The 56229-nt window shown below is 66.9% G+C and carries 56 protein-coding genes (2 of these 56 cut by a window edge); 41 read left to right on the top strand and 15 right to left on the bottom strand.

What is annotated here, in order from left to right; translation table 11 throughout:
- Both EEB18_RS14550 and EEB18_RS14545 read right to left on the bottom strand, forming a co-directional pair.
- Positions 1-2715, bottom strand: the 5' portion of a protein-coding gene (locus EEB18_RS14550) for a M16 family metallopeptidase (RefSeq protein ID WP_187140586.1). Its footprint begins 195 nt before the window's first position; the window shows 2715 of its 2910 coding nt (coding positions 1-2715); its start codon is at positions 2713-2715; its stop codon lies off the left edge, out of view.
- Between the two features lie 42 nt (positions 2716-2757).
- The gene (locus EEB18_RS14545) at positions 2758-3903 is read right to left on the bottom strand and encodes a GGDEF domain-containing protein (protein WP_262407936.1); all 1146 of its coding nucleotides are present in this window, start codon (positions 3901-3903) and stop codon (positions 2758-2760) included.
- A gap of 164 nt (positions 3904-4067) precedes the next feature.
- Between EEB18_RS14545 and EEB18_RS14540 the strand changes: the two genes are divergently transcribed.
- Positions 4068-6062, top strand: coding sequence for a lipoxygenase family protein (locus EEB18_RS14540; RefSeq protein WP_187140585.1), 1995 nt, complete (start codon positions 4068-4070; stop codon positions 6060-6062).
- 150 nt (positions 6063-6212) lie between these two features.
- Here EEB18_RS14540 and purC read toward each other — a convergent pair whose 3' ends face one another.
- Positions 6213-6992 (bottom strand): phosphoribosylaminoimidazolesuccinocarboxamide synthase, encoded by a 780-nt coding sequence (gene purC, locus EEB18_RS14535; protein ID WP_056345994.1) that lies wholly within the window; start codon positions 6990-6992, stop codon positions 6213-6215.
- Between the two features lie 240 nt (positions 6993-7232).
- Here purC and EEB18_RS14530 point away from each other — a divergent pair, with 240 nt between their 5' ends.
- Positions 7233-8156: a crotonase/enoyl-CoA hydratase family protein gene (locus tag EEB18_RS14530; RefSeq protein WP_187140584.1), complete on the top strand. Its 924-nt coding sequence runs from the start codon at positions 7233-7235 to the stop codon at positions 8154-8156.
- Positions 8157-8311: 155 nt separating this feature from the next.
- On the opposite strand, the gene EEB18_RS14525 is transcribed toward EEB18_RS14530, so the two are convergent.
- Positions 8312-9943: an alkaline phosphatase D family protein gene (locus EEB18_RS14525; protein WP_187140583.1), complete on the bottom strand. Its 1632-nt coding sequence runs from the start codon at positions 9941-9943 to the stop codon at positions 8312-8314.
- Between the two features lie 58 nt (positions 9944-10001).
- Entirely contained in the window at positions 10002-11123 is a 1122-nt protein-coding gene (locus tag EEB18_RS14520) for a DUF3667 domain-containing protein (protein ID WP_187140582.1), read from the bottom strand.
- Positions 11124-11200: 77 nt separating this feature from the next.
- Between EEB18_RS14520 and EEB18_RS14515 the strand changes: the two genes are divergently transcribed.
- The 11 genes from EEB18_RS14515 to EEB18_RS14465 all read left to right on the top strand — a co-directional run bounded on the left by EEB18_RS14515 (position 11201) and on the right by EEB18_RS14465 (position 20936).
- Positions 11201-12484 (top strand): glutamate-5-semialdehyde dehydrogenase, encoded by a 1284-nt coding sequence (locus tag EEB18_RS14515; RefSeq protein ID WP_187140581.1) that lies wholly within the window; start codon positions 11201-11203, stop codon positions 12482-12484.
- Positions 12481-13116, top strand: coding sequence for a hypothetical protein (locus tag EEB18_RS14510; protein WP_187140580.1), 636 nt, complete (start codon positions 12481-12483; stop codon positions 13114-13116). Before EEB18_RS14515 ends, EEB18_RS14510 begins: the two co-directional genes overlap by 4 nt.
- Positions 13113-13757 (top strand): nicotinate-nucleotide adenylyltransferase, encoded by a 645-nt coding sequence (locus tag EEB18_RS14505; protein WP_187140650.1) that lies wholly within the window; start codon positions 13113-13115, stop codon positions 13755-13757. Before EEB18_RS14510 ends, EEB18_RS14505 begins: the two co-directional genes overlap by 4 nt.
- Before the next feature lie 6 nt (positions 13758-13763).
- Complete coding sequence (gene rsfS, locus EEB18_RS14500) at positions 13764-14159, top strand: ribosome silencing factor (RefSeq protein WP_179102119.1); 396 nt, start codon at positions 13764-13766, stop codon at positions 14157-14159.
- A 33-nt stretch (positions 14160-14192) separates the two neighbouring features.
- Positions 14193-14621: a 23S rRNA (pseudouridine(1915)-N(3))-methyltransferase RlmH gene (locus tag EEB18_RS14495; protein WP_187140579.1), complete on the top strand. Its 429-nt coding sequence runs from the start codon at positions 14193-14195 to the stop codon at positions 14619-14621.
- Positions 14622-14644: 23 nt separating this feature from the next.
- Entirely contained in the window at positions 14645-15832 is a 1188-nt protein-coding gene (locus tag EEB18_RS14490) for a murein hydrolase activator EnvC family protein (RefSeq protein ID WP_262407935.1), read from the top strand.
- A gap of 132 nt (positions 15833-15964) precedes the next feature.
- Positions 15965-17359, top strand: a complete 1395-nt coding sequence (locus EEB18_RS14485) for a S41 family peptidase (protein WP_187140577.1) — start codon at positions 15965-15967, stop codon at positions 17357-17359.
- Between the two features lie 32 nt (positions 17360-17391).
- Positions 17392-17874, top strand: coding sequence for a disulfide bond formation protein B (locus EEB18_RS14480; RefSeq protein ID WP_187140576.1), 483 nt, complete (start codon positions 17392-17394; stop codon positions 17872-17874).
- Positions 17871-18413 (top strand): demethoxyubiquinone hydroxylase family protein, encoded by a 543-nt coding sequence (locus tag EEB18_RS14475; RefSeq protein ID WP_187140575.1) that lies wholly within the window; start codon positions 17871-17873, stop codon positions 18411-18413. The genes EEB18_RS14480 and EEB18_RS14475 overlap by 4 nt, the downstream gene beginning before the upstream one ends.
- Before the next feature lie 77 nt (positions 18414-18490).
- Positions 18491-19099, top strand: coding sequence for a hypothetical protein (locus EEB18_RS14470; RefSeq protein WP_056347201.1), 609 nt, complete (start codon positions 18491-18493; stop codon positions 19097-19099).
- A gap of 79 nt (positions 19100-19178) precedes the next feature.
- Positions 19179-20936, top strand: a complete 1758-nt coding sequence (locus tag EEB18_RS14465; protein WP_187140574.1) for a hypothetical protein — start codon at positions 19179-19181, stop codon at positions 20934-20936.
- 13 nt (positions 20937-20949) lie between these two features.
- Here EEB18_RS14465 and EEB18_RS14460 read toward each other — a convergent pair whose 3' ends face one another.
- Entirely contained in the window at positions 20950-22893 is a 1944-nt protein-coding gene (locus EEB18_RS14460) for a prolyl oligopeptidase family serine peptidase (RefSeq protein WP_187140573.1), read from the bottom strand.
- A 378-nt stretch (positions 22894-23271) separates the two neighbouring features.
- Here EEB18_RS14460 and EEB18_RS14455 point away from each other — a divergent pair, with 378 nt between their 5' ends.
- The 7 genes from EEB18_RS14455 (at position 23272) to rplQ (ending at position 28541) form a co-directional block, all read left to right on the top strand.
- Positions 23272-23592: a hypothetical protein gene (locus EEB18_RS14455; protein ID WP_235535609.1), complete on the top strand. Its 321-nt coding sequence runs from the start codon at positions 23272-23274 to the stop codon at positions 23590-23592.
- Between the two features lie 58 nt (positions 23593-23650).
- Positions 23651-24994, top strand: a complete 1344-nt coding sequence (locus EEB18_RS14450) for a TldD/PmbA family protein (protein ID WP_187140572.1) — start codon at positions 23651-23653, stop codon at positions 24992-24994.
- A gap of 6 nt (positions 24995-25000) precedes the next feature.
- Complete coding sequence (locus EEB18_RS14445) at positions 25001-25792, top strand: inositol monophosphatase family protein (protein ID WP_187140571.1); 792 nt, start codon at positions 25001-25003, stop codon at positions 25790-25792.
- A gap of 199 nt (positions 25793-25991) precedes the next feature.
- Positions 25992-26360 carry a 30S ribosomal protein S13 gene (gene rpsM, locus EEB18_RS14440; RefSeq protein WP_056345954.1) on the top strand — a complete coding sequence of 123 codons (369 nt, stop codon included), beginning with the start codon at positions 25992-25994 and terminating at the stop codon, positions 26358-26360.
- A 96-nt stretch (positions 26361-26456) separates the two neighbouring features.
- Positions 26457-26846 (top strand): 30S ribosomal protein S11, encoded by a 390-nt coding sequence (gene rpsK, locus EEB18_RS14435; RefSeq protein WP_003040416.1) that lies wholly within the window; start codon positions 26457-26459, stop codon positions 26844-26846.
- Positions 26847-26952: 106 nt separating this feature from the next.
- The gene (locus tag EEB18_RS14430; protein WP_056345952.1) at positions 26953-28011 is read left to right on the top strand and encodes a DNA-directed RNA polymerase subunit alpha; all 1059 of its coding nucleotides are present in this window, start codon (positions 26953-26955) and stop codon (positions 28009-28011) included.
- A gap of 107 nt (positions 28012-28118) precedes the next feature.
- Entirely contained in the window at positions 28119-28541 is a 423-nt protein-coding gene (rplQ, locus tag EEB18_RS14425) for a 50S ribosomal protein L17 (protein ID WP_187140570.1), read from the top strand.
- A gap of 160 nt (positions 28542-28701) precedes the next feature.
- On the opposite strand, the gene EEB18_RS14420 is transcribed toward rplQ, so the two are convergent.
- Together EEB18_RS14420 and EEB18_RS14415 are read right to left on the bottom strand one after the other, a co-directional pair.
- Complete coding sequence (locus tag EEB18_RS14420) at positions 28702-30279, bottom strand: ABC-F family ATP-binding cassette domain-containing protein (protein WP_187140569.1); 1578 nt, start codon at positions 30277-30279, stop codon at positions 28702-28704.
- 148 nt (positions 30280-30427) lie between these two features.
- Positions 30428-31144 (bottom strand): hypothetical protein, encoded by a 717-nt coding sequence (locus tag EEB18_RS14415; RefSeq protein ID WP_187140568.1) that lies wholly within the window; start codon positions 31142-31144, stop codon positions 30428-30430.
- 100 nt (positions 31145-31244) lie between these two features.
- On the opposite strand from EEB18_RS14415, the gene EEB18_RS14410 reads away from it, so the two are divergent.
- The 11 genes from EEB18_RS14410 (at position 31245) to EEB18_RS14360 (ending at position 42259) form a co-directional block, all read left to right on the top strand.
- Positions 31245-31820, top strand: a complete 576-nt coding sequence (locus tag EEB18_RS14410; protein WP_187140567.1) for a GbsR/MarR family transcriptional regulator — start codon at positions 31245-31247, stop codon at positions 31818-31820.
- Positions 31821-31830: 10 nt separating this feature from the next.
- On the top strand, positions 31831-32523 hold the full coding sequence (locus EEB18_RS14405; protein WP_187140566.1) for a DUF4166 domain-containing protein: 693 nt from the start codon (positions 31831-31833) through the stop codon (positions 32521-32523).
- Complete coding sequence (locus tag EEB18_RS14400; RefSeq protein WP_187140565.1) at positions 32520-34031, top strand: TIGR01777 family oxidoreductase; 1512 nt, start codon at positions 32520-32522, stop codon at positions 34029-34031. Before EEB18_RS14405 ends, EEB18_RS14400 begins: the two co-directional genes overlap by 4 nt.
- An 82-nt stretch (positions 34032-34113) precedes the next feature.
- Complete coding sequence (locus EEB18_RS14395) at positions 34114-36276, top strand: prolyl oligopeptidase family serine peptidase (protein WP_187140564.1); 2163 nt, start codon at positions 34114-34116, stop codon at positions 36274-36276.
- Positions 36252-37367 carry a hypothetical protein gene (locus tag EEB18_RS14390; RefSeq protein WP_187140563.1) on the top strand — a complete coding sequence of 372 codons (1116 nt, stop codon included), beginning with the start codon at positions 36252-36254 and terminating at the stop codon, positions 37365-37367. The genes EEB18_RS14395 and EEB18_RS14390 overlap by 25 nt, the downstream gene beginning before the upstream one ends.
- A 1-nt stretch (position 37368) precedes the next feature.
- A complete protein-coding gene (locus EEB18_RS14385) occupies positions 37369-37857 on the top strand; it encodes a GAF domain-containing protein (protein WP_056345932.1) in 489 nt (162 codons plus the stop codon).
- Between the two features lie 130 nt (positions 37858-37987).
- Positions 37988-38857 (top strand): glycine zipper 2TM domain-containing protein, encoded by an 870-nt coding sequence (locus tag EEB18_RS14380; RefSeq protein WP_187140562.1) that lies wholly within the window; start codon positions 37988-37990, stop codon positions 38855-38857.
- 179 nt (positions 38858-39036) lie between these two features.
- On the top strand, positions 39037-39567 hold the full coding sequence (locus tag EEB18_RS14375; protein WP_187140561.1) for a hypothetical protein: 531 nt from the start codon (positions 39037-39039) through the stop codon (positions 39565-39567).
- 193 nt (positions 39568-39760) lie between these two features.
- Entirely contained in the window at positions 39761-40312 is a 552-nt protein-coding gene (locus EEB18_RS14370; RefSeq protein ID WP_262407934.1) for a hypothetical protein, read from the top strand.
- Between the two features lie 67 nt (positions 40313-40379).
- Positions 40380-41702, top strand: a complete 1323-nt coding sequence (locus EEB18_RS14365) for a M20/M25/M40 family metallo-hydrolase (protein WP_187140560.1) — start codon at positions 40380-40382, stop codon at positions 41700-41702.
- Between the two features lie 110 nt (positions 41703-41812).
- Positions 41813-42259, top strand: coding sequence for a PilZ domain-containing protein (locus tag EEB18_RS14360; protein WP_056345921.1), 447 nt, complete (start codon positions 41813-41815; stop codon positions 42257-42259).
- Positions 42260-42554: 295 nt separating this feature from the next.
- Here the strand turns inward: EEB18_RS14360 and ctrA are convergent, their stop codons facing one another.
- Positions 42555-43262 carry a response regulator transcription factor CtrA gene (gene ctrA, locus EEB18_RS14355; protein ID WP_056345920.1) on the bottom strand — a complete coding sequence of 236 codons (708 nt, stop codon included), beginning with the start codon at positions 43260-43262 and terminating at the stop codon, positions 42555-42557.
- Positions 43263-43437: 175 nt separating this feature from the next.
- Positions 43438-44397, bottom strand: a complete 960-nt coding sequence (locus EEB18_RS14350) for a LysR family transcriptional regulator (protein ID WP_187140559.1) — start codon at positions 44395-44397, stop codon at positions 43438-43440.
- A gap of 253 nt (positions 44398-44650) precedes the next feature.
- Here EEB18_RS14350 and EEB18_RS14345 point away from each other — a divergent pair, with 253 nt between their 5' ends.
- The 6 genes from EEB18_RS14345 (at position 44651) to EEB18_RS14320 (ending at position 48453) form a co-directional block, all read left to right on the top strand.
- Positions 44651-45346, top strand: a complete 696-nt coding sequence (locus tag EEB18_RS14345) for a pirin family protein (protein WP_187140558.1) — start codon at positions 44651-44653, stop codon at positions 45344-45346.
- 125 nt (positions 45347-45471) lie between these two features.
- The gene (locus EEB18_RS14340; RefSeq protein ID WP_056345915.1) at positions 45472-46068 is read left to right on the top strand and encodes an FMN-dependent NADH-azoreductase; all 597 of its coding nucleotides are present in this window, start codon (positions 45472-45474) and stop codon (positions 46066-46068) included.
- Positions 46069-46072: 4 nt separating this feature from the next.
- A complete protein-coding gene (locus tag EEB18_RS14335) occupies positions 46073-46873 on the top strand; it encodes a DODA-type extradiol aromatic ring-opening family dioxygenase (protein ID WP_187141221.1) in 801 nt (266 codons plus the stop codon).
- Positions 46874-46898: 25 nt separating this feature from the next.
- A complete protein-coding gene (locus tag EEB18_RS14330; protein ID WP_187141220.1) occupies positions 46899-47594 on the top strand; it encodes an RluA family pseudouridine synthase in 696 nt (231 codons plus the stop codon).
- On the top strand, positions 47587-47988 hold the full coding sequence (arfB, locus tag EEB18_RS14325) for an alternative ribosome rescue aminoacyl-tRNA hydrolase ArfB (RefSeq protein ID WP_187141219.1): 402 nt from the start codon (positions 47587-47589) through the stop codon (positions 47986-47988). The genes EEB18_RS14330 and arfB overlap by 8 nt, the downstream gene beginning before the upstream one ends.
- A 126-nt stretch (positions 47989-48114) precedes the next feature.
- A complete protein-coding gene (locus EEB18_RS14320; protein WP_056345908.1) occupies positions 48115-48453 on the top strand; it encodes a PilZ domain-containing protein in 339 nt (112 codons plus the stop codon).
- Here EEB18_RS14320 and EEB18_RS14315 read toward each other — a convergent pair.
- On the bottom strand, positions 48450-48875 hold the full coding sequence (locus EEB18_RS14315; RefSeq protein WP_187141218.1) for an EVE domain-containing protein: 426 nt from the start codon (positions 48873-48875) through the stop codon (positions 48450-48452). The genes EEB18_RS14320 and EEB18_RS14315 overlap by 4 nt on opposite strands.
- A 129-nt stretch (positions 48876-49004) precedes the next feature.
- Here EEB18_RS14315 and EEB18_RS14310 point away from each other — a divergent pair, with 129 nt between their 5' ends.
- Both EEB18_RS14310 and EEB18_RS14305 read left to right on the top strand, forming a co-directional pair.
- A complete protein-coding gene (locus EEB18_RS14310) occupies positions 49005-49934 on the top strand; it encodes an isopenicillin N synthase family dioxygenase (protein ID WP_187141217.1) in 930 nt (309 codons plus the stop codon).
- A gap of 17 nt (positions 49935-49951) precedes the next feature.
- Positions 49952-50545: a hypothetical protein gene (locus EEB18_RS14305; protein ID WP_187141216.1), complete on the top strand. Its 594-nt coding sequence runs from the start codon at positions 49952-49954 to the stop codon at positions 50543-50545.
- A gap of 32 nt (positions 50546-50577) precedes the next feature.
- On the opposite strand, the gene EEB18_RS14300 is transcribed toward EEB18_RS14305, so the two are convergent.
- Genes EEB18_RS14300 through EEB18_RS14285 form a run of 4 tightly spaced genes read right to left on the bottom strand, consistent with a single transcriptional unit; the run spans position 50578 to position 53124 of the window.
- Positions 50578-51249, bottom strand: coding sequence for a M50 family metallopeptidase (locus EEB18_RS14300; protein ID WP_187141215.1), 672 nt, complete (start codon positions 51247-51249; stop codon positions 50578-50580).
- Positions 51250-51654 carry a ribose-phosphate pyrophosphokinase gene (locus EEB18_RS14295; protein WP_187141214.1) on the bottom strand — a complete coding sequence of 135 codons (405 nt, stop codon included), beginning with the start codon at positions 51652-51654 and terminating at the stop codon, positions 51250-51252.
- A gap of 6 nt (positions 51655-51660) precedes the next feature.
- The gene (locus EEB18_RS14290) at positions 51661-52482 is read right to left on the bottom strand and encodes a DUF1295 domain-containing protein (RefSeq protein WP_187141213.1); all 822 of its coding nucleotides are present in this window, start codon (positions 52480-52482) and stop codon (positions 51661-51663) included.
- A gap of 30 nt (positions 52483-52512) precedes the next feature.
- Positions 52513-53124 (bottom strand): lysophospholipid acyltransferase family protein, encoded by a 612-nt coding sequence (locus EEB18_RS14285; protein WP_187141212.1) that lies wholly within the window; start codon positions 53122-53124, stop codon positions 52513-52515.
- 513 nt (positions 53125-53637) lie between these two features.
- On the opposite strand from EEB18_RS14285, the gene EEB18_RS14280 reads away from it, so the two are divergent.
- Both EEB18_RS14280 and EEB18_RS14275 read left to right on the top strand, forming a co-directional pair.
- Positions 53638-55047, top strand: a complete 1410-nt coding sequence (locus tag EEB18_RS14280; RefSeq protein WP_187141211.1) for a M20/M25/M40 family metallo-hydrolase — start codon at positions 53638-53640, stop codon at positions 55045-55047.
- Positions 55048-55199: 152 nt separating this feature from the next.
- On the top strand, positions 55200-56229 hold the 5' portion of the coding sequence (locus EEB18_RS14275; protein ID WP_187669005.1) for a hypothetical protein. 53 nt of this gene lie beyond the right edge of the window; the window shows 1030 of its 1083 coding nt (coding positions 1-1030); it begins with the start codon at positions 55200-55202; its stop codon lies off the right edge, out of view.

Here is a 56229-nt window from a genome sequence, read left to right as displayed (position 1 = left end):
CGCCTTGGTCATCGCCTCGAGCATCGGTTTGCGCGCGCGATCGAGCAGGTCGGCGTCGACCGGGGTGTCGCGCAATTCCTTAGCGATGGCGAAGATCGCGGCGCGGGTGGTCGCGAGGTCCTTGTAGTCGACATTGCTCGCCGCGAAGAGATGGCCATAGCCGGGGAAGTCGTCCGACAGGCTGGCACCCGCGCCGGGGCTGTAGCTTTCGCCCAGCTTCTCGCGCAGTTCCTCGGTCAGTTTGAGCTGCATCACTCGCGACAGCAGTTGCAGCTGCATCGCCTCGGCGAGGTCGCTGTCGTCGCGCGCGGACCAATAGACGCGCAGCTCGGCCTGTTCAGCAGGGCCCTTGTGGATCAGCGTGCGTTCGCTGCGGTCCTTGGCGAACTCGCGGATGCGCGCGGCGGGGCGCGGGTCGAAGGCGGCGCGGCGTTCGGGCAGCGCGCCGAAGGTCGCCGCGATCGCCTCGATCGCCGCCGCTTCGTCGATGTCGCCGACGACCCCGATCTCGATCGCGCCATGCTCCATGCTGTCGGCGATCGCGGGCTTGAGGCTGGCCCAGTCGAGCGCCAGCATCGTGTCGAGCGGCGGGGTGACCGCACGCGGATCGTTGTTGGCGAGGATGCCGCCGGCGTCGCGGCCGAGCACCGCGCCGGGGGTCGCGTCGTTCGCGGCATATTGCTGCGGCAGGAAGCGGCGGATCAGCGCGAGACCGTCGGGGCGATAGCCCGGGTGGGTGAGGAAGGCGGCCATCAGCTGCGCCTGCAGTTTGAAATCCTCGGGCGAGGTGCGCGCGCTGCCGCCGAAGCTGTCGGTGGCGCTGCCGACGCTCGAACTCACCGTCTTACCGGCGAGGATGGTGCTGAGTTCGTCGCGGCTGTGCGCCTCGAGTCCGCCGATGCTGATCGAGCCCGCGAGCGCGACGCGCGTCGGGTCCTCCTTCGTCGCGAGCAGGCTGCCGCCGTCGATGCGCAGCGACAGGAACACCGTGTCCTTCTGGAAATCGGTTGTCTTGATGTTGAGCATGACATTGTTGGCGAAACGGATGCGGCGGATGCCGAGGTCCTCGATCCGCTGGTCGCTGACGATCTTTCCGGGGGTGCCGAAGTCGGTGTAGGCGAAGGCGGCGCTCGTCGCGGCGGCGGGCGCGGCGACCGCCACCTGCTGCGACGACTTGAGCGCGGCGAGGATCGCATCGGTGCCGCCCTCGACCGGGGTCTTCGACGTCACGCGGACGAGCGGCGCGCCGAGGCCCGCGAGCCGTTGCTGGAAGGCGGCGCTCACCGCGGCGGCATCGAGCGACGGGGCAGCAGCGTCGAACAGCGCCTGTGAAACCTCGGGCCGCGAAACGACGAAATCGCCCTTCGCCGCCTCGACCAGCACGTCGGCGAGATTCTCGCTGCGCCGGGTGTCGACCCCGGCGACGGCATTTTTCAGCGCGGTGCGACGGTTGGCGAGCTGTTCGTCGACCTCGGCCTGGGTGAAGCCATGCTGGGCGGCGCGGCGCCATTCCTGTTCGACCAGCGCCTGCGCCTCGCGCCAGGAACCCTGTTTCGCGGTAGCGCCGATAGTGACCTGGTCGAACACGTCCCAGCCGTTCGAATCGCCGAAATAACCATTGAGGATCGGCGAATCCTCGGCGAGCGCGAGCTTCGCGAGACGGCGCGAGACGATCGCTTCGCCGATCCCCTCGGCCAGGTCTTTGGCGCGCTTGGCTTTGGTGTCGGGCAGTTTCACCCACGGCTTGAACGCGGTGATCGTCACCCCGTCGGCGATCGCGGGGTCGACGAAATCGTCGGCGGCCGAGGCTCGGCTATAATCAATCGTGCCGATATCGGGATCGGCGCCGGCGGGGCCGCGGCCCTTCCAGTCGGCAAAGCGCGCCTTGATCTTCGCCTCGATCGCCGCGGGATCGAAATCGCCGACCATCACCAACGTCGCGCGCTCGGGACGGTAATAGCGGTCATAGAGGTCGCGGATGCGCGCGGCGGGGGCGCCCCGGATCACCTCCTCGGTACCGACCGGAATGCGGTTCGGCGCGCTCATGCCCTTCATCTGGAAGGCGAGCTGGTCGATCAGGCTGCGCAGCTGATAGGTGTCGCGCGCGCGGCGTTCGGACAGGATGATGCCGCGTTCGCGGTCGACCGCCGCGGGGTCGATCTTGAGCTCGCTCGCGGTCTCGCGCATCAGCATGAGGCCGGTGTCGATCAGGTCGTCGGAGGCGTTGGGCAGGTCGAGTTGGTAGACGGTCTGGTCGAAGCCGGTCGAGGCATTGGTGTCGGCGCCGAACGCCAGCCCCTTGCGTTCGAGCAGCTTGATCATCTCGCCCTCGGGCACGTTGGTCGAGCCGTTGAACGCCATATGTTCGAGGAAATGGGCGAGGCCGCGCTGATCGTCGGCTTCGGCAAAGCTGCCGACGTCGAAGCGCAGGCGCAGCGAGACGCTGTCCTTGGGCGTGCTGTTCTTCAGCAGCGCATATTTCATCCCGTTGGGCAGCACCCCGAAGACGATGTTGGGGTCGACGGGCACGTCGCTGGCCGCGAAGTTCCACGCCCGCGCGGCATCGCCCTGCGGGTTGGTGGTGGCCGCGGCGGGCGCCGGCGCGGCGACGGGTTCGCGCGCCAGCAACGGCGCAGGGCCGGCGAAAGCGAGAGCGGTAGCGAGGACGATGGGCGACAGCGCGGCTGAAGCGCGCAACAGGGGTCGGAAGGTCATGCTGCCTGTCTGGGCGTGCCGCCCGGACGGGTCAAGCGCCGCCTAGCCGGCGCGCGCGACGCTTTCGACAGACGACATGGCCTCGCGATCGGCGGCCTTGGCCGCATAGACGGCGCGGTCGGCGACATCGAACAGCCTTTTCGCGCTGGTGCCCTGTTCGGGCCAGGTTGCGACCCCGATGCTGGCGCCGACGCGGATCGTGGCGCCGTCGATGCGATAGGGCGCTGCCAGCGCCGACAGCATATGGCCCGACAGCGAGGTGTCGAGCAGCGGCGATCCCGCGGGTACGAGGATCGCGAATTCGTCGCCGCCCTGCCGCGCGACCATCGCATGGTCGCCGCACGCGTGACGCAGGCGCGCCGCGACTTCGCAAAGCAGCGCGTCGCCGACACCATGACCGTAGCGGTCGTTGACCGGCTTGAAACCGTCGAGGTCGAGCAAGGCGATCGCGAAACGCGTATCGGACCCCGCCGCGGCAATTTCCTGGTCGAGCCGCGCGTCGAGTTCGCGGCGGTTCCACAGGCCGGTGAGCGGATCGGTGTGCGCGAGGTCGCGCATCTGTTGCTGCAGTTGCAACAGGTCGATCAGCTGGCGGTGCTGCTGAAAGATCATGCGCAGCAAAAAGGCGGTCGCGACGAACAGGCTGGTTCCTGCCGCGATTTCGGGCGGGTTGCCGGAGGTCAGCATGAGCAGCATGATCGGAACGAGCCCGATGCCGAGGTTGACGATCGTCGTGAAGCGGATCGACGACAGGCAATAGGCGGTCGCGAGCGAGCCCATCGCCATGATCATCGCATAATAGCTGTGCGCCTCGGGCGGCGCGGCGAACCAGTTGGTCACCGTCCAGATGCTGCACATTGCCCCCATGGTGCCCGACAGCCAGGTCGCTTCCTTGATCACCCGCCGCGCACGGCGCGGGCTCATGCGGCGGCCGCGCGCCTTGAGCAGGTATAAAAATCCCAGCAGGCATACGACCGCGAGCGTGATCGGAAAACCGAGGCGAACGATCCAGTGGACGCTTTCGACCCCGGCGTAGATCGCCGTCGGCGTCGTCGCCGCGAGGGTCAGGAACAACATCGGGGTCAGGGTCTCGACGCGATTGGCGCGCAGCAACGCGACATCGTCCCGGATCGATTCCGGAACCGGCGGGAAAACCCGCGCCCTCAGCCAGTGATAGACCCCCGTCATGGCCATGGGGATAGAGCGCAGGAGTAAAACATCGGTTAAGGATAGAATCCCCATTTTTCATCCGGCTACGCGTCTAGCACGACGGTCGGACTTGCAAAATATTAACCATGTTTTGCGACAGCCGCTCCCATCCGAATTTCGATCCTTTGGGGGAGTCCGTCATCATGTCCTATCCTGTCGCGTCACTGACCACACCCACGCCCGCGCTGGCATCGCCAATGCCGTCCGCCGATCCGACGCTGCCACAGAACGACACCCCGGCGCAGCGCGCCGCCCGCGCGGCGCAACTGACCGCGACGCAGGCGGTCTATGTATGGACCACCGACGTTCCCACCCTGCCCGGCGTGCCGCTGGCGACCGACGTGCCCAAGAACGACGTGCCGACCATCGCCTGGTTCGGCAAGCTGATCACCATCGGCCTGGCGATCGTGCGCAACGCGCTCGCGGTGAAGCTGGGTGCGGTCGAAGCCGGCGAACTGACCGGGCCGCACCCCGACTATGCCGCCGCGCTCGCCGAATGCGACGCGATCGAGGCCTCGACGCTCAAGATCACCGCCGCGCATGGCGCGCATGAAGGCGGTAATATCTTCGAACGCATCGTCGACGATGTTGAAAGCGCGGTCGCGACGATCGAACGCGACGCGCATCTGACCCTCCTCGAAGGCTATAAGGCGCGCATCGAGGACTTGATGAAGGTCAGCGACGACGAGGTCGCGGGCATCGGCAGCCGCGCGCCGCGCAGCCTCGACGCCTATCGCGCGCTGTTCCAGACGCTGCCGGTACCGGGCGTCGCCTATGACTTCCAGAACGACGCCAGCTTCGCGCGGCTGCGCGTGCAGGGGCCGAACAATATGCTGATCGCCGCCGTCGGCGATGCGCTGCCGGCGAATTTCCCGCTGACCGCCAAGCAATATGCCGCGGTGGTGAACGGCGACACGCTCGACCGCGCGCTCGCCGACGGCCGCCTGTTCCTGCTCGACTACAAGGACCTGGCGGTGCTCGACCCCGGCACCTATCGCGGCGAGGCCAAATATGCCTGGCAACCGCTCGCGCTGTTCGCGGTGCCGCCGGGCGGCGCCTCGCTAATCCCGGTCGCGATCCAGTGCGGTCAGGATTCCGCCGACTTCCCGATCTTCACCCCCTCGCCCGCGCCCGAGAAACTGTGGGGCTGGGAAATGGCCAAGCTGGTCGTGCAGGTCGCCGACGGCAATTATCACGAATTGTTCGCGCATCTGGCGCGCACGCATTTGGTGATCGAGGCCTTTGCCGTCGCGACGCACCGCCATCTCGCCGAGGTCCATCCGATCTGGGCGCTCCTCGTCCCGCATTATGAGGGGACGTTGTTCATCAACGAAGCCGCGGCGACCTCGCTGATCGCGGCGGGCGGGCCGATCGACCATATTTTCGCGGGCACGATCACCTCGAGCCAGGCCGCGGCGGTCGATGCGCGGCTCGCCTTCGACTTTTATGGCAAGATGCTGCCCGCCGACCTAGCGGCGCGCGGCGTCGGGGTGAGTTCGGCGCTCGCCGACTATCCGTACCGCGACGACGCGCTGCTGGTGTGGAATACGATCCACGAATGGGCGCGCCAATATGTCGACCTTTATTATACCAACGACGCGGCGGTGATCGCCGACACCGAACTCACCGCCTGGGCGGCGTGCCTTGCCACCGAAGCCAAGATCAGGGGCTTCGGCCCGGTGACGACGCGGGGCCAACTCGCGCAAATCTGTACGATGGTGATGTTCACCGCGAGCGCGCAGCATGCGGCGGTCAATTTCCCGCAAAAGGACATCATGACCTTTGCCCCCGCGATCACCGGTGCGGGCTGGGAGCCGGCGCCGACCGGCCAGCGCGGGCAGGACAAGCCCGGCTGGCTGGCGATGATGCCGCCGAAGGGGCTGGCGCTCGAGCAACTGAACGTGCTCGAACTGCTGGGTTCGCTGCACTATCGCCCGCTCGGCGACTATCGCAGCAACGCCTTTCCCTATCCCTTGTGGTTCCAGGATCCGCGCGTCACTGCGAAGACCGGCCCGCTCGCCTGGTTCCAGGCCGCGCTCACCGATGTCGAGACCGAGATCGCGGCGCGCAACGCGCAGCGGCTGGCGCCCTATCCCTATCTGCAGCCGAGCCTGATCCCGACGAGCATCAATATTTGAGGCGGCGACGCCAGACAAAACACACGCGTCATTGCGAGCGAAGCGAAGCAATCCAGGGCGGTTTACGCCACTCTGGATTGCCGCGTCGCCTTCGGCTCCTCGCAATGACGAGGCCCGTAAAATGCCCCGATGCGCCTTTCGGCGGCAGCCTCAGCTGCCCTTTTTCTTGCGGTGGCTTTCGAGGTCGAGCACCGCATTGTCGACGCCTTCGGGCAGCAGGCCCAAGCGGCGCGCGACTTCCTGATAGGCTTCGACTTCGCCGCCGAGGTCGCGGCGGAAGCGGTCCTTGTCGAGTTTTTCGTTGGTGGTCATGTCCCACAGGCGGCAGCCGTCGGGGCTGATCTCGTCGGCGAGGATGATGCGGCTGAAATCGCCGTCATAGAGCCGCCCGAATTCGAGCTTGAAGTCGACCAGGCGGATGCCGACCGCGGCGAACATGCCCGACATGAAGTCGTTGATGCGGATCGCCATGTCCTGGATATCGTGCAATTCTTCCTGGCTGCACCAGTTGAAACAAGCGATATGCTCCTCGGCGACCAGCGGATCGCCGAGCGCGTCGTCCTTGTAGCAATATTCGATCAGCGTGCGGGGAAGCTGCGTTCCCTCCTCGATGCCGAGCCGCTTCGACAGCGTGCCGGCGGCGACGTTGCGCACGATCACCTCGATCGGGACGATCTCGACCTGGCGGATCAGCTGCTCGCGCATGTTGAGGCGGCGGATGAAATGATGCGGGACGCCGATGTTGCCGAGCAGGGTGAAGACATGCTCACTGATCCGGTTGTTGAGCACGCCCTTGCCGCTGATCGTGCCCTTTTTCTGGGCGTTGAACGCGGTCGCGTCATCCTTGAAATACTGGATCAGCGTGCCCGGTTCGGGGCCCTCATAGAGGATCTTGGCTTTGCCTTCGTAGATCTGGCGGCGACGGGCCATGGGCACATGCTTTCCTTGACGTCAAAATAGCTGGCCCCGGCGAATACGACTCATACGAGGCGCGGCGCCGGGGCGGTTCCGGCGCCTATAGCGGCAAAGGTCGGGCGCGTCATCCCCGGGCGTAAGACACCCCTTCTCCCGACGGGAGAGGGAGGATTTACACCTTTACGCTTACGTAAACTAGAGCTTGCCTTCCTTCGCATCCCTTGCGACCATGGCCGCAACGACAAGGAGAGAGACATGAGTTTCGAAGAGATTCGCCTCGACAAGCATGAGGGCATCGCGCTGCTGACGCTGTACCGGCCCGACCGGATGAACGCCTTCACGACCCGGATGATGACCGAAATCGTCGCCGCGCTCGACGAATGCGACGCCGACGACGGGGTGCGCGCGGTGATCTTCACCGGCCATGGCGAGCGCGCCTATTGCGCGGGGGCGGACCTCGGCGCGGGCGGATCGACCTTCGACTACGACAAGCGCACCGACAAGGCGGCGCTGCTGCCCGAGGGCATATCGGCAAGCCCGGTCGCCGAGGACGGCACGATCGACTGGTCGCACCCGCTGATCCGCGACGGCGGCGGCCGCGTGTCGATGCGCATCTTCGAGGCGAAGAAGCCGGTGCTCGGCGCGATCAACGGCGCCGCGGTCGGCATCGGCGCGACGATGACCTTGTCGATGGACGCCCGCCTCGCCAGCGACACCGCGCGCTACGGCTTCGTCTTCGCGCGCCGCGGCATCGTGCCCGAGGCGGCGTCGAGCTGGTTCCTGCCGCGCCTCGTCGGCATCCAGACCGCGCTCGACTGGTGCTATTCGGGGCGGCTGGTCCCCGCCGCCGAGGCGCATGAAAAGGGCCTCGTCCAGTCGGTCCACGCCCCCGGCGAACTCGTCGACGCCGCGATCGCCAAGGCACGCGAACTGACCGGCGACAGCGCGCCGGTGTCGGTCGCGCTGACGCGCCACATGATGTGGCGCATGCTCGGCGCACCGCACCCGATGAGCGCGCACCGCTGGGACAGCCGGGTGATCTTCGCCCGCGGGCGCAGCCCCGACGCCGCGGAAGGGGTGACGAGCTTCCTCGAAAAACGCGAACCCCATTTCACCGCGAGCGTCGCGAACGACTATCCGTCGTTCGGCGAGTTCGAGGATGCGCCGCCTTACGGCTAAGGTCCTTATAATCCTCCCTGTGGCGAAGCCATGGGGAGGTGGCAGCGCGGAGCGCTGACGGAGGGGCCATTGCGCGACGTTTCGGCCCCTCCACCATCCGCTTCGCGGACGGTCCCCCTCCCCATCGCTTCGCGACAGGGAGGATCAACTACGCGTCAAACCACGTCGTACATCCTTTTCCCGCGCCGCACCGTCATGCTGTGCGTGCCCTTCAGCGCGAGCGATTTTTCGCGGATCGACTCGAGGCTGTGCCAGTGGGCGGTGACCTTTTCGGGGGTCATCGCCACCGAGACATAGCCGCGATCGCGGGTGTTCGCCCATTTGAGCTGCGGCGACGATCCGCGCAGCGCCGCGACGCGCGTCTCTTCCGAAATCCCCTGCGTATAATTTTCGAAGCCCGGCGAGGTGACGCTGTGACCGCCGACCTCGATCCCCACAGGCCGGCCGTCGTGCGCCAGGTCGAACGCCCAGGCGTTATGGCTATCGCCCGCGAGCATCACCAGATCGGCGTCGGCCGTCTGCGCCGCGCCGAGCAGCCGGTCGCGCGCCGCGGGATAACCGTCCCATGCATCCATGTTGAGCGGCAGCCCGGCCTTGGCGGCGAGCTGTGACGCGGCGACGCGGCGGCGCACGACCTCGGGCGGGTTGGCGCCGAACCAGTTTGCCGATTCGGGCGGGGTGAACAGCGTCCCGGTGACGATCTGCTGCGCGCAGACCTGCCAGCGGGTGCCCGTCTTTTTCGACGCGGCGAGGCCGCCGAACAGCCATTTCTCCTGGTCGCCGCCAAGCATCTGGCGCGCGGGGTCGCGATAGGCGGTCTCGGCAAAGGCCTTGAGCTTCGCCGCGGCGTCGCCGCCGCCCGCGACGATCTCGTCGATCTCGAACGGCCGGTCGCGCGCGGTCACCCGCGTTTCGGGGAGGAAGATCGTCGCGAGGTCGCCGACCTGATAGTCGCGCCAGCGCGTGTCGGCGACCGGCATCCATTCGCCATGCGCGCGCTCGGCCGCTGCTACACGGTCGGTCCAGCTGCCTTCGCCGTCGTTGTGATTTTCCGCCCCGCCCTTCCAGGCGTCGTTGGCGAATTCATGATCGTCCCATTGCGCGATCATCGGGAACAGCTGGTGCAGCCGCTGCAGATCGGGGTCGGCACGATAGGCGGCATAGCGCAGCCGATAGTCGGCGAGCGCGACGATCTCCTGCGACGGCTGGATCTCGCGGCCGGGCAGCGCCTGTTTCGCCGACGGGTAATCGCCGGCGGCATATTCATAGAGATAATCGCCGACATGGGCGACCAGGTCGATGTCCTGGCGCGATGCGGCATGGCCATAGGCGTTGAACCAGCCGAAGGGCATGTTCGAACAGGAAAAGAGCGCGAGATTGAAGGCGGACGTCGGCCCCTGCGGCAGGGTACGGGTGCGGCCGGTGATCGATTTGGTGCCGTCGGGCGCGACGAAGCGATAGAAATACCAGCGGCCCGGCTCCAGCCCGCGAACCATCAGCTTGGCGGTGTGATCGCTGGCGCCGTCGGCATCGACGCTGCCGCCGCCGACGATGCGCGCGAAATCGGGGGTGTCGGCGACCTCGACGGTCAGCCGGACATCGGAGGGCGCGGCATAGCGTGTCCACAGCAGCACCGAATTGGGTCCCGGCTCGCCGCTCGCGACGCCGTGGGTGAAGCCCTGCGCCATCATCGCCCGCGCCGCGCCGGGCAGCGACAGCGCCGCAAGTCCGGCGGTGCCGAGCTTGATCAGCAGGCGGCGGTCGATCTCTCCCCAAAGCGGATGCATAGCAGTCTCCCTATTTTCCGGCGGCTTCTTGCTCCGTCTTTGTGACGATATGGCGCGCCTATCCCATCACCCCCATCGCCAGCAGCAGCAGCATGAAGGTGGTCACCGCGAACAGGCTGAAGAACAGCAGCATCGTCCCGCGCACGAGCGCCCCGAAGCGCGACGAGCGATAGGCGCCGCGCAGCTGGCGTACCATGTGGAAGGGCACATAGAAGATCGCGAGGACGGTCGCGACGTCGCCCAGCACCGTCAGGTTGAGCAGCCGCACGACGACGAACAGCAGCAGCATGAACGAAATCGAGTAAGTGACGAAGACGAAATGGTCGTATGTGTGGAAGCGGCGGCTAAACGGATAGAGCAGCCACATGAAGGGCAGCGACAGCGGGATCAGCGCCCAGGCGAATTTATAGGCATTCGCCTGCAGCTTGTACATGACGAGCGACGGGTTCGCGCGCGCCTTTTCGAAACCATGGTCGATGAAGGGCACCCCGGTATCGACCTTGGTCCGCGACAGGAAATCGACGCTGGTCATCATCTGCTCGCCCGGATCTTCGAGCACCGGCGGACCCTTTGCCCGCTCCTCCGCAGTCATCGGCTTCGCGATGCCGAGATATTCGGCGCTCTTGCGCAGCGAGACGAGCTCCTGTTCGAGCTGCCGCTTTCGCTCCGGCGTCAGGCCCTTTTTCGCAAGCTCGGCATTAACCTCGGCCGTTTCCGCGAGGAAGCGCGCCTGGATCGCGCTCGCCTCGGTCTGGTTCGCCGCCGCCTTGGCCAGCCCCTCGCCGAACCCGCCGCCGCTGCCGACCATCGCGAGCACCGCATAGGTCAGGAACACCGCGAACAGGAACAGCGCCAGCGGTGAGATGAAGCTCGCCCGCTCGCCATGGATATAGCGGCGCGTCAGGTCACCGGGGCGCCAGGCGAGCATCGGCAGCGTGTTCCAGATCTTGCCCTCGAAATGGAAGATCGCATGGACGAGGTCGTGCCCGATCGCGCCGAAGCTACGGTGAACATCGGCGCGCTGGCCGCAATGATGACAATGCGAGCCGACGAGGCTGGTCCCGCAGTTGAGGCAGCGCGTACCCGCATGTCCATCCGGGCCGCCGTGGCGCGGTTCGACCGCGCGTGCCGCCAGCCCGGCGGTCACCGCCGCCCCGATCCCTTCGATGTCCCCTGTCATGACGCCTAGGTAGCAGCGCGCGCGGCGCGTGCAACGGGGACTTTCACCGGCCGCGCAAAGCATGATAGGGCGCGCGCATGACCGCCAAAGCCCACACCCTGTCCCCCGTTCCCGACCCCGATGCGCTGATCGCCGACATGGGCGCGCGCGCGCGCGCCGCGGCGAAGCGGCTGGCGGTGGTGCCGACCGCGGAAAAGGCGGCAGCGCTTCGGGCCGCGGCCGGCCAGTTGCGCCTGCGCGCCGACGCGATCCTCGACGCGAACCGGCGCGACATGGCGGCGGCCAAGGCGGCGGGCCTGTCGGCGGCGATGCTCGACCGCCTGCGGCTCGACGACACCCGGCTCGGCGGCATCGCCGACGCGGTCGAGGCGGTCGCCGCGCTCCCCGATCCGGTCGGCATGGAAATCGACCGCGCCGTCCGCCCCAATGGCATGGCGCTCAGCCGCGTGCGCGTCCCGCTCGGCGTCGTCGGCATCATCTATGAAAGCCGGCCGAACGTCACCGCCGACGCGGCGGCACTGGGGCTGATGTCGGGCAATGCCGTGATCCTGCGCGGCGGCAGCGAGGCGGTGAACAGCAATCGTGCGATCCACGCCGCGCTCGCCGCGGGGCTCGCCGAAAGCGGCCTGCCCGTCGATGCGGTGCAACTGGTGCCGGTGCAGGACCGCGCCGCCGTCGGCGCGCTGCTGCGCGCGCAGGGGCTGGTTGACATCATCATCCCGCGCGGCGGCAAGAGCCTGGTCGCGCGGGTGCAGGACGAGGCGCGCGTGCCCGTGCTCGCGCATCTCGACGGGATCAACCATCTCTATCTCGACGGCGCCGCCGATCCCGCCAAGGCGGTGGCGCTTGCCGTCAACGCCAAGATGCGCCGCACCGGCGTCTGCGGCGCGACCGAGACGATCCTGATCGACCGCGCCTTTCCCGCGCCGCTCGCCATCGTCGATGCGCTGGTCGCGGCAGGCTGCGAAGTGCGCGGCGACAAGGAGGTCGCGGCGCTGAGCCCGCATGTCGGGCCCGCCAGCGCGAACGACTGGGACTGCGAATATCTCGACGCGATCGTCTCGGTCGCCATGGTCGACGGCCTCGCGGGTGCGCTCGCACATATCGACGCGCATTCGAGCAAGCACACCGACGCGGTCGTCACCGAGGATGCGGGCATCGCCGAGCGTTTCCTGTCCGAGGTCGACAGCGCGATCGTCATGCACAACGCCTCGACGCAATTCGCCGACGGCGGCGAATTCGGGCTGGGGGCGGAGATCGGCATCGCGACGGGGCGGCTCCACGCGCGCGGTCCGGTCGCGCTCGAAGGGCTCACCACCTACAAATGGCTGGTGCGCGGGACGGGACAGGTCCGGCCTTGAATACCAGTGAACACCGCCGCCAAGCGAGATGGGTTCGCTTGGCGGCGCTTGTTCTGCTGATCGCCGTAACGCCCTTTTCTTGGCTCGTAGTCCGCGATACGATTCTTGTGCTGCGCGCGAGCGAGGGAATGGGTGCGGAGTTGGCTCACGATAACTTGGTTGATCGTTTCGTACAAACCATCAGAGATTCGAAAATTTCGATAAATTCGCGAAAGCCGATGCAATTGACCATGGTCTTCGACCCCAGTTGCTTCAAACTCGAAGGCGGCAAGTTTCGCTTAAGTGATACGCCAGCTGCACAATCTAGCTTTCGCGACAAGCGACAGCCTTCGCTGGAGGAAATTCTTTCCTCTCATCGTTTTCTGGCCGAGAGCAGAGCGGAAGAGATAGCTGAAAGTAAGGCGCTCGCGGATAGTTTCTCGACACCCGAACTGATACTGTTCAATGCCTGCATCGCGGCCACGCCCTTTTCGGCAGCCTGCGAAACCCGGGTTGCCGCTCGACGCGACCGCGCATACGACAAGGCCTTCGCCGAAGTTTCGCGTTCCTTTGGAATAAAAGCTCAACGGGTCGGCAAACCGGAGCAATATTGCTATATCATGCCCGACATCGTTGCCCCGCCCGTTCCATGATCCCCACCGGCCTCCTCGGCGGCAGCTTCAACCCTGCGCACGGCGGGCACCGGGCGATCAGCCTCGATGCCATCGCCGCGCTCGATCTCGACGAACTCTGGTGGCTCGTCTCGCCCGGCAACCCGCTCAAGCCCGCCAAGGGCATGGCGCCACTTTCCGCGCGCCTTGCCTCCGCCCGGCGCGCCGCGCGGCGGTCGCCGATTCGCGCCACCGCGATCGAGGCCGAATTGGGCACCCGCTACACCGTTGACACGCTGAAAAAACTCGTCCGACGCTACCCCAATCGGCAGTTCATCTGGATCATGGGCGCTGACAATCTGGCCCAATTGCCCCGATGGCGCGACTGGCGGGGGATTGCGCGGCTGATGCCGATTGCGGTTATCGCGCGTCCGGGCTATAATGGCCGCACCCATGCTGCAAAGGCGATGGGTTGGCTTCGGCGCTTCGTCCGGCCCGCGGACCAGAAAAGTCACTGGACGGACTGGAGACCGCCTGCCCTCGTGTTCCTGCGATTTTCGCCCGATGTGCGATCCGCAACTGCAATACGGCAGGCCAACCCCCGCTGGTTCGAACGCTATGCTGGCCGCGCGATGCGCGACCCGCTGACGCATTCGCGGCTGGCCACGGACGAAAAGGAATGAATAAGCTTGATAGCCGCCAGTAAGGATGCCGCGCCCGGCGCCGCACCGAATGACAGCGTGGAAGCCCTCCACGCGCTGATCCTCCACCAGCTGGACGAGGATCAGGCCCAGGAAACCATTTCCATCCCGCTTGCCGGCAAGAGCAGCATCGCCGACCATATGGTCATCGCGAGCGGCCGGTCGACGCGCCATGTTTCGGCGATCGCCGACAAGCTGGCGCAGCGGATCAAGCAGGAAGCGGGCCGCCTGGTCCGCGTCGAGGGCCTGCCCAACGCCGATTGGGTGCTGATCGATGCCGGCGACGTCATCGTCCACCTGTTCCGCCCCGAAGTGCGCAGCTTCTATAACCTCGAGCGCATGTGGTCGTTCGGCGACGCGCCGCCGGTCACCGCCGTAAATTGACGTCCCTGCCCGCCGGAGGCTAGGCGGGGCGTCATGCTGCTGCACATCATCGCACGGGGACGTATCGGGCGGTCCCCCGAGGCCGAGCTTGTCGGCCGCTATATGAAGCGCGTGACCTGGCCGCAGAAAATCACCGAATTGCCCGACACCGGCGGCAAGGTGCCGCCCGCGGCCCCGGGCAGCCGCACGATCCTGCTCGACGAGACGGGCGAGCAGATCACCTCCCTCGACCTCGCCAAACTGCTCGAACGCTGGCGCGACGACGGGGTGCGCGAGGCGCGTTTCTGCCTCGGCGCCGCCGACGGCTTCACCCCCGAAGAGCGGAAGGATGCCGACAAGGCGATCGCCTTTGGCCGCGCGACCTGGCCGCATCTGATGGCGCGCGCGATGCTCGCCGAGCAATTGTGGCGCGCGACGAGCATCATCGCCGGTCACCCCTATCACCGCGAAGGCCAGCAATGAGGCTCGCCTTCGCTTTGCCGGCAATGGCCCTCGCGCTTGCCGGCGGGGCACTGGCGCTGGCGCAGAGCGACGCCTTCGATCCCGAGGCGATCGCCGCCGGGGAACGCCGGCAATTGATCAGCGCCAAGGAACAGTCGGCGGCGGCGCTGGCGCGCAGCGCGGCGCTCGAAGTGCAGGCGGCGGCGGCGACCGACGCCGCCGACCGGCTGAAGAAACGCAGCGCCGCGCTCGCCGCGCGCATCCAGTCGGCCGAGGCCGATATCAGTGCCGGCGAGGCGCGCGTCGCGCTGGTCGGGCGGCGGCTGGCGGAACAGCAGGCGCGGCTCGCCGAGCAGCAACAACCTTTGCTCGAACTCACCGCCTCGCTCCAGCAACTGTCGCGCCAGCCGCCGGTGACCGTGCTCGCGCAGCCGGGGTCGCTGACCGACATGGTCCATGCCCGCGCGGTGCTCGACGCGGTGATGCCGGTGATCGAGCGGCGCACCGCCGGGGTCCGCCGCGAGCTTGCCCAGCTCCGCGAAACCCGCGCGCAGCAATCGGTCGCGCTCGCGGCGCTCGCTGCGAGCAAGCAGCAGCTCGCGACGCGGCGCGACGAGCTGACGCGGCTGGAGAATGAAGGCCGGCTGCGCTCGCGCGACCTGATGAGCAGCGCGCGGCTCGAAGCCGACCGCGCGCTCGGGCTCGGCGAGAAAGCGCGCGACATCGTCGACCTGATGGACACGCTCGAGGTCGACAGCGGGGTGCGCGCCGAGCTGGCCCAGCTGGCGGGTCCGGTCCAGCGCCCGAACGATCCGGCGAGCGGCAACCCCGCAACCGCCGCGCCCTCCACGCAGGAAGCCGAGCTGGCGCAAGGCGCCTATCGCCTGCCCGTCGTCGGGCGGATCGTCGCGGGACTCGGCGAGGTCGACGACAGCGGGGTCCGATCGCGCGGCATCACCATCGTCGCGCGCCCGGGCGGCCAGGTCGTCGCCCCGGCGCCGGGACGGGTCAGTTTCGCCGGCGACTATCGCGGCTATGGCAAGATCGTCATCATCGACCATGGCGGTGGCTGGACCTCGCTGCTCACCGGGATGATCGGGCTGTCGGCGAGCGTCGGCGACACGCTCGATGCCGGGGCGCCGATCGGCCGCGCCGGGGCGCACGACGCGCATATCACCGTCGAGCTGCGCCGCGCCGGGCGCCCGGTCGACATCGCCCGGATGCTCGGCTGATCGCCCCCTGTTAACCCGCCGTTCGGATGCCGGTCCATAATGGGATGCTGCGCTTGACGCCCCGTCCAATGCGTAGGAATATGGCGGGCCGGGGATTATAGGGCGGACCGTCCGCCAAGGTGAAAGACGATCATGACCGAACCGACCAAGACCATCGCCTCCCCCAAGCGCCGTTTCGCGCTGTGGCAGGGCGCCGCCGCGCTGAGTACGCTCGCGCTGGTGCCGCTGGCGACCGGGGCGATGGCGACCGTCGACACCGCGACGACCAACGAGATTTCGCGCTTCATGGACGTCTTCCTCGAAGTGCGGTCGAACTATGTCGAACCGGTCGACGATTCGAAACTGATCGAAGGCGCGATCAACGGCATGCTCGCCAGCCTCGACCCGCATTCGGGCTATCTCGACGCGCGCGGCTTTTCGAACCTGCGCACCCAGACCGACGGCGAATATGGCGGGCTGGGCCTGTCGGTGACGATGGAAGACGGCGTCGTGAAGGTGATCGCGCCGACCGCCGACACCCCGGCGGCCAAGGCCGGGATCAAGGCCGGCGACTATATCACCCATATCAACAAGGAACTGATCTTCGGGCTGACGCTCGACGAAGCGGTCGACCAGATGCGCGGCAAGCCGGGCACCAAGATCGACATCACCGTCGTGCGCGAAGGCCAGGACAAGCCGATCGAATTGTCGCTGACCCGCGAAATCATCGACCTAAAGCCGGTGAAATGGGAAGTGAAGGGCGACGTCGGCGTGCTGACCGTGAGCAGCTTCTCCGCCGACGCGACCACCGACCTCAAGGCCGCGATGATGGCGGTCGAAAAATCGCTCGGTAAAAAGCCGCGCGGCTGGGTCCTCGACCTCCGTTCGAACCCCGGCGGGCTGCTCGACGAAGCCGTCGGGATCAGCGACCTGTTCCTCGAACGCGGCGAGATCGTCTCGCAGCGCGGCCGCCGCAAGGGCGACATCGAACGCTATTTCGCCGAACCCGGTGACCTCGCGGGCGGCGCGCCGGTGATCGTGCTGATCGACGCCGGATCGGCATCGGCCTCCGAAATCGTCGCAGGCGCGCTGCAGGACCAGCACCGCGCGGTTATCATGGGCGAGCGCAGCTTCGGCAAGGGTTCGGTGCAGACGGTGCTGCCGCTGACCGACACGACTGCGCTGCGCCTGACCACGGCGCGCTATTATACGCCGTCGGGCCGCAGCGTGCAGGAAGGCGGGATCGACCCCGACATCCGCGTGCCGCAGCTGTCGGACCCCGATTACAAGGACCGTCCGCGCTTCCGCGAAAGCGACCTGCGGCGCCACCTGATCAACGAGAAGAAGGTCGACAATAGCCTGCTCGAAAAGGACGAGAAGGACGATCCGCGCTTCACCGCGACCGCCGAAGAGTTGAAGGCCAAGGGCATCGAGGATTTCCAGATGAACTATGCGCTGCAGACGATCGGCCGGATCAACCCCGCGGCGCGCATGGCGCAGGGCAGCGCCCCCGCCAAGGCGCCCGCCAAGCCGGTCCGCCGCAACTGATAGTCTTCTCTCGGTCACTATAGGTAGGTTCGATGCTGAACTCGCGTATCGCCGCGCCGCTGGTGGCGCTCGCCGCGCCGCTGCTCCTCTATGGCGGGGCGCTGGTGTCGCAATATGGCTTTGGCCTGCACCCGTGCGAGATGTGCTACTGGCAGCGCTGGCCGCACCAGGCCGCGATCGTGCTGGCGCTGCTCGCGCTGCTGCTGCGCAGGAACGAGGCCGCGATGCGGGCGCTGACCCTGCTCGCCGCCGTCGCAATCGCGATCAGCGGCGCGATCGGCATCTTCCACGCCGGGGTCGAATATGGATGGTGGCAGGGGCTGACGACGTGCAGTTCGACCGGCAGCGGGCCGGTGACGCTCGACAGCATCATGGCGGCGCCGATCGTCCGCTGCGACGTGCCGCAATGGACGCTGGGACCGATCTCGCTCGCCGGGTTCAACGCGATCTTCTCGCTCGCCGCCGCCGCCTTCGTCTTGACCCTGCTGCGCCGGCGGCCCACATCGGTCGCATGAGCGACACGAAAAAGGACGGCGCCGGCGACGACGGGCGCAACGCGTCGATGATCCGCGTCGACCAGGCGGGCGAATATGGCGCGACGCGCATCTATGCCGGCCAGCTCGCGGTGATGGGCGACCGCCACCCGATGGCGCGCGAAATAGCGCATATGGCCGAACAGGAAGAGCGCCACCGCAAATTCTTCGACGCGATGGTTGCGCGGCGCGGCGTCCGCCCGACCGCGCTGCAGCCGGTGTGGAAGGTCGCGGGTTTCGCGCTCGGCGCGGTGACCGCCGCGATGGGCCCGCGTGCCGCGATGGCGTGCACCGCCGCGGTCGAGACCGAGATCGACCGCCATTATCGCGACCAGCTCGACGAACTCGGCGACAGCGATCCCGAACTCAGCGCCGCGGTCGCCGATTTCCGCGCCGAGGAGCTGGAGCATAAGGAAGCGGCGCTCGCCGCGGGCGCCGAAAGCGCGCCCGGCTATCCGCTGCTCAGCTTCGCGATCCGCGCCGGGTGCCGCGCAGCCATCGCGCTGTCGAAGCGTATCTGATACAGAAACCGCCTGCCCGTTCATGACGGATGCAGGCACGCGGTGCCATTCCGCACGAAATGACGAAGGATGATCCGATGACCCGCCTCCCCCTCGCCGCGCTGCTCCTTGCCGGCAGCCTGTTCGCGCTTCCGGCCGCCGCGCAGGACGCCGACACGTCGAGCGCCGAAAAGATCAACCAGGTCATCGTTTACGGCAACGACAAGTGCGAGCCGTCGAGCAGCGACGAGATCGTCGTGTGTAACCGCCTGCCCGAAGGCGACCGCTATCGCGTGCCGCAGCTGTTCCGCGGCGGCGACCCGCTCGATCCGCGCAACCAGGCCTGGCTCAACCGCGTGACCGCGATGGAGCGCGTCGGCCGCTTCGGCACCGACAGCTGCTCGCCGGTCGGCCTCGGCGGCTTCACCGGCTGTACCCAGGCGCTCGTCGCGGGCGCCAAGGCCGAACGGCAGGCGGCCGACAAGACCGACTGGCAGGCGATGATCGCCGACGAACGCGCCAAGCGCATCGCCGGCATCGACGCGGCATCGGACGAAGTCGAAGCCGCGGTGGTCGCCGAGGAACGCGCGATGGCCGAACGCCAGAAGGCGGCCGCCGATCTGGAAGCCCAGGCGAACGGCACCGCGCCGCAGCGCGAGCAGGCCGAGCCCGACGCGACCGAATTGCCGGTGCCGCCGCGGAACTGACCGCGACGCCCCGACTGGCTGGTTGATCGCGAGCCGACACTGGGTTAGCGATTCTCCGACAGGGGAACAGGGGCGATATATGAAGATCGGAATGATGGCGCTGCTGCCGGCGGCGATGGGTCTGGCCGCGCCGGCGATTGCCGCACAGGCGGCGGACGAAACGACGGCTGCGGCGCGGGGTGAGGCCCCGCCCGCACCACCCGTCACGCCGGCGGCAAGCGTCGCGGCCGCGAGCGAGCAGGATTTTTCGGCTTGCGACGGCTATAACGCCCCGCGCGGAAAATCGGACGGAATCGCGCGCGAGACCTTCATGTTCGGCGCGGCATCGCGATCCGCCGACATTCGCCGCAAGGACATTTACACCTTTGGAGAGCGAGGCCTCGCCGCCTGCGAGCGCGCGCTACACGACGCGCGCCTGATCGATGCCTTCTGGCTGCGCCGCGCCAACCTGTTGCAGGCGCAAGCGGTCCATGCCGTCTGGGCAGGCCAAGCCGAGCGCGCCATCGCGCTGACCGGCGCCAGCGATGCGCTCGGCGCCGCGCACAAGGACGGCTATTTCCTGCAGAGCATCGGTGTCGGCAACCGCGGCGTCCGGGCCTATGCGCTGATCGCGCTCGGCCGGCGCGACGAGGCACTGGCCGCCATCGCGGAGATGCGCGCGGGCCGCCCCTGGTCGCAGTCGATCCGCCAGCTCGCGACGCGGCTGCACATGCACCTCGACAAAAGTTTCGCCGCGCAGGCCGCGGAGATGAAGGATGCCGTTCCGCTGTCGCCCGAAAGCGGCCGCGCGCTTTTCTGGATGCTGTTCCTCGACGGCGACCTGGAGGCGGCGCGCGCGATCGCGCCGACGATCAGTTTCGACCTGCCCAAACAGCGGGGTGGCTGGACGCTGCGGGGCGGCGAGCAGAACGAACTCGAAGAGATCGAACAGCGCGCGACGGTGCAGGGCGCGCGCGCCTATGCGGAGGCCGCCGCCGGCAATACCGCCTGGGCCAAGGCTGCGCTCGCGGAAGCGAAGGTCGACCTCGACGAAGCGATGGCGCCGCCACCGCCGCGCGCCGACGGCAAGCCGCCGAAGAAGCAGGATGTCGAAGATCACGCCCGCCGGCTGCCCTATGCGCGCCGGGCCAAAAGCGAAATCGGGCTCTGGGAGGCCGCGATCGACCTGCGGCCCAAGATCGCCACGCGTCCCAGCGACGAAACCCACGCCGAATTCATTGCCAAGGGGTTGGATAAACTGCCGATCGTTGCCGATATATTGGCGAATCTTCCCGCCGAAAATGCGGCCGAAAAGGCCGAGCTCGACGCGGTTCGGGCAAGGCTGCGGAGCAATTTCGACGCCGAGCGCGTCAAGGCTCTCGACTTTCCGGCGGCCGAGCTGATGGCGCTGCTGCCCCGGCCCGAAACATCCAAGATCGTTCCGACGCTCAAGCCCGCCGGCGACGGCTATTTCCTCAGCGACTCGGGATTGTCGCGCAATCAGGAGGGCAAAAGCGACATCTGGACCATCCGCTATACCCACAATCTGGCGCCGATCGCCGCCGTGGAAGAACTGGCGATGCTCGGCGCGGCGCAGACCGCGCGCCGCGAGGGGTATGACAGCATGATCCTGCTCAGCCGCCTGTCGATCTCGCGCACGACCAACGTGTCGGGCATGTATGTCGGCAGCTATCAGCAGAATTCGGGCTACGAGGCCCAGATGCGGGTGCGCTTCGTCAACGCCGGCGCCCTTCCCGCGGACCTTGCCGGCATGGAATGGCGCCTGATCCCGGCCCAAAAGGCGATCGACCAATTGTCGGATCGCTACAAGACCGGCGGGCTCACCATCGCCTGGTGAGCCCGCATCGGCGTCAGTTCAGCAGATACTGTTTCCAGAAGACGAGTGACGCCCAAAAATTATAGTCGGCGTTTTCCTTCTTCGCGAAGCCATGGCCCTCGTTGGTGCCGACAAGGTGCCAAGCGGTGCCGCCATTCTTGCGCACCGCCGCGACGATCTGGTCGGCCTCTGACGCCGGCACGCGCGGGTCGTTGGCGCCGGTGACGATGAACAGCGGCTTCTTGATATCGGCGACGCGGGTGAGCGGCGAGATTTCGATCAGCTTCGCCCGCTGTTCGGGCACGCGTTCGTCACCATATTCGACGCGGCGCAGGTCGCGGCGATAATCCTGGGTGTTTTCGAGGAAGGTGACGAAGTTCGAGATCGCGACGACGCACAGGTTCGCGCGCAGCTTGTCGGCATAATGGGTCGCGGCGGCGTAGCACATATAGCCGCCATAGCTGCCCCCGGTCAGCCCGAAGCGCGACGCGTCGAGCGTCCTGTCCTTTGCCAGCGCATCGAGGAAGGCGCCCATGTCCTTGACGCTGTCCTCGCGCTTGAACGGGCCGTTGTCGAGGCTGACGAAGGTCTTGCCGTAACCGGTCGAGCCGCGGACGTTGGGATAGAAGAGCGCGATGCCCATTTCGTTGAGCAGATAGTTCGACCGTCCCATGAAGCCCGGGCGCGACTGGCCTTCGGGTCCGCCATGGACGCTCATGATCAGCGGGCGCTTGCCGGGGAATTTCGCGGGATCGGGACGATAGAGGAACCCCGACACCTCGAGCCCGTCGAAGCTCTTCACCTTGACCAGTTCGGGTTCGATATTCTTTGTGACGTCGAGGCCGCCGGTCTCGCTTTCGGTCCAGCGGGTGACCTTGAGCGTCTTTGGATCGACGCTAAACGCGTCCGCCGCGCTGCGCGCCGAGGTGAAGCTGATTCCGATCTCGCCCCACGGGGCGATCTCGACCCCGCCGATGATGCCGGCGGGCAGGCTGTCGACGGTGCGCACCGCGCCGCTTTTCGGGTCGAGCAGGCGCAGTTTCGACATGCCCGCCTCGTTCACCGTATAGGCGATGAAGCTGCCGTCCTCGGCAATGTCGAAGCCGCTGACCTCCCATTTCTCGGCGGGTCCCTTCGGGGTGAACTTGCCCGTCGCGGGGTCGAGCGTGCCGAGCCGTTCGAACTCGGCCCCTTCGTCGCTGGTGATCCAGATCGTGCCGTCGGGGGCAAAGGTGCCGCCATTGTGCGACACGGTCTTGCTGTGATCGCCGATCGGGGTCATCGCCCCGCTCTTGAGGTCGAGGCGGAAGAAGTCCGACTTCTGCACCGAGCTGTATTTGCCGACGAGCGCCCAGCTCTTGTCGGGCGCGAAGTCCAGGAGCGCCCAGCCGCCGCCATCGACCTGGGCGACCATGCGCGCCGATTTCGGATCGCGCGGATCCATCAGGTAGATGTCGCTGTCGCGGCCGTTGCGCAGCGTCGAGGTGTAAGCGACGAGCGTGCCGTCGTTGCTCCACGCGTTGATGCCGTTGCGGCTCTTGCCGTCGGTGAGCAATTCGAGCCGGCCGTTCTTCATCGCATAGATCTGGTAGAATTCGTTACCGCCGATATCCTTTTGTACCAGCATCAGGTCGCCGGTTTTGGGCGACCAGGCCGCATTGCCGACCGGCTCCTCCTCGAACGTCAGCTGCTTGCGGTCGCCCATCGGGGCGGCGACGCGATGGATCTGGCTGGTGTTGCCGAAACGCGTCGCGATCAGCATCGATTTGTCGACCGGATTCCAGCCGACGAAGCTGGCGCCGCGATTTTCCATATAGGGGCGCGTTGCCGACGCGAGTTCGGCGGGCACGTCGGGCATGCCATCGGCGATGAGCGCCGCGGGCTTGGGCGCGACGGGTGCAGCGGTCTTGGCCGCTTCCTGCGCGAGCGCGGGTGCGAGCGGCAAGCTGAGGGCAGCCAGGAAGGCGAGGTAACGCATCGATGATTCCCCTGTTCGTCTATGGTCCGGATGGACAGACCATGGACGCTATCAGGGGCGGCGATGGATGCAAGGCTTCGACCGACGGCGAGTCGCGCCGCGCAAGCCGCCTCCAGCCCCATTTGAGCCGCTTTCGTTGCCAGATTGGCGGCGAATTCGCCGTTCGACGCAGAATCGTTCGCAAATTGGGCCGAATCGAGGATGAAATTAACGAATCGGGGCCAGACTGTCTTGACTCGGTCATTATTGGTTGAAATCGTCGGGTTTCTGGGAATCGCCGGCCTAAGGGGGCTGAAAAAAATGGCATCAACATTCGGACCGCGCCTGTGGAGGCGCTCGCCTCGTGCCGTGCCTCCGGCCCGAAGCCTGGGCCGCCGGATGACCTTTCATGCCGCCTTCGCCCTCCTCGTCTTCGCCGCGTTGCAGATCTGGCTCGTGTCGAGCGCGATCGCCGCGGGGGCCCCTTCGGGCCTGACCGTCGTCGCGCTGATCCTGCTGCTCGCCATCGCGGTGCCCGTCGCGCGCATCACCGAACGGCGCTGGTATCATCTCAGCCGCCAGGCGCTGGCGAGTTGGGGCCTGCACGCCCGCTTCCGCCGCGACCTGCTGCGCCTGTGGGTCGCCGCGCTCGCCCTGCCCTTCCTGTGGGTCAGCGGCGCGATGGCGGCGACGACCGGCCTGGCGGTCATCGGCGGCTGAGGCGGCCGTTCACCGATAAGATTTTGACGGCTTCGCGCGCGCGCCCTAAGGCGCGGCCATGCTGACCGTAGCCGAAGCCCTCGACCGCGCGCAGATGCTGTGCGACGCCGCCTCCAAGGCCGGCGCCGACGCCGCCGACGCGCTCTATTATTGCAACGCCGCGACCTCGGTCTCGATGCGCCTCGGATCGCTCGAGGATGTCGAGCGGTCCGAAGGGCAGGACATCAGCCTGCGCGTCTTCGTCGGACAGCGCAGCGCGAGCGTGTCGACCGCCGACATGGACGCGGGCGAACTGGCGAAGCTGGTCGACCGCTGCGTCGCGATGGCGCGCGAGGCCCCCGAAGACCAATATGCCGGCCTCGCCCCCGAGGACCTGCTGTTCAGGGGCGCCATCCCCGACCTCGACCTCGACGACGCCAGCGAGGCCGACCCGCAGGCGCTGCGCGAAGCGGCGCGAAGCGTCGAGGAGGCCGCGCGCGCGGTCGCCGGCGTCACCAACAGCGAAGGCGGCAGCGCGAGCCACAGCCGCACCCGCCTCGCGCTCGCGACCAGCCACGGCTTTGCCGGCGGCTATGGCGCGAGCGGGCACAGCCTGTCGGCGAGCGTGATCGCCGGCGAAGGCGCGAGCATGCAGCGCGACTATGGCTGGCACAGCGCCCATTATCTGGCCGACCTCGAAAGCAGCGGCGCGATCGGCACCCGCGCCGGCACCCGTGCGGTCGCGCGGCTGAACCCCGGCAAGGCCCCGGTCGGCAAGGTCCCGGTCCTGTTCGACCCCCGCGTCGGCAGCAGCATGGTCAGCCATCTGCTCGGCGCGATCGGCGGCCCGTCGATCGCGCGCGGCACCAGCTTCCTGCTCGGCAAGGAGGAGGCGCAATTGTTCGACAGCGCCATCGTCATTCGCGACGAGCCGCACCGGCCGCGCGGGCTGCGCAGCCGCGCCTTCGACGGCGAGGGCCTGCCGACGAGCGCGCGCGACCTGATTTCGGGCGGGCGCCTGACCGGCTGGCTGCTCGACAATGCGTCGGCGAAGCAGCTCGGCCTCGCCCCCACCGGCCATGCGAGCCGCGGCGGCGGCGCGTCGGGGGTCAGCGTCAGCAACGTCCACCTCGCCGCGGGCACCGTATCGCCGGCGGCACTGATGGCCGACGTCGTCGAGGGCGTCTATGTCACCGAGCTGATCGGCCAGGGCGTCAATCCGGTCACCGGCGATTACAGCCGCGGCGCGTCGGGTTTCGCGATCCGGAACGGCCAGCTTGCCGAACCGATCGCCGAATTCACCGTCGCGGGCAATCTGATCGCCATGTTCGCCGCGCTGATCCCCGCCGACGATCTGGAGTTCCGCCACGGCACCAATGTCCCGACGCTGCGCATCGACGGCATGACCGTCGCATCGAGCTAGACCGCCGTGCCGCACCGCAACCTCGAGGCTGTGATCGCGGCGACCCGCGAGGTCGGCGACATGGCGATGGCGCGCTGGCGCGGCGAGGGCAAGGCGGTCGACGTCCAGTATAAATCGCCGAACAATCCGGTCAGCGATGTCGACCTCGCGGTCGATGCGCGGCTGAAGGCGGTGCTCGGGGCGATGGTGCCCGAGGCGGGCTGGCTGTCCGAAGAGACCGCCGACAACACCGACCGGCTGGCGTGCCGCGCGATGTGGTGCGTCGACCCGATCGACGGCACCCGCGACTTCATCCGCGGGCGGCCCGGCTGGGCGGTGTCGGTCGCGCTCGTCGTCGACGGCACCCCCGAATTCGGTGTTCTCTATGCCCCCGCGCTCGACGAGCTGTGGGTCGCGCAGCGTGGCCAGGGCGCCTTGCTCAACGGCGAGACATTGCACGCGAGCCAGCGCACCGAATTCGCCGGGTCGCGCGTTCCCGCCGACGCGCTGCCGCGCGTCGACAGCGATCTGGTGATCGTCACCAAGCCGAACAGCATCGCGCTGCGCATGGCGCTGGTCGCCGACGACCGCGCCGATCTGGTCGCGACGCTGCGCTGGGGTTTCGAATGGGATGTCGCCGCCGCGGCGCTGATCGCGACCGAGGCCGGGGCGGCGGTCACCGACGCCTTCGGCGCGCCGCTGCGGTTCAACACCCCGCGCGCGCAGGCCTTCGGGGTCATCGCCTGCGCCCCCGGAATCCACCGGGCCGTCGTCGATCGCTTGCACGACCGGGCGGTGGCGCTTACAACCTCCGCCTGACCACCCGCCGCGGTGGTGCATTTTGCCGCAGTTCGCTTGACAATTCGGGCGACTCACCTTAACTGCGCCTCCATTCCGACAGCCTGACCGGACGGCGAAGCGCGCTCGCGCATTCGTGGTCCGTTTTTTGCGTTGGAAATCAGACGCTTTGAGATGGGGCCGGTTGCCTACGGCCCTGTGGAGCAGGAGAAAGTACCCCATGGCACGTATCGCGGGCGTCAATTTGCCCACCAACAAGCGCGTGATCATCGCGCTCACCTACATCCACGGCATCGGTCGCAAGACCGCCGTCGACATCGCCACCAAGCTGGGCATCGACCACACGCGTCGCGTTCAGGACCTCAGCGACGCCGAGATCCTGCAGATCCGCGAAACGCTGGACGCCGACCACACGGTCGAGGGTGACCTTCGCCGCAACACGGCGATGAACATCAAGCGCCTGATGGACCTCGCCTGCTACCGCGGCCTGCGTCATCGCAAGGGCCTGCCGGTCCGCGGTCAGCGCACGCACACCAACGCGCGCACCCGCAAGGGCAAGGCGAAGCCGATCGCCGGCAAGAAGAAGTAAGGTTCGAGCGCGTCCTTGCGGGCGCGCTTCCTTACTTTCCGCCGGAGGTCGCCACGACCTGCGGCCAGCTTCAGGATTTAGGATTAGGATTTCATCATGGCTCGTGAACCGCAGCGCCTTCGTCGGCGCGAACGCAAAAACATCTCGTCGGGCGTCGCCCACGTCAACGCGACCTTCAACAACACGATGATCACCATCACCGACGCACAGGGCAATGCGATTGCCTGGTCGAGCGCCGGCATGATGGGCTTCAAGGGAAGCCGCAAGTCGACCCCTTACGCGGCGCAGGTTTGCGCCGAAGACGCCGGCAAGAAGGCCGCCGAACATGGCGTCCGTACGCTGGAAGTCGAAGTCAAAGGTCCGGGAGCCGGTCGCGAATCGGCGCTGCGCGCGCTGCAGGCGGTCGGTTTCCACATCACCTCGATCCGCGATGTGACCCCGATCCCGCACAATGGTGTCCGCCCGGCAAAGCGCCGTCGCGTCTGATACCTGCTTCGGATCCGCCCCGTCCGGGGCGGCATCCGCTATCTCCTAACGCCGGACCGGTCGGTTTCCGCCCCCGCCCTGTCCCGCCAAAAGCAAAGGGAAGACCATGACTGTCAATATCCGGAACTGGCAGGAATTGAAGAAGCCCAGCAACCTGGAAATCAAGGCCGGCAGCGACGGCAAGCGCAAGGCGACCTTCGTCGCCGAGCCGCTTGAGCGCGGTTTCGGCCTGACGCTCGGCAACGCGCTGCGCCGCGTGCTGCTCTCGTCGCTCCAGGGTGCGGCCATCACGTCGATCAAGATCGAGAACGTCCTCCACGAATTCTCGAGCCTGGCCGGCGTGCGCGAAGATGTCACCGACATCGTCCTCAACGTGAAGCAGATCGCGCTGAAGATGGAAGGCGAAGGCCCGAAGCGGCTGCAGCTTTCGGCCACCGGTCCCGCGACCGTCAAGGCCGGCGACATCATGGTGTCGGGCGACATCAAGGTGATGAACCCGAACCATGTCATCTGCCACCTCGACGAGGGTGCGACGCTGAACATGGAACTCGTCGCCGACACCGGCAAGGGTTATGTCCCCGCGACCGCCAACCGCCCGGTCGACGCGCCGATCGGCCTGATCCCGGTCGACTCGCTCTTCTCGCCCGTGCGCCAGGTCGCCTACAAGGTCGACAATGCCCGCATCGGTCAGGAACTGGACTATGACAAGCTGTCGCTGACCGTCGATACCGACGGCACGGTGACCCCGGAAGACGCCGTCGCTTACGCCGCGCGCATCCTCCAGGACCAGCTGCAGGTCTTCGTCCACTTCGAAGAAGCGATGAACGACAGCGGCATGATCGGCATGGCGGCGTCGCCGACCACCGCCGACGAGAGCGACGTCAACCAGCTCAACCGCTTCCTGCTCAAGAAGGTCGACGAGCTCGAACTGTCGGTCCGTTCGGCCAACTGCCTGAAGAACGACAACATCATCTATATCGGTGATCTCGTTCAGAAGACCGAAGCCGAAATGCTCCGCACCCCGAACTTCGGCCGCAAGTCCTTGAACGAAATCAAGGAAGTGCTGTCGTCGATGGGCCTGCGCCTCGGCATGGACATCCCCGGCTGGCCGCCCGAGAATATCGAGGAAATGGCCAAGAAGCTCGAACAGGAACTTCTCGGCTGATCTTGCGCCCCGGCTTCGGCCGGGGCCAACAACGGGAAAGGGTCGGCCCGCAATCGACCTGGTCTGGGCTACCTCACACGGGCCTTTAACGAACGAAGGACAACATCATGATTCATAAAACCGGCGGCCGCAAACTGCAGCGCACCAGCGCGCACCGCACCGCGATGTTCCGCAACATGTCGGCCTCGCTGATCAAGCATGAGCAGATCATGACGACCGTCGCCAAGGCGAAGGAACTGCGTCCCTATATCGAAAAGCTGGTCACGCTCGCCAAGCGCGGCGGCCTGGCCAATCGCCGTCTCGCGCAGAGCCGCCTGCTCGACGAAACGCAGCTCAAGAAGCTGTTCGACGTCATCGCGACCCGCTACGCCGACCGCGCCGGCGGCTACACCCGCGTCATCAAGGCCGGTATCCGCGCCTCGGACGCGGCGTCGATGGCGATCATCGAATTCGTCGACCGCGACGTCGATGCCAAGGGCCAGGATTCGGGCCCCGTCGATCAGTATGACGACGAGGCGGAAGCCGCATAAGCCGCGCTTCCGGCGAAACGAAATCAAGGGCGGCGTCCGAAAGGATGGCCGCCCTTTTTCATCCCTCCCTCGTCATTGCGAGCGTAGCGAAGCAATCCAGAGCGGTTTACGCAGGCTCTGGATTGCTTCGCTACGCTCGCAATGACGAGGCTTTGAAACTCTATCCCAGCGCAATCCGCCGCGTCACCCCGATCGCGTCCAGGAATGGCGCGTCGTGGCTGACCACGAGCAGCGCGCCGTCATAGACTGCGAGCCCCGCCTCGACCGCTTCGAGCGAGTCGATATCGAGATGGTTGGTCGGCTCGTCGAGGATCAGCAGTTGCGGCGGCTGCGGCGCGCCGAGCGTGCAAGCCAGCCCGGCGCGCAGCATCTGGCCGCCGCTCAGCGTGCCGACGACCTGTAGCGCCGCATCGGCACGAAAGCGGAACCGCGCGAGCGCGGCGCGGCAGGCTTTTTCGTCGGTTTCCGGATGCAGGCGGCGGAAATTGTCGCGGATCGATTGTGCCGGGTCGAGCAGCGACACCGTCTGATCGAGCATCGCATGCTCGGCAATCACCCGCACCCGCCCCGCCCATGGCTGTAACTGGCCGGTGAGCAGCGCGAGCAGCGTCGTCTTGCCCGAGCCATTGGGGCCGGCGATCGCGACGCGTTCGGGGCCGACCATGGTGAAGGACAGGGTTTCGATCACCGGTTCGCCGGACGCATAGCCCGTAGTGGCATCCGCGACGTCGACGACAAGGCGGTTCGCCGCGAGGCCGCTGGGCGCGATGGCGACGGTGAACGGCTGAAGCACCTCGACGCGGCTTCGCGCAGCGGCCAGCGCGTCGCCGGCTTCGTCGCGCTTGCGGGCCGCCAGCCTTGCACCCGCACCGCCGCTGTCCTCGGCGCGGTCCTTCATCGCGCCGAGCAGGATGCGCGGCATGTCGCCCTTCGCGGCTTTCTTGCGCCCGCCCTTGTCCTTGCGCGCCTTGCGCTCGCTCGCCGCCTGCACCTCGCGCGCGACCTCGGCCGATCGACGCTCGGCGTCAGCGAGACCCTGCTCGGCCTGCAAGAGGTCCGCGGCCTTGCGCGCGCGATAGGCGCTCCAGTTGCCGCCATAGCGCGCCGCGCCGAGCGACGTGAGTTCGACGGTCGCGTCCATTTCCTCGAGCAGTTCGCGGTCGTGGCTGACGACGATCATGCCGGCGCGCCAATCGGCGACCAGATCGATCACCGCCTGCCGCCCGTCGCGGTCGAGATTGTTGGTCGGCTCGTCGAGCAGCAGGAAATCGGGCTCGGCGAGGATCGCGGCGGCAAGCGCAGCGCGGGTGCGCTGGCCGCCCGACAGGCGGGCGAGCGCGGTATCGGAGGTCGCGGCGAGCCCGACGCGGGCGAGCGCTACTTCGATCCGGCTTTCGAGCGTCCAGTCGGCGTCGGCGAGTTCGTCGGCCGTCGCGGTGCCCGCCTCGGCGCGCGCGAGCAGCGCCAGCGCGTCGGTCACCCCGAAGAGGTCGGCGACGAGCGCGCCGGGCGGCGGTTGGACGCTCTGGCGCAGCATCGCGAGCGTGCCCGCGACACGCACGCTGCCTGCTCGCGGCTCGATCTCGCCCGCAATCAGGCGCAGCAGCGTCGTCTTGCCGACGCCGTTGCGCCCGACAAGTCCCGTCCGCTCGGCGGCGAAGCCGAGGTCGAGGCCGGTGAACAGCGGCTGGGCGTCAGGGGTGGTGTAGTGAAGGTTCGAGAGGGTGATGGCGGGCATGGGGCTGATCCTGCAAGGCATGGCTTTGGGGCGATGACGTTGCAGGGAAATCCATGGCGGCTTACTCTTCCTTCGAAATCAGGCGATCATGATAGGCCGCGCGGGCCGCCGTCGCAACCCACGCGCCGGGCGATCGATCCCCCGGCCGTCAATAGGGCGCCTCGCCCGCCGCGACCGCGTCGCGTTTGCGCCGCAGCGAACCGCGCAATTCGTCCGCGGGAAGGCTCGCGGCGATCCGATTGGCTTCGTCGATCAGCGCCTGGTCCCGGGTCATCCAGCCATGGTCGTAGAGCGCTTCGGCGAGCAGGACCTTCTCGAACCAGTCGTCGGGGATCGCCTTCACCCGGTAGTGGTTCGCCTGCACCCGCATCGCCGACCACTCCGCAAGGCGCGGATCGTCGAAACGCAGCCCATGGTCGAACAACTGGCCGGCGGCGCCGCGAAATTCATAATGATCGCCATCGCCGCCGCGCACCGCGAGCGCCGGACCGAGCAGTCGCACGGTCTCGTCGAGCCAGGCGATTTCCTGTTGCTGTCCGGCGACATCGCCATAGTCGGGATCATTGTGCTGCGCGGCGTAAAAGGCGCCGATGGCCTGCAATTCGCGCAGCTTCAGCCCCGCCTCGGGGTCCGAGGCGAAGCGCACCGCCGATGCCCCGGCGCGCCCCTCGATCTGGATGAAAGCGTCGCGGATCGCGTCCTTTTGCGTGCTATAGTCGAGGTCGAAGGCATCGGAGACCATCTGCCCGATCGCCTCGATCTCGGCTTCGCCCGCCGCGCGCTCCACCTGCATCGCCATCGCGTTCGGCGCCGCCGCGCCGATCGCTCCCATCGCCAGCAAAGCCGCCGCCATCCCTGTCCGCATAAAAGCTCCACCCTCCGGAGCGACCCTGCGCCCCGTCTAGCCGCGTTCCCGCCCTCACGGCAATATTGACATTATTCCTGTTTCGACTATTATTTCTGTTATGACAGAAATGATCGAACATGAGTCGAAACTGTCCCCCGCGGCGACCGAGTTCATCCTCCATTGGGGCAATCTCGGCGGGCAATGGGGGGTCAACCGGTCGGTCGCGCAGATCCATGCGCTACTCTTCGTCAGCGACCGGCCGCTGCACGCCGAGGAGATCGCCGACCTCTTGGGCCTCGCGCGCTCGAACGTCTCCAATTCGATCAAGGAGCTGCTCGGCTGGCGGCTGATCAGCCGCGTGCCGGTACTCGGCGACCGGCGCGATCATTTCGCCGCCGAAACCGACATCTGGGAAATGGTGACGCGCATCGCTGCGGGGCGCAAGGCGCGTGAGGTCGACCCGGCCGAGGCGGCGCTGAAGGCGTGCGTCGCACGCGCGGCACACGACCCCGGCCTGAGCGATGGCGCAAAGGCGCGGCTTTCCGACATGCTCGATTTCGTCACGACGATGTCGCGGTGGCACGACGAGATGCTGGCGGTGCCGAAGCCGGCGCTGATGCGGCTGATCAAGCTGGGCGCCGGGGTGACCAAGCTGATCAATTGGCGGCCCGGCAAGGGCAAAGAGGCCAAGTAGGAGACGGACGATGTGGGGCGGAGCGCAGCGCGAAACGGTCGAAACGGCCCCCGCCTCTTCCGTGCGCGGCGACGAGGCGCTCTACGACTATCGCTTCCGGCGCCTGATCGCGCCCACAGCCTGGGCGGCCTTGCCCGAAACGGTTCAGCGCCGTTTTTCCAAACGGCTCACCGGCCTGCGGCTCGCCATCTATCGCGGCGAGATCATCACCTCCCAACGCTCGGCGACCGGCTGGCTGCTGGCGCAGTTGTGCCGCGTGATCGGCGCCCCGCTCCCGCTGTCGCGCGACATCGGCGTCGCGGCGGTCGTCACCGTCGGCGAGGACAGCGGCGGCGGCCAGTGCTGGACGCGCCAATATGCCCGCCGACGGGGGTTCCCTCAGGTGATCCACAGCGCCAAGCGTTTTGCCGGCGCAACGGGACTCGAGGAGCATGTCGGCGGCGGCATCGGCATGACGCTGGACGTCGAGGCGCGGCGCGACGGCCTGACCTTTCGCTCGGCCGATTATTTCTGGCAGATCGGGCGCCTGCGGCTGCGGCTTCCCGCGTGGTGCAGCCCGGGGGCGCTGACGATCGACCATGTCGATGTCGGCGGCGGCGAATTCCTGTTCATCCTGACGCTGCGTCACCGCTGGTTTGGCGAGATGATGCACCAGGTCGGGCGCTTCCGCGACCCGGCAGCAGAGGAAGGAGGCGTGTCATGACGGGCTGGCTTTGGACGGCGGTGATGCTGCAGATGGCGATGGGGGCGTTCGACACGCTCTATCACCACGAAGGGACCGAGCGGCTGGCATGGCGCGCGTCGCAACGGACCGAGTTGATGCTGCACGGCGTGCGCAACCTGCTCTACGCGGTGCTGTTCATGGCGCTCGGCTGGCTCGAACCGCGCGGCGGCTGGGCAGTGGCGCTGATCGCGCTGCTGGGCGTCGAGCTGGTCATCACGCTGTGGGATTTTGTCGAGGAAGACCGGTCGCGGCACCTGCCGGCGACCGAGCGGGTCACCCACACGCTGCTGACGCTCAACTATGGCGTCATCCTCGCGATGCTGGTGCCGCTGCTGCTCGGCTGGGCGGGCGAGCCGACCGCGCTGCCGCGGGCCGACCATGGCTGGCTGTCCTGGACGTGCCTGGTCGCCGCGGTCGGGGTGGTCGTTTCGGGCCTGCGCGACCTTGCCGCCGCGCGGCGGGCACCGCGGCTGGTCGAGGCGGACCCGGCCAGCCTGGCATCGGTGCTGCTCGATCGTCATACCATCCTCGTCACCGGCGGCACCGGCTTTGTCGGCCGCCGGCTCGTCGCCGCGCTGGCGGCGGCGGGGCATGAGGTCATCGTGCTAACCCGCGGCCCGGCGAAAGCGGCGCTGCCCGCGCCGGTGCGGGTGATCGCGAGCCTCGATGCGATCGACGACCGCCACCCGATCGACGCGATCGTCAATCTGGCCGGCGAGCCGATTTCCGATTCGCCCTGGACATTGCGCAAGCGGCGCAAGATTCTCCGCTCGCGGCTTGGCGTGACGCGCGCGGTGATGCGGCTCGCGGCACGGCTCGAGCGCAAACCCGAGGTGATCGTGTCGGGCTCGGCGATCGGCATCTATGGCCTGCGCGACGCGACCCCGCTGAGCGAAGCCGACGGTGGCACGCCCTGCTTCTCGCAGCGGCTGTGCGCGGCGTGGGAAGCCGCCGCCCGCAACATGATCCCGACCGGCATCCGCCTCGTGACGCTGCGCACCGGGCTGGTGCTGGCGGCCGAGGGCGGGATGCTGGCGCGGATGCTGACCCCGTTCGAATTCGGCCTCGGCGGCCGTTTCGGTAGCGGCCGGCAGGGGATGAGTTGGATCCACCGCGACGATATGGTGCGACTGATCGTTCACGCGATCACGACGCCCAGCCTTGCTGGGCCTGTCAATGCCACCGCCCCCGCGCCGGTCAGCAACGCCGCCTTTACCGCCGCGCTCGGTCGGGCGCTGCATCGCCCGGCGATCCTGCCCGTCCCCGCCGCGCCGCTGCGGCTGGCGCTCGGCGATTTCGCCGAGGAGCTATTGCTCAGCGGACAATTCGTCGTGCCGCACGCCGCCCTCGATAGCGGCTTTTGCTTCGCCTATCCGACGATCGACGCCGCATTCGACCGCATTGTCGGCAATACACCGCCGTCATCACCGCTGGCCGGGCAAGCGACGAGCCTCGGCGCGGCGCCGGGGCTGCCGATCGCCGCCTGAAACCAGATCGCGCTTGCCCCCCGCTTTTGCATCCTTACATTGGCACGCACGATAATTTCCCAAACCAAGAGGTCGCCTTGCCATGTCCCGTAAAGCCGTCACCGCGCCGCTGGCGCTGGTCGCCCTGTTCATGACCCCTGCCGCCGCACAGGCCGCCGGCGACGCCGCGAGCGCTACCACCCCCGCCGCGCTGACCTATCCCGACAGCGAGCGCGGCACGACGGTCGACCCGCAGTTCGGGGTCGACGTCGCCGACCCCTATCGCTGGCTGGAGGACGACGTCCGCGTCAATCCGAAGGTCGCGGCGTGGGTCGCCGACCAGAACAAGGTCACCGACGCCTATTTGGGCACGCTGCCCGGCCGCGACGCGTTCAAGGCGCGGATGACCGAACTCTATAATTACGAACGCTTCGGCCTGCCGCGCAAGGCCGGCACGCGCTATTTCTACACCCGCAACGACGGGCTGCAGCCGCAATCGGTGCTGTTCGTCCGCGAAGGGCTGAAGGGCGAGGGCCGTGTCCTGATCGACCCCAATGGCTGGGCCAAGGACGGCGCGACCGCGCTCGCCGAATGGACCCCGTCGGAGGATGGCAAAAATCTGCTCTATTCGGTGCAGGACGGCGGCACCGACTGGCGCATCGTCCGGGTGATGGATGTCGCCACCGGCAAGGATTTGCCCGACGAAGTGCGCTGGGTGAAATTTTCGTCGCTCGACTGGGCGAAGGACGGCAGCGGCTTTTATTATTCGCGCTTCCCCGAGCCCGCCGAGGGTGCGGCATTCCAGTCGCTCAACGAAAATCACACGGTCTATTTCCATCGGCTCGGCACCGCGCAGAGCGAGGACGTGCTGATCCACGCGACCCCCGACAAGCCCAAGCTCAACAACAGTGCGGTGGTCAGCGACGACGGCAAATATCTGATCGTTATCGGCTCCGAGGGCACCGACGAACGCTATGGGCTGACGCTCTATCCGATCGGGCCGAAGGGCGCGGGCAAGCCGGTGTCGCTGGTGAGCGACTTCGCGAACAATTGGGAATATGTGACCAACGAGGGGCCGCGCTTCACCTTCCTCACCAACAAGGGCGCACCGCGCCAGCGGCTGGTGTCGATGGATATTAGGAAGCCCGCGGCGCTGACCCAGCTCGTCGGCGAACAGGCGGGCACACTGGTCGGCGCCTCGCGCGTCGGCAACCGCATCATCCTGTCCTACCTCGGCGATGCCAAGTCGGAGGCGCGGATGGTCGCGCTCGACGGCAAGCCGGTCGCCAATATCAACCTCGCCGACATCGGGTCGGCGTCAGGCTTCGGCGGCAAGTCGGCCGACCCCGAAACCTTCTACAGCTTCTCCAGCTATGCCCGGCCGACGACGATCTATCGGCTCGACACCCAGACGGGCAAAAGCGAGATTTTCGCCGAGCCCAAGCTGACCTTCAATCCGCAGGACTTCAGCGTCGAACAGCGTTTCTATACGTCGAAGGACGGCACCAGGGTGCCGATGTTCCTGGTGATGAAAAAGGGCCTCGACCGCAGCAAGGGATCGCCGACGCTGCTCTACGGCTATGGCGGGTTCAACGTCTCGATGACCCCGGGCTTCTCGCCCACCCGCCTCGCGTGGGTCGACAAGGGCGGGGTGCTGGCGATCGCGAACCTGCGCGGCGGCGGCGAATATGGCAAGGCGTGGCACGACGCCGGCCGCCTCGACAAGAAGCAGAATGTCTTCGACGATTTCATCGGCGCGGGCGAATATCTGATCGCGCAGGGCATCACCGGCAAGGGCCAGCTGGCGATCGAGGGCGGATCGAACGGCGGGCTGCTCGTCGGCGCGGTGACCAACCAGCGCCCCGACCTGATCGCCGCGGCGCTGCCCGCGGTCGGCGTGATGGACATGCTGCGCTTCGACCGCTTCACCGCCGGGCGCTATTGGGTCGACGATTATGGCTATCCGTCGAAGGAGGCCGATTTCCGGACCCTGCTCGGTTACTCGCCCTATCATAATATCAAGGACGGCACCGCCTATCCGGCGGTGCTGGTGACCACCGCCGACACCGACGACCGCGTGGTTCCGGGGCACAGCTTCAAATATACCGCCGCGCTCCAGCATGCCCATGCCGGTGACAAGCCGCACCTCATCCGCATCGAAACACGCGCCGGCCACGGGTCGGGCAAGCCGACCGACAAGATCATCGCCGAAGCCGCCGACAAATATGCCTTTGCCGCCAAATGGACCGGGCTGAGCGTCCAGTAAGGCGCTGGCCCTGGATCGCCGCCGCTGTCCTGCTCGGGCTGGTGGCGGCGGCCTGGGCCGTGCTTCCCGACGGCAGGGCGGCGCGCGTCGAACGCCACGCGGCGTGCGGCGACCTCGCCGGCCTGCCCCGTGTCGAGCACTTGGCCGACGGGCGAAGCGCGATGCGGCTGCGCGTGCTGCAGTGGAACGTCGAGGGCTTGCCCTGGCCGATCCGTAGCGGACGCGAAGCAAAACTGGCGCGCATGGCCAACTGGATCGCGAAACGCCGCGCCGCGGGCCTCGGCCCCGACATATTGATCCTGCACAAGGCGTTCACGCCCGAAGCCTCGCGCATCGCCGTCGCGGCCGGGTTCCGCACGATCCTTCCCGGCCCGGCACGCGACCAGCGGCGCGAACTCGCCGCAGCGACGCCGCCCGCGGGCTATGCCGACGCCGCGCGCTGGTGGAAGGGCGAACATGTCGGCAAATGGCTCGATGGCGGGCTCTATGTCGCGACCGACCTTCCCGCCATGGGCGCGGTCAGCACGGCCTTCGGGCGCGACAGTTGCGCCGGATATGATTGCCTGTCGAACAAGGGCGCCCAGTTCCTCGCCCTCCCCCTGCCCGGCGCGCCCGAGCCGCTCGCGATCTTCAACACCCATCGCAATTCGCGCGAACCCGCCAAGGTCGGGATCGCGCGCGCCGAGACCGCGCATATGTTGCAGACGAAGGAAAATGACGCCTTCCTGGCTGCGTTCGTAGCACCCGATGCAGCGATGATCGCCGCCGGCGATTTCAACAACTATCGCGCCGGCGACCGCAGCGGACGCTTCGCCGCCGATCCGGCCTTCCGGCTGGTCGGGAAGGGCACAGGCTTTGCCGCGCGCCCGGCGCCGATGACCGACCACGCGGCATGGAAACAGGCCTATGACCTGATCGGGTATCGCAGCAACGACCGGCTACGCGTCGAACCGCTTTCGGTCGCGACCCTGTTCGACGGCAAACATGGCCCTCGCCTTTCGGACCATGACGCCCAATATATCGTCTTTCGCGTCAGCTGGCGCAGCGACGCTCAGCCGCTCGACCCTCCCCCCTGCTTCAAAGGGAAATGACATGTCCTTCGCCTTCGCCCCGACCGCCACCACCGCCGACGCCCAATGGGCCGAAACCGCCGCCGCCGCCGAAGCGCTGGTCGCGGGCGAGCCCGACGGCATCGCCAATATGGCCAATGTCGCGGCGCTGATCTGGCAGGCGATCCCCGATTTGAACTGGGCGGGATTTTACCGTTTCGACGGGACCGAGCTGGTGCTCGGGCCGTTCCAGGGCAAGGCGGCGTGCATCCGCATCCCGCTCGACAAGGGCGTGTGCGGGGCCGCGGCGCGGCTGCGCGCGACCCAGCGCGTCGAGGATGTCCACGCCTTTCCCGGCCATATTGCGTGCGACGCCGACAGCCGCAGCGAGCTGGTGGTGCCGATCGTCGTCGGCGACCGGTTGATCGGAGTACTCGACCTCGACAGCCCCATCCCCAATCGCTTCACCGCCGACGATCAGGCCGGTGCCGAGTCGCTGGTCGCGCGCATTGCGGCGGCGCTTGCCGCCTGAATCTGACCCAAATCGGGACGAAATCGTCAAGGTAAACGGATTCGCGGAAAAGCCGCGATTTTGCTAACAAGCTGTTAACCAATCGCTGTTGCCGCCCCCGGCGACCGCTGTCGGAACAGGGAGTTAGACCATGCGCACCGCAATTCTTCTCGGGCTCGCCGCCGGATCGCTGCTGCTGGCGGGCCAGGCGCACGCCTTTGGGCATGATCCCGCGCCGCGGCTCGACTATGGTGCGCCGTCGGCGCCCGACGCGCGCGTCTACACCGGTTATCCCGACCGCGTGCCGAGCGAAGTCGATTACCGCCAGGTCAACGGCACCTACGACGCCGAGGGCCGCTGGACGGGCACCTGGAACGGCACCTATGAGGCGCCCGACGGCCGCCGGTACGACGGCCGCTACGAAGGCACGGTCGAGGGTGCGGGCACCAGCTATGCGCCGCCGCCCGCTTACGATCCCTATTATGACAATCGTGGCGGCTATGACGGGTACGACGCGCGCTATGACGAGGAAATGAATCGCCGCTGTGGCCGGGGGGGCACGGTCGGCGGTGCGGTTGTCGGCGGCGTCGTGGGGGGCATCGCCGGCAATCGCATCGCCGGGCGCGGCAACCGGACCGAAGGCACGCTGATCGGTGGCGCGCTCGGCGCCGTCGCCGGCGGCGCGATCGGCAGCGACGCCGACCGCAAGCGCTGCGACGAATGGCACAGCCGCCGCAGTTCCTATCAGCAGGGCGGGGGCTATCCGCCGCAGGGCTATTACGGCCAGGGCGGCACGACCGTCTATCAACAGGGCGGCTACGGCTATCAGGGCTATGGCGCGCCCTATGGCTATTACACCCCGGGGGTCGTCGTGACGACGATCATCACCACCGGCGCGCCGGTGGTGACCGAGCGGGTCGAGACGACCACCCGCTCCTATTATGAAAATGTCCCGGTGCGGAAGCGCTATGTCGCCAAGAAGAAGTGGAAGCCCCGGCCGAAGCCGCGCTGCGCCTGCTGAACCACGGATCGGCAAGAGCAGAGGGCCCGCCTCCCGACAGGGACGGCGGGCCTTTTGCCGTCCGGCAACGTTTCGTCGTGCCCGAACACCGGTTCAGCGGCGCGAAAGCATCCTGGTCCTATTGCGCGACGATGGCGGACCGCGATGGGCGATGTCCGCGCTTGGGGAAGGAATCCTCGATGCGTAAGATTGCCAATATCGCCGCCGCCGCCGCGGTCGTCATCACCTCGGTCGGGCTGAGCGCCGTTCCCGCCGAGGCGCGCGGGCGCCATGGCGGCTGGGGCCATCGCGACCGCGACAACATCAGCACCGGCGAAGTGCTCGGCGGCCTGTTCGTCATCGGCGCGATCGCCGCGATCGCTAGCGCCGCGAGCAAGGACAAGGACCAGCGCCGCGAGCCGCGCTACGACCCGCCCTATCCGAACGACCAGTATCGCGAAGTGCCGCGCTACCAACCCGACGCCGACAGCGACCCGTCCACCGGCGCCTATGGCCGCGGCGAGGCCGAGGCGCGCGCCGCCGACGCGTGCAGCTGGGCGGTCGAGGCCGAAATGGGCGACGACGCCCGCGTCGACCGCGTCGACGGCACCGAGCCGAACAATGGCGGCTGGTATGTCACCGGCACCGCCTCGTACGCCAGCGGCGAGGTCCGCAGCTTCGGGTGCAGCTATCGCGGCGGCCGCGTGGTCGACGTCAACTTCGGCGGCTGATCGCCCCCACCGCGTTCGCAAAGGGCCGCGTCACCCAAGGGTGGCGCGGCCCTTCGCTTTTGAAGCTGAACCCCCGCTAAACCAAGTCTGAACCCCAGATAAGCGGCGGGTTCAGACCCGCGACACCCCCCTCCTTCTATACCGGCATCAACAGGCGGCGAACTCTGCCCCCTGCGTTGAAGGAGACCGAACCATGGCTATGACCAAATTGACCAAGGCCGCAGTTGGTGCGGCCACCGCCGGCGCAATGTTGCTCGGCAGCACCCCCGCACTGGCCCGCGACCGCGATCGCGACGGCGACGGGATCAGCGCGGGCGAAGTGATCGCCGGCGCCGTCGTCCTCGGCGGCCTCGCCGCGATCCTGTCGAGCGGCGACAACGACCGCTACGACCGCGACGGTCGCTACGACCGCCGTTATGACGATCGCTATCGCGGCGGTGGCCGCTACGACGATGCCCGCTACGGCTATGGCTATGACTATGGCCGCTATGGCAACAGCCGCAGCGCGGTGAACCAGTGCGTCAACGCGGTCGAGCGCGGCAGCCGCCGTTATGGCAACACCGACGTCACCCAGGTGACCAGCATCGACCGCAAGCGCGACGGCTATAAGGTCAAGGGCCGCGTCGTCGTCCGCGACGGCTACGGCGGTCGCTGGGGCCGCGGCGGCTATTACGACCAGGGCAAGTTCAGCTGCGACATCCGTTATGGCCGCGTGCAGGACATCAAATTTTCGGGCCTGCGCTAAGCTCCTTGAGCCCCTCCCTTCCGGGGGAGGGGCTTTTCTTTGTCCGCGCCAAGCCGCATGAAGCGGCATGATCAAACACAGCCTGTTCACCGCGCTGCTGCTGACCGCAGCCACCCCCGCCCTCGCGAAGGATGACACCCCTGCCGCCGACCCCGCGCGGCTGAAAGCCGATGTCGAGAAGCTCGTCGCCTTCGGCACCCGCCACACATTGTCATCGGCGACCGATCCGAAGCGCGGCATCGGCGCCGCGCGCAATTGGGGCGCCGCCGAGTTCGAGCGCATTTCCAAGGCCTGCGGCGGCTGCCTGACGGTGTCGCGAATCAGCGACCGCTTCGAAGGCCCGCGCGCACCCGACGGGGTGATCGTCGAAAATATCCTCGCGATCCAGAAAGGCACCGGCGACCCGGCGCATGTCATCATGATCGCGGGCCATATCGACAGCCGCGTCACCGACCCGATGAACTTCACCGCCGACGCCCCCGGCGCCAACGACGACGCGTCGGGCACCGCACTGGTGATCGAGGCGGCGCGGCTGCTGTCGAAGGACAAGCACCGCGCGACGATCGTCTATGCGCTGCTGTCGGGCGAGGAGCAGGGGCTGTGGGGCGGCAAGCTGCTCGCGCGGCACGCGCAGACCGAGAAGTGGCAGGTCGCGGCGATGCTTAACAACGACATCGTCGGCGGCACCCACGGGCTCGACGGCACGATCGTCGACGGCCGGGTGCGCGTGTTCAGCGAGGGCATCCGCGCGTCGGAGGATCTGGCGGCACAGCTTGCACGGCGCGGCATCGGTGGCGAGGACGACGGTCCGTCGCGCTCGCTCGCCAAGGCGGCAATCCGGGCGGGCGAAGCGAATCCGGCGATCGGGCTGGAGGTGCTCGCGGTGCGCCGCCCCGACCGTTTCCGCCGCGGCGGCGACCATCTGCCGTCGCTCGAACTCGGCTATCCGGCGATCCGCTTCACCGTCGGGGTCGAGGATTACGACCACCAGCACCAGGATCTGCGCACCGAGAACGGCCGCAAATATGGCGATACGGTCGACGAGATGGACTTCCCCTATCTCGCCCGCGTCACCGCGCTCAACGTCGCGCTGGCGCGCACCCTCGCCGACGCGCCGCCCGCTCCGGCCAGCGTCAGCATCGACGGCGCGGTGAGTTCGGACACGAAAGTCGCCTGGACGCCGGTCAAGGATGCGGCCGCCTATCGCATCCACTGGCGCCGCGCCGACAAGAGCGGCTGGACCGATTCGAAACTGGTTCAGGCCGACGCCGGCGGCGAAATCCTGCTCAAAGGCGTGCAGATCGACGACCATTTTTTCGGCGTGTCGGCGGTGTCGTCGGGCGGTGCCGAAAGCATCGTCACGTTTGGCGGTCTGCCACCGCAAAAATAGGGTGAGCCGACGCCCGCGCTAGCCGATTATTTACCATCCGGTGCTATAGGCAGCGATGGGACCAAAATCGCTGCCCGGAGTGGGATCCGGCGGCATGATTTGGGTCGCCCATGTCGCACGACGAGGAACAATCTGCTTCCGAAAGCGCCGAAAAACGGCAGCCGCGCCAGTCGCGGCTGGTGAAGGCCGCGCTCGAATCCGACCGGTTCGGCCGCTTCGACGTGACCGTGCGCAATGTGTCGCAGACCGGCATCGGCGGCCAGGCGCCGCATTGCCTGGCGCGCGGCGAACGGCTCACCGTCCATTTGCCGGGCCACAGGGCGATGATGGGGACGGTGCGCTGGGTCGTCGATCAGCGTTTCGGGATCGAAACCGACGAGGAAATTCGCCTCGACCAGCTGCGTGCGGCACATGGCGGCGGCGTCCCCTCGGCCGACCGCAGCGTCGAATTTCGTATCATCCCGCCGCCGAAGGACGTTGCGAAGCGCCCCGGCCTGTCGCTCGGCGCCGCGTCGCCGGGCAATCCGTACATGAGCGACTGGCGCGCGCGGCGGTAACGCCCGTTTTCGGGCGAAAGGGGACATATAAATCCTCCCTGTGGCGAAGCCATGGGGAGGGGGACCGCCGCGAAGCGGTGGTGGAGGGGCCGCGAGGTCGCGCGACGCCTACGGCGTCGGCCCCTCCGTCAGCCCTGCGAGCTGCCACCTCCCCATCGCTTCGCGACAGGGAGGATTTAGGGAATGCCCGCTTTCCACCCAAAGCCGACCTGCAGACGGCAAAACGGAAAACCGGCGCGGATCGCTCCGCGCCGGGTCCCCCGTGTAAACCTGCTATGAAAAAAGGCGCTGCGCGTCAGGCGACGCGGCGCACTTCATTGCCTTCTTCGTCGATGTCGCGCAGCACATAGCCGCGGCCCCAGACGGTCTCGATGTAGTTTTCGCCGCCGCACGCGAGCGCGAGTTTCTTGCGCAGCTTGCAGATGAAGACGTCGATGATCTTGAGTTCGGGTTCGTCCATGCCGCCATAAAGATGGTTCAGGAACATTTCCTTGGTCAGCGTCGTGCCCTTGCGCAAGCTGAGCAGCTCGAGCATCTGATATTCCTTGCCGGTCAGATGGACGCGGGTGCTGTCGACTTCGACCGTCTTGGTGTCGAGATTGACCGCCAGCTTGCCGGTCTTGATGACGCTCTGGCTGTGGCCTTTCGAACGGCGGACGACCGCATGGATGCGGGCGACCAGTTCGTCGCGGTGGAACGGCTTGGTGACATAATCGTCGGCACCGAAGCCGAACGAGCGTACCTTCGAATCCATTTCGGAAATGCCCGACAGGATCAGCACCGGCGTCTGCACCTTGGCGGTGCGGAGCTTTTTCAGCACGTCATAGCCGTGCATGTCGGGCAGGTTCAGGTCGAGCAGGATGATGTCGTAATCATAGAGCTTGCCCAGATCCAGGCCCTCTTCCCCCAGATCGGTGGAATAGACGTTGAAGCCTTCGGTCGTGAGCATCGTGTCGATCGCCTTGGCGGTCGTCGGCTCGTCCTCGATCAGCAATACGCGCATTGGGCACCCCTTGACTGTTTCCCACGATGACCCCGCGACCCGTCCGCTTGATCACCTGCGTGATGTCACCGACCGAACCCCTGTTGCGGGACTGCCGGAACATTAACCATGAAAGCAATGAAGGGAAAAGGTTAATTTTGATTTAACCCGCAGGAATCCACGAGTCGCGAGGCATTCATGCCACAGTTTCGGGTCCCGAACGCCCCGAAGCGAGCATTAGATGCTGCGCATGCGCACCGGTGCAGGAGCGCTTGAGCGTGTCGACCAGATGGTCCGACAACGCCTTGACCCGCGCCGGGCGCAGCCGCGATGGTGGCGAAAGAAGGTGAAGATAGGATTGCGGCAGCGACCAGTCGGTGAGGATGCGGACGACCTCGCCCTTCACCAGCGCCTCCTCGGCGATGAAATCGGGAAGCACCGCGATGCCGCCACCGGCGATCAACAGCGGGATCATGATGTCGCCATTGTTGGTAAAGAGCGGCCCGGTCGGGATCACCGTCGCCTCTTCGCCGTCGCGGTGGAACCGCAGCGGCATCGCGCGTTCGCGGTGGCCGTATCCGATCAGCCGGTGGCGGCCGAGGTCGAGCGGGTGGCGCGGGGTGCCCTGTTTTTCCAGATAGGCCGGGCTCGCGATCACCGATCCCGCGACCGGCGCGATGGTGCGCGCGAGCAGGCTCGAATCCTCCATGCTCGCGATGCGCAACGCCAGGTCGATCCCCTCGGCGACGACATCATGGCGCGCATCGCTCAGCATCACCTCGATCTCGACCGCGGGGTGCATTTCGAGGAAGGTCGCGAGCGGGCGGCCGAGCACCTTGATCCCGAAGCTCATCGGCGCGGCGAGGCGGATCGGACCGGCCAGGTCGTTGCGGTCGCCGCGCGCCGCCTCGGTCGCCGTGGTCGCCGCCGCGACCATCGCATGCGCCTCGCCGAGCAGCCCGGCGCCGGCGGTCGAGACAGTCACCGTGCGCGAACTGCGGTGGAGCAAGGCGATGCCGAGCGATGCCTCGAGCCGGGTCACCGCCTTCGACACGCTCGCCTTCGACAGGCCGAGCGTCGTCGCGGCGGCGGTAAAGCTGCCGCTGTCGGCGACGGCGGCGAAACAGGCCCAGCCTTCATAATCGGGAAGCGCCATTCTCTTCGTCCTCTATTGCCTGCCCATGGTCGCCACCTGTTGCCCCGTCATTGCGAGCGAAGCGAAGCAATCCAGGGCGGATTACGCACACTCTGGATTGCCGCGTCGCCTCCGGCTCCTCGCAATGACGAGGTCAAAAATGGAAACGATAGATTTCCATCTACGCTATTTTAGAAACAATCCCAATCGCTATCTTGGCTTCAACAAGACGGCCCCCGGCACCCGCCGCAGGCCCGAACGAAAGGACGACGCCATGATCGACATTCGCAAATTCGACAGCCTCGGCCACGCCGACCATGGCTGGCTCGACGCCCGCCACCATTTCTCCTTCGCGAACTACCATGACCCGAAACGCATGGGCTGGGGCGCGCTGCGCGTGTGGAACGACGATGCCATCGCGGCGCAGGCAGGGTTCCCCCCGCACCCGCACCGCGACATGGAAATCATCACCTATGTCCGCAGCGGCGCGATCACCCACCGCGACTCGATGGGCAACACCGGCCGTACCGCGGCGGGCGATGTCCAGGTGATGAGCGCCGGCACCGGCGTGACGCACAGCGAGTTCAACCTCGAGGACGAGCAGACCACGCTGTTCCAGATCTGGATCATGCCCGACCGCGCCGGTGGCAACCCCGGCTGGGGCGCGCGCCAGTTCCCGCAGGCCGATCGGTCCGGCCAGTTCGTGACGCTCGCCAGCGGCATCGAAGGCGATGACGCTTTGCCGATCCGCGCCGACGCCCGGGTGGCGGCGGCAACGGTGAACGCCGGCGAGACGGTCTCCTACGACCTCGAAGCCGGGCGCCACGCCTATCTCGTCGCCGCCAAGGGTCGCATCCGCGTCAATGGCGAGGACGCCGATCCCCGCGACGGCATCGCGCTGCGCGATGTCGGCACGATCGAGGTCGAGGCGATCGACGACGCCGAACTGGTGCTGGTCGACAGCCTGTAACGAAGCCCCGGGCCGCCGCCTCTCCCCCTGGCGGCGGCCCCCCCTGTGCCGCGAGTTCCCCTCCCCCGGTAAATGAACTCGCGGCACCCCCTTCTTCCCAATGTTCCAGTCCAAGGAGTAAAATCATGTCCCATATTCTTCGCATCGATGCCTCGGCCCGCAACAGCGGTTCGACCACCCGCCAACTCACCGACCAGCTCGTCGCCCGCCTTGTCGAACAGGGCTATGGCGCCGCGGTCACCCAGCGCGACCTCGCGCTCACCCCGCCGGCGCTGCTGACCGAAAACTGGGTCGGCGCCAATTTCACCGACGATGCCGAGCGCAACGACGACCAACGCGCCGCACTCGCGCTTTCGGACGAGCTGATCGCCGAACTCGAAGCCGCCGACACGATCGTTATCGGCGTGCCGGTCTATAATTTCGGCATCCCCGCCGCGCTCAAGGCGTGGGTCGACCTGATCGCCCGCGCCCGTCGCACCTTCCGCTACACCGAGACCGGTCCCGAAGGCCTGCTCAAGGGCAAGAAGGCCTATCTCGTCGTCGCCTCGGGCGGCGTGCCGGTCGGCAGCGATTATGATTTCGCGAGCCGCTACATGCTCCAGCTGCTCGGCTTCGTCGGCATCACCGACGTCCAGATCATCGCCGCCGACCAGCAGATGGTGGACGGCGAAGCGATAGCCCGCGCGACCGCGTCGATCGCCGACCTCAAGCAGGCGGCCTGAATCGATGCGCCGTCTCCCGAGCCTTTTCGTTTCGCACGGCTCGCCGATGATGGCGCTCGAGCCCAGCCCGGCGCGGACCTTCCTCGCCGGGCTGGGCACCCAATTGCCGCGCCCGCGTACAATCCTGATGGTGTCGGCGCACCATGACGCGGCGTACCAAGGGGGCCGCGCGACGGTGACCTCGTCGGCGAACCCGCCGACGATCCACGACTTCGGCGGCTTTCCCGACGAACTCTTTGCGATGCGCTATCCGGCGCCGGGCGATCCGGCGCTCGCGGCGCGCATCGTCGCTCTGCTCGGCGACCATGGCCTGACGGTCACCGCCGATCCCGAACGCGGGCTCGACCATGGCGCCTGGGTGCCCTTGTCGCTGACCTATCCCGGTGCCGATATCCCCGTCGTCCAGCTCTCGATCGCGTCGAACGCCTCGCCCGAATGGCATTATGCTTTGGGCCAGGCGCTGACGCCGCTGCGCGACGAAGGCGTGCTGATCATCGGGTCGGGCAGCATCACCCACAACCTCCGCGCGCTCTTCTCGGCACGCCCCGCCATCGATGCCCCCGCCCCGGCGTGGGTGACCGGTTTCACCGACTGGGTCGCCGAGCGCATGGCGGCAGGCGCGGTCGACGATGTGCTGCACGCGGTCGAGCGGGCGCCGCACGGCCACGACAATCACCCGACGATGGATCACATCCTGCCGCTTTTCGTCGCGATGGGCGCGGGCGCCACGCCCTTCGCGGCCGAGCGGCTGCACGCCAGCACGACCTATGGCCTGCTCGGCATGGACGTTTATTCTTTCGGCTGACCGGCGCGCGGCCTATAGGCCGCCGATGTTACTCACCGATCATATCCTGTTCCTCGACGGCGAGGCGATCGTCGTCGACAAGCCGGCGGGCCTGCCCGTCGATGCGCCGCGCGATGGCGGCATCAGCCTGATCAATCATCTCGACACGCTGAAGTTCGGGTTCAAACGCTGGCCGCTCGCGGTCCACCGGCTCGACCGCGACACCTCGGGATGCCTCCTGCTCGCGCGCAATCCTAAGGCGCATGGCCGCTTCACCCGGGCATTCGAGGCGCGCGAGGTCGAAAAGGCCTATCTCGCGATTGTCGACGGCATCGTCGCGGGCGAGCGCGGCACGATCAACCTGCCGCTCGCCAAGGTTTCGACCGCCGAGGACGGCTGGCGCATGGTCGGCGACGCCGACGGCAGCAAGCGCGGCAAGCCGTCGATCTCGCATTGGGAAAAACTCGCCGAGGTCGGTGGCCGCAGCCTGCTGCGCTTCCGCCCCGAAACCGGCCGCACCCACCAACTCCGCGTCCACGCGCTCGAAGGCCTCGGCTTTCCGCTCGTCGGCGATCCCGTCTATGGCACCGGCGGTGCGCGCGATCGCACCATGCTCCACGCCGAGCGGCTGGTGGTGGCGCGCGGCGACAAGCCGTCGATACTCGCCGAAGCCCCCTTCCCCGACCGCTTCACCGCGCTGGGTTTCGCGGCGCCGGAGGGTGCGGAGCCGACGCGTGGCTGACATTCCGGAATCGGCGATCAGCGAGAAATTCCTCGCCGGAACCGGGCCGGGCGGGCAGAATGTCAACAAGGTCGCGACCGCGTGCCAGCTGCGCGTCAACGTCTATGCGCTCGGGCTCGACCCCGAAGCCTATAAAAGGCTGAAAACCCTCGCCGGCAGCCGGATGACGACCGATGGCGAACTCGTCATCCTCGCGCGCCGCTATCGCACCCAGGAAGCGAACCGCGCCGACGCGCGCGAACGGCTGACCGCGCTGGTCGATGCCGCGCGCGTCCGCCCCGAACGGCGGGTGAAGACCAAGCCGAGCAAGGCGGCGAAGGCGCGCCGCGTCGACAGCAAGAAGGCGCGCAGCACGATCAAGGCGGGCCGCGGCCGCGTCCGCCCGTCGGACTGAGGCGCAAACCGTCCCGCCGCGAGACAGTAAAGCCGCGTTCCGAAGATATTTACGCTCTCCGTTTACCGCTGCGAAAGCATCGCCCCCTAGATTCGCCGCTCCACTTCAACGGGAACGCAGCCGACCGTGAAACACTCTGGTACATTCTCCACCAAGCCCGGCGCCCAAACCCGCGGCGCCGAGCGCGCGCAGGTCAAGGCGAACGCGCGGTTTCGCGAGGCGGGCTTCAACCCCTATGACGCCGAGCTGTTCGACCTGTCGTCGACCGGCTTTCGCATGAACACCTTCGCGCGACCGGCGATCGGCAAGCATATCTGGGTCAGCCTGCCCGGGCTGCAGCAACTCGAATGCATCGTCCGCCGCGTCGATGGCAATGAATATGGCTGCGAGTTCGTCAACCCGCTGCACCCGTCGGTCGCCGCGCACATGCAGACCAAGCTGCGCACGCCGCTGCCCCGGCTCTAGTCGCCGGGCTTTTCCGATTTTTTGAGGATATGCTTCCACTCGGCGGGCGTCACACGCCCGACCGACAGCCGTGACAGCCGGATCAGGTCCATGTCGGCGAGCTTGGGATCGGCCTTGATCGCCGCCAGCGTCACCGGATGCGCGAGCGGACGAACCGGCGCGACGCGCACGATCACCCACGGCGAGCCTTCCTCGGCGGTCGGATCGGGGGTCGCCTCCTCGACGATCTCCATGATCCCGACGCATTCCTTGCCGATATTGCTGTGATAGAAGAGCGCCTCGTCGCCGACCTTCATCGCCTTCATATTGAGCTTGGCGCTGTGGTTGCGCACCCCGTCCCACATGCCCTTGCCGTCCTTGACGAGCGTTTCCCACGCATAGGCGTCGGGTTCGGATTTCATCAGCCAATATTGCTTTGCCATGGCGGCGAGCTTAGCCGAGCGATGCGCGGGACGGAACCGCCTTTTTCCCTTTAACCTGTGCCGCGCAACGCCTAAATCGCATGGCATGACGCGCGCCCCGGCGCCGCCCCTTGATAGATGGATCGACCTATGACCGCCGCCGTACCCGTGATTTCCATGGCGCTTCCCGCCGACCGCTTCGCGCAGGATTTCGGCGCGTCCTTCGAACGCTTCGGCTTTGCGATGATCACCGATCATGGCATCGACCCCGATCTGATCGACGAGGCGTGGGACAAGGCGAAGCAATTCTTCGCGCTCGATGAGGATCAGAAGCGCGCCTATCATATCCCCGGCGGCGGCGGCGCGCGCGGCTACACCCCGTTCGGGACCGAGATCGCCAAGGGCGCGAAAGAGGTCGACCTCAAGGAATTCTGGCACGTCGGCCGCGACCTGCCCGCAGGCCACCGCCTCGCCGCGCAGCAGCCGAACAATGTCTGGCCCGCCGAGGTCGCGGGCTTCCGCACCGCCTATGACAAGCTCTTCGCCGAATTCGACCGCGTCGGCGCGCAGCTGCTCTCGGGCATCGCGCGCTATCTGAAGCTCGACCCCGCCTTCTTCGACGACACGGTGCAGGACGGCAACAGCGTGATGCGCCTGCTCCACTATCCGCCGGTTGAGGCCCCCGCCAAGGGCATCCGCGCCGAGGCGCATGAGGATATAAACACGATCACGCTGCTGCTCGGCGCCGAGGAAGCGGGGCTGGAAATCCTCGACAAGGACGGCAGCTGGCTCCCCGTCTCGCCCCCGCCGGGCGCGATGGCGGTCAATGTCGGCGACATGCTCCAGCGACTGACCAACAACAAGCTGCCCTCGACCACCCACCGCGTCCGCAACCCCGATGCGGGGCGGGCGAGCGTCGCGCGTTACTCGATGCCTTTCTTCCTCCACTTCCGGTCGGACTATCCGATCGAGACGCTGGAAAATTGCATCAGCGCGTCGCACCCGAACCTCTATCCGACGCCGATCACGGCGGATGAGTATCTGCAAGAGCGGCTGCGCGAAATCGGGTTGAAGAAATAGGCCCGGACGCGGCGGCAATGCACTGGAAAGACAAGGTCGGTGAGGCTGTGGTCGGCGGACTGGCGGGGCTCGCCATCGTCGTCGTCTTCCTGATCGCGCAGGCTATCCTTTACGGCGCAACGCCCGGCGACTGGCTCGCCTTCGCGGGCGCCATGATCGGTATCGGCGGAGCGACCGGCACCGCCATCTATGTCGCCGACCGCTCCCGCCGCACCGCCCGGCGCGACGACGTCAATTTACTGGGCGGTGCGATGCATGATCTCGACGCCACGCTCGCGAAGATCGCGCGCGGCGACGCGGGCGGGCCGGACAAGGCGAAGCAGAAGGACAGCATCGTCCTGCTGCTCACCCAGCTCGAATTCGGGCGCGAGGTTTTCGCCCATGCGCTCACGACCTCGCGGATCGACGACGTCGCGCTATGGCGGCACGTACGCCTCATCGAAAAAAGCATCGCCGATAACGCGAAGATGATCGCGCGCGAAACCGCGATCGTCAGCAAGAACGAGCCAACCGACGATATCCTCCGCATCTACCGTGAACATACGAAGGCTTTTGCAAACGAATTGCGGCCGCTGTTGCGCAGCGCAATCGAGCGCATCGATCGGCTCTGAGGCGCGCTGAGGCGCGGCACACGTCGCCACGATCACCGCCGCTTCCGGCGCAGCATCTTTGCGTGCGACAGGACTGTTTCGCCGTCACTGCCATTGAAAGGCAGAAGGTTCGACAGACCGATTCCCGCCGACAGGATCGCCAGAACCTCGGCAAAACGGTGGAGAAGCGCGCCGATCCACACGCATTTTTCCTGCCGCGCGACCTCGGCAAAGGCGCGCCGCATCGCGTCCTCGTCGGGCAGCCCGGCATAGCCCCCGCTGATCGCGATCATCGGATCGCGCGAGACGATGCAAGCGGCCGGGTCGGGGAGAAACAGCAGCGCCGTGCCCGCAACCAACGCCAGAAGCAAATTGGCGCCCGGCCCGGCCAGCGCGATCGCGAGGGCGCTCTTCGAGGAATGCTGGACCGGATGCGGCGAATAAGAGACGTAACCACCCACCTCCGCCTTGTGCGGTAAGCGGCGAAACGAGAGCCGCCTCTTGGGCACGTCATAATGGATGCCCATGACGCAGATGGTGCGCAGCGTTGCACCCCAGCGCACCACCGCCCAGGCATGGCCGAGTTCGTGGATCAGGATGACGAGGAAATTCAGGACGACGATCAGTGCTATAACCGCCCAAAGGTCGAGACGCAGTTCCCTAAGCCCGGCGAAGACGATGAAACTCAGGACCGACTGCACAAGATATGCGAGCTGTCTGATCACCTATCGCCCCGACCAATAATCGAACACCGCCTGCTGCTGCTCCTTTATGAAGCGCGCCGCCGCCGCGCCCTCCCACGGGCCGTGATAGCCGAGCAGCAGCGCCGTGCCGCCGACCCACCAGCCCTGCCCGGGCAGGCGGTCGCTTTCGCGCACGACCAGCACCGCCATGTCGGGCTGACCGTCCGCCGCGCACAACCGGTCGACCTCTTCGAGCGTGCGGCATACCGCGCGCATCTTGGGCCGGGTGAAACGAAAGCCAAGGTCGCCGAGCAGTTCGGAGTAGCTCACGCTGCGCCCTTCGCGCGCCGCTTCGGTCAGGATCGCGCGGATGCGCGGCGCATCGCCGAGCGCGCTTGCATCGGCGGGGACCGGTTGGTCGGCATCGAGGCCGGGATCAAGCGCCACGCTTTTTCACGACCCATGTTTTTTCGGCGGCCAGGGGATGAAGCCCGAGGTGCGCGCGACATAGGCGTCATAGCCCGGCCGCGTGTGCTTCATACCGCGTTCGAGCAGCGCCTTGCCCGACCATTTGGTCAGCGTGAAGGACAGGAACAACGGCCCGATCACGCTTGCCGCCGCGACCCACAGCGCCGCGTCGGCGGCGACGAGCCAGATGCCCCACCAAGTCAGCGCGTCGCCGAAATAATTGGGATGCCGCGTATAGCGCCACAGCCCGGTGTCGAGGATCTTGCCCTGATTGTCGGGGTTGCCGCGAAACCGGTCGAGCTGCCAGTCGCCGACGCTCTCGAATGCGATGCCGGTGAGCGCCGCCACGACCCCGATCCAGCCGATCACCCCGATCTGCGACGCCGGCGATGCCGCGCTTGCAAAAATGCCGATCTGCGCCGGCAGGCTGGTGACGAACAGCAGGGGCGCCTGGGTCAGGAAGACGCTGACCAGCGCGGTCGTTTCCCACCCCCAATGGCGCTTTTTCATGATCCCCGCGATGATCTTTTCGTAACGCGGGTCTTCGCCGCTCCGCCGCCAGCGGACGAACAGGTGGATCGCCAGACGCAGCCCCCACAGCGTCGTCAGCCCGAGCAGCAATTGCGCGCGCAGCCCTTCGTTGCCGACCTGGATCGCGGTGCCCCACGCGAGCAGCACCATGCCGAAAGCCCAAAAGGCATCAATGAAGGACACGTCGCGGATCGACAGCGCGATCAGCCACAGCACACCGATGACCAGGATCAGGCCGAAGAAATTGGTCGCCAACACGATTCCCACGCTCGTCATCGCCGTCTCCTGCCCCTGTTGCGTCCGGTCCTAATCCGCCCCCACGATATCGTCGATCGACTTGACCGCACGCTCCGGAAATTTCGGGATGCAGCTCTTATAGACCTCCAGCACCTTCATCATGTCGGCGCGAAAGTCGCCCGTCGGCCAGATCAGCGGCCCGAGGCCGCCGGTCTTGGTGCCATAATCCATCATGCCGACGACCATCGGCACCTTGGCCGCCATCGCGATCTGGTAGAATCCGGTGCGCCATTTCTTCGCCTTGCCGCGCGTCCCCTCGGGCGCGACCGTCAGCATGAATTCGGCGCGGCGCGCGAATTCATCGACCATCTGCTGCACCGCGTTGCTGGCATTGTGGCGATCGACCGGGATACCGCCCATCTGTTTCATGAAGCCCGCGAGCGGCCATTTGAACAGCGACAATTTGCCCATGAAATGCGCGCGGACCTTCAGGTCGGCGGTCAGGCCGAGGAAGTTGACGAAATCCCAGTTGCTGGTGTGCGGCGCGGCGATGATGATGAAACGCCGCGGTTCGGGCACCTCGCCGACCGCTTTCCAGCCGCGCATCCGGTACATCAGCAACAACAGACGCCGCACGGCGCGCGCCACGAGTCCGGGCGGATGATCCTCGATTTCGGTCACTTATGCTCCTCTTCCCTGAAGGCGGGGATGCGCGAAAGCGGAGTGCCGTGCAAGGGAAACAAGGGGATGGGCGACCATAGGCGCGACACCGGGATCGGCATGGAGCGGACGCAAAAATCCTCCCTGTGGCGAAGCCATGGGGAGGGGGACCGCTTGCGAAGCAAGTGGTGGAGGGGCCAGCGACGGTGCGTTATCGCCCCTCCGTCAGCGCTCCGCGCTGCCACCTCCCCATCGCTGCGCGACAGGGAGGATCAAGGACACGTCGCTGACGCCCCCCCAAAAAACCGCTTTCCTAATAAATCCCGCCATGATCTACCCTGTCGGATGACGGCGCCATCTGCCTCTTGCACCTTCGCACCCGGCTCCCCCAACGCACCACCGCTTAAAGCGACAAAGGAGACATTCCGGACGCGTGTGTGCGTATACTTTGTCTCCTTAAGGCCCGGGCGGCCCGCCAATCGGCCTTGCGGGGCTTCGCGCTTTCTGCTCCCTTCGCATGCGAAGGGAATTTCGATGATCAAGAAAATCTGGCTGCCGGTCCTGTCGGCGCTCGCGCTCTCGACGCCCGCCGCGGCGCAAGAGGCGCGCCCGGACCAGCTCGCCTTTCGCGAGATTTTCAAGGAGCTGATCGAAACCAACACGACGCTGTCGTCGGGCAGTTGCACCCTCGCCGCCGAGCGCATGGCGACAAGGATGAAGGCGGCGGGTTTTCCGGGCGACCAGCTCACCCTTTTCGCCACCCCCGAACATCCGAAGGAAGGCGGCCTCGTCGCCGTCTATCCGGGGACCTCGAAAACCGCGAAGCCGATCCTGGTGATGGCGCACATCGACGTGGTCGAGGCGAAGCGCGAGGATTGGGAGCGCGACCCCTTCACCCTGTTCGAGGAGAATGGCTATTTCTATGGCCGCGGCACGCTCGACGTGAAGTCGCAGGCCGCGGTGTGGGTCGACATGCTGATGCGCTTCCAGCAGGCGGGCTATAAGCCCAAACGCACGATCAAGATGGCGCTGACTTGCGGCGAGGAAAGCAATGGTGCGTTCAACGGGGTCGAGTGGCTCGCCGCCAACAAGCGCGACCTGATCGACGCCGAATTCGCGCTCAACGAAGGCGGCGGCGGCGACAGCGACGGCAAGGGCCGGGTGATCGGCCAGTCGGTGCAGGTCGGCGAAAAGACCTTCGCCAACTTCCGCCTCGAAACGCGCAACCCCGGCGGGCACAGCTCGGCGCCGGTGCCCGCCAATGCGATCTACGAACTCGCCCGCGCGCTGACCAGGATTGAAGAGCATAACTTTCCGGTCGAGATGACCGACGTCACGCGGCGCTATTTTGCCGAGGCCGGCGCCGTTCGCGGCGACGACACCGGCCGGGCGATGGTGGCGCTGGCGAAAGATCCGGCCGACAGGGCGGCCGAGGCGATCGTCAACAAGGACCCGTTCCTGCACAGCAACCTGCGCACCACCTGCGTCGCGACCTTGCTCGACGGTGGTCACGCCCCCAACGCACTGCCGCAGCGGGCGGGCGCGAACATCAACTGCCGCATCTTTCCCGGGCACAGTATCGAATCGATCAAGGACGAACTGGCGAAGGTCATCGGCGACCCCGGCGTCGCCATAACCCAGTTGCCGCCCAAGCGCCCCGCACCGCCCGCGCCGCCGCTCGACCCAAAGGTCATCGGCCCGATGGAAAGGCTGGTCGCCAAATATTGGCCGGGGCTGAAGGTGATCCCGTCGATGGCGAACGGCTATACCGACGCGACCTTCCTCGGCGCGGCGGGCATCCCGACCTATGGCATCCCCGGCATCTGGGGCGATCCCGACGGCAACGGCGTCCACGGCCTCAACGAACGGATCGAGGTGAAATCGCTCTATGTCGGGCGCGACTATATGGTCGATCTGGTGAAGGCCTACGCGGACAAGCCTTGAATCCCGCAAGATATGCTTGTCCACAAACTTGCCGGCCGAGCGATACCAAAGGCGACTTTTAACATTCGAACGATGTGATACTCATTTCCAGGGTCGGTCATGTGGGGGTGATTCGGATGGTTAAAGGGGCGATATTTTGCGCGGTCACGCTGATGGCGTCGCTGACCGTCACAGATGCCGAGGCGATGCAGTCCGGGCAGGAGTGCCGCGTGTCGAGTATTGTCGAGGGCGGCAAGGCGAAAAAGACGACGCTGTGCAAGGATGCGTCGGGACAATGGGTCGCGCGGATGCCCGCGGCGGGCAGTTCGATCGACCCGAATTTCCGCGGCAAGGTCGTCTATGAAGGATCGCTCGAAGGCGTCGAATATCCGAAGCAACGCAACAACCGGCGGGGCGATGTCCTGGGCAATCTGCTTGGCGATGCGCTCAAGCTGAACGGCAAGCCCTATCACGGGACGATCCGCTATGAACTTGAGTTCGACAGCAACCTCGTCAGCGGTACCTGGCGAATGAGCGACGGGCGACGCTCCGCCAACGGCACGGTTTCGGGCACGCGGACGGGCGACCGATGCCAGCTTGTCGACGAAGTGAACGGCACCAGCGTCGGCATCTGCAACGCGGCGTCCCTCGAACTCGCGGGAAAAAGCGCGCCGGGAGCCGCTCAGAAATGGGAATCGAACTCAACGGGTGCCGCGATCGAAATTGTCGATTATGTCGTCCGCGACCGCGAAATGGCCGCGCGCCGCGCCGAAGAGCAGGCTTTGGCCGAACAGAACCGGCTTGCGCAAATTGCCGAGCGCAAGCGATTGAAAGCGGCCTTGCCGCGCGGCGCCGAGGCACGTTATCAGCCGATCCTGGAAAGCGCGGTCAGCGAGGATTCACGCCATTGGGCGATGAACAAATATCGCGGCGGCTCGGTCGATCTGGTCGACACCGAACTCGACAAGCCGACCGGCAAGATGTTCGTCAAAGCCTATTTCAGCTACGCCGACGGTCGTGAAAGCATGGTCGGCGCGATCATGAACGGCAACAAGGTCGAATGTCTGCAATTCGCCGACGAGGGCCGGTGCCGGGGAATTGGCGGGGGCAGCGGCCCCGCGTTGATGGGCGCGCTGATCCAGGGCCTGATGACCCCGCCGGGGGGCGGATCGGGCAGCGGCTATGGCTCCGACGCCGATTATC

The sequence above is a fragment of the Sphingopyxis sp. OPL5 genome (assembly GCF_003797775.2).
Taxonomy (GTDB): Bacteria; Pseudomonadota; Alphaproteobacteria; order Sphingomonadales; family Sphingomonadaceae; genus Sphingopyxis.
Note: the sequence above shows the minus strand (reverse complement) of the source record. Positions and strands in the feature narration are given on the sequence as shown.

Excerpts from the sequence above, each read along its gene's own strand:
- ctrA (WP_056345920.1), bottom strand. The coding sequence starts at position 43,262 with ATGCGCGTATTGCTGATCGAGGACGAGCCGACGACCGCCAAGGCGATC.
- EEB18_RS14345 (WP_187140558.1), top strand. The coding sequence starts at position 44,651 with ATGATCGACATTCGCAAATTCGACAGCCTCGGCCACGCCGACCATGGC.
- EEB18_RS14530 (WP_187140584.1), top strand. The coding sequence starts at position 7,233 with ATGAGTTTCGAAGAGATTCGCCTCGACAAGCATGAGGGCATCGCGCTG.
- EEB18_RS14490 (WP_262407935.1), top strand. The coding sequence starts at position 14,645 with ATGGCCCTCGCGCTTGCCGGCGGGGCACTGGCGCTGGCGCAGAGCGAC.
- EEB18_RS14480 (WP_187140576.1), top strand. The coding sequence starts at position 17,392 with ATGCTGAACTCGCGTATCGCCGCGCCGCTGGTGGCGCTCGCCGCGCCG.
- EEB18_RS14485 (WP_187140577.1), top strand. The coding sequence starts at position 15,965 with ATGACCGAACCGACCAAGACCATCGCCTCCCCCAAGCGCCGTTTCGCG.
- EEB18_RS14380 (WP_187140562.1), top strand. The coding sequence starts at position 37,988 with ATGCGCACCGCAATTCTTCTCGGGCTCGCCGCCGGATCGCTGCTGCTG.
- EEB18_RS14405 (WP_187140566.1), top strand. The coding sequence starts at position 31,831 with ATGTGGGGCGGAGCGCAGCGCGAAACGGTCGAAACGGCCCCCGCCTCT.
- EEB18_RS14465 (WP_187140574.1), top strand. The coding sequence starts at position 19,179 with ATGAAGATCGGAATGATGGCGCTGCTGCCGGCGGCGATGGGTCTGGCC.
- EEB18_RS14475 (WP_187140575.1), top strand. The coding sequence starts at position 17,871 with ATGAGCGACACGAAAAAGGACGGCGCCGGCGACGACGGGCGCAACGCG.
- EEB18_RS14455 (WP_235535609.1), top strand. The coding sequence starts at position 23,272 with ATGACCTTTCATGCCGCCTTCGCCCTCCTCGTCTTCGCCGCGTTGCAG.
- rplQ (WP_187140570.1), top strand. The coding sequence starts at position 28,119 with ATGATTCATAAAACCGGCGGCCGCAAACTGCAGCGCACCAGCGCGCAC.
- EEB18_RS14360 (WP_056345921.1), top strand. The coding sequence starts at position 41,813 with ATGTCGCACGACGAGGAACAATCTGCTTCCGAAAGCGCCGAAAAACGG.
- EEB18_RS14515 (WP_187140581.1), top strand. The coding sequence starts at position 11,201 with ATGACCGCCAAAGCCCACACCCTGTCCCCCGTTCCCGACCCCGATGCG.
- rpsM (WP_056345954.1), top strand. The coding sequence starts at position 25,992 with ATGGCACGTATCGCGGGCGTCAATTTGCCCACCAACAAGCGCGTGATC.
- EEB18_RS14340 (WP_056345915.1), top strand. The coding sequence starts at position 45,472 with ATGTCCCATATTCTTCGCATCGATGCCTCGGCCCGCAACAGCGGTTCG.
- purC (WP_056345994.1), bottom strand. The coding sequence starts at position 6,992 with ATGGCCCGTCGCCGCCAGATCTACGAAGGCAAAGCCAAGATCCTCTAT.
- EEB18_RS14540 (WP_187140585.1), top strand. The coding sequence starts at position 4,068 with ATGTCCTATCCTGTCGCGTCACTGACCACACCCACGCCCGCGCTGGCA.
- EEB18_RS14460 (WP_187140573.1), bottom strand. The coding sequence starts at position 22,893 with ATGCGTTACCTCGCCTTCCTGGCTGCCCTCAGCTTGCCGCTCGCACCC.
- EEB18_RS14525 (WP_187140583.1), bottom strand. The coding sequence starts at position 9,943 with ATGCATCCGCTTTGGGGAGAGATCGACCGCCGCCTGCTGATCAAGCTC.
- EEB18_RS14310 (WP_187141217.1), top strand. The coding sequence starts at position 49,005 with ATGACCGCCGCCGTACCCGTGATTTCCATGGCGCTTCCCGCCGACCGC.
- EEB18_RS14470 (WP_056347201.1), top strand. The coding sequence starts at position 18,491 with ATGACCCGCCTCCCCCTCGCCGCGCTGCTCCTTGCCGGCAGCCTGTTC.
- EEB18_RS14305 (WP_187141216.1), top strand. The coding sequence starts at position 49,952 with ATGCACTGGAAAGACAAGGTCGGTGAGGCTGTGGTCGGCGGACTGGCG.
- EEB18_RS14430 (WP_056345952.1), top strand. The coding sequence starts at position 26,953 with ATGACTGTCAATATCCGGAACTGGCAGGAATTGAAGAAGCCCAGCAAC.
- EEB18_RS14385 (WP_056345932.1), top strand. The coding sequence starts at position 37,369 with ATGTCCTTCGCCTTCGCCCCGACCGCCACCACCGCCGACGCCCAATGG.
- EEB18_RS14335 (WP_187141221.1), top strand. The coding sequence starts at position 46,073 with ATGCGCCGTCTCCCGAGCCTTTTCGTTTCGCACGGCTCGCCGATGATG.
- EEB18_RS14410 (WP_187140567.1), top strand. The coding sequence starts at position 31,245 with ATGACAGAAATGATCGAACATGAGTCGAAACTGTCCCCCGCGGCGACC.
- EEB18_RS14395 (WP_187140564.1), top strand. The coding sequence starts at position 34,114 with ATGTCCCGTAAAGCCGTCACCGCGCCGCTGGCGCTGGTCGCCCTGTTC.
- EEB18_RS14280 (WP_187141211.1), top strand. The coding sequence starts at position 53,638 with ATGATCAAGAAAATCTGGCTGCCGGTCCTGTCGGCGCTCGCGCTCTCG.
- EEB18_RS14350 (WP_187140559.1), bottom strand. The coding sequence starts at position 44,397 with ATGGCGCTTCCCGATTATGAAGGCTGGGCCTGTTTCGCCGCCGTCGCC.
- EEB18_RS14315 (WP_187141218.1), bottom strand. The coding sequence starts at position 48,875 with ATGGCAAAGCAATATTGGCTGATGAAATCCGAACCCGACGCCTATGCG.
- EEB18_RS14420 (WP_187140569.1), bottom strand. The coding sequence starts at position 30,279 with ATGCCCGCCATCACCCTCTCGAACCTTCACTACACCACCCCTGACGCC.
- EEB18_RS14330 (WP_187141220.1), top strand. The coding sequence starts at position 46,899 with ATGTTACTCACCGATCATATCCTGTTCCTCGACGGCGAGGCGATCGTC.
- EEB18_RS14375 (WP_187140561.1), top strand. The coding sequence starts at position 39,037 with ATGCGTAAGATTGCCAATATCGCCGCCGCCGCCGCGGTCGTCATCACC.
- EEB18_RS14450 (WP_187140572.1), top strand. The coding sequence starts at position 23,651 with ATGCTGACCGTAGCCGAAGCCCTCGACCGCGCGCAGATGCTGTGCGAC.
- EEB18_RS14290 (WP_187141213.1), bottom strand. The coding sequence starts at position 52,482 with ATGACGAGCGTGGGAATCGTGTTGGCGACCAATTTCTTCGGCCTGATC.
- EEB18_RS14415 (WP_187140568.1), bottom strand. The coding sequence starts at position 31,144 with ATGCGGACAGGGATGGCGGCGGCTTTGCTGGCGATGGGAGCGATCGGC.
- EEB18_RS14370 (WP_262407934.1), top strand. The coding sequence starts at position 39,761 with ATGGCTATGACCAAATTGACCAAGGCCGCAGTTGGTGCGGCCACCGCC.
- EEB18_RS14545 (WP_262407936.1), bottom strand. The coding sequence starts at position 3,903 with ATGACGGGGGTCTATCACTGGCTGAGGGCGCGGGTTTTCCCGCCGGTT.
- EEB18_RS14505 (WP_187140650.1), top strand. The coding sequence starts at position 13,113 with ATGATCCCCACCGGCCTCCTCGGCGGCAGCTTCAACCCTGCGCACGGC.
- EEB18_RS14520 (WP_187140582.1), bottom strand. The coding sequence starts at position 11,123 with ATGACAGGGGACATCGAAGGGATCGGGGCGGCGGTGACCGCCGGGCTG.
- EEB18_RS14400 (WP_187140565.1), top strand. The coding sequence starts at position 32,520 with ATGACGGGCTGGCTTTGGACGGCGGTGATGCTGCAGATGGCGATGGGG.
- EEB18_RS14365 (WP_187140560.1), top strand. The coding sequence starts at position 40,380 with ATGATCAAACACAGCCTGTTCACCGCGCTGCTGCTGACCGCAGCCACC.
- EEB18_RS14495 (WP_187140579.1), top strand. The coding sequence starts at position 14,193 with ATGCTGCTGCACATCATCGCACGGGGACGTATCGGGCGGTCCCCCGAG.
- rpsK (WP_003040416.1), top strand. The coding sequence starts at position 26,457 with ATGGCTCGTGAACCGCAGCGCCTTCGTCGGCGCGAACGCAAAAACATC.
- EEB18_RS14390 (WP_187140563.1), top strand. The coding sequence starts at position 36,252 with ATGGACCGGGCTGAGCGTCCAGTAAGGCGCTGGCCCTGGATCGCCGCC.